At 67.9% G+C, this 56,615-nt stretch carries 51 protein-coding genes (1 of these 51 running past the window's edge); 22 read left to right on the top strand and 29 right to left on the bottom strand.

Features of this window, described 5'->3' with window-relative positions:
• Nucleotides 1-75: 75 nt before the first annotated feature.
• A complete protein-coding gene (locus ACFQ50_RS11645) occupies nt 76-981 on the bottom strand; it encodes a LysR family transcriptional regulator ArgP (protein WP_377995693.1) in 906 nt (301 codons plus the stop codon).
• Nucleotides 982-1,050: 69 nt separating this feature from the next.
• Between ACFQ50_RS11645 and ACFQ50_RS11650 the strand changes: the two genes are divergently transcribed.
• Nucleotides 1,051-1,656: a LysE/ArgO family amino acid transporter gene (locus tag ACFQ50_RS11650; protein ID WP_377995694.1), complete on the top strand. Its 606-nt coding sequence runs from the start codon at nt 1,051-1,053 to the stop codon at nt 1,654-1,656.
• Here the strand turns inward: ACFQ50_RS11650 and ACFQ50_RS11655 are convergent.
• The gene (locus ACFQ50_RS11655; RefSeq protein WP_377995746.1) at nt 1,582-3,108 is read right to left on the bottom strand and encodes a PLP-dependent aminotransferase family protein; all 1,527 of its coding nucleotides are present in this window, start codon (nt 3,106-3,108) and stop codon (nt 1,582-1,584) included. The two genes, ACFQ50_RS11650 and ACFQ50_RS11655, sit on opposite strands and share 75 nt — an antisense overlap.
• Nucleotides 3,109-3,206: 98 nt before the next feature.
• Between ACFQ50_RS11655 and ACFQ50_RS11660 the strand changes: the two genes are divergently transcribed.
• The 3 genes from ACFQ50_RS11660 (at nt 3,207) to ACFQ50_RS11670 (ending at nt 6,412) form a co-directional block, all read left to right on the top strand.
• Nucleotides 3,207-4,094: a dihydrodipicolinate synthase family protein gene (locus tag ACFQ50_RS11660; RefSeq protein ID WP_377995695.1), complete on the top strand. Its 888-nt coding sequence runs from the start codon at nt 3,207-3,209 to the stop codon at nt 4,092-4,094.
• Nucleotides 4,095-4,105: 11 nt separating this feature from the next.
• Nucleotides 4,106-5,383 (top strand): MFS transporter, encoded by a 1,278-nt coding sequence (locus ACFQ50_RS11665; protein ID WP_377995696.1) that lies wholly within the window; start codon nt 4,106-4,108, stop codon nt 5,381-5,383.
• 111 nt (nt 5,384-5,494) lie between these two features.
• Complete coding sequence (locus tag ACFQ50_RS11670; RefSeq protein ID WP_377995697.1) at nt 5,495-6,412, top strand: diacylglycerol/lipid kinase family protein; 918 nt, start codon at nt 5,495-5,497, stop codon at nt 6,410-6,412.
• An 82-nt stretch (nt 6,413-6,494) separates the two neighbouring features.
• Here the strand turns inward: ACFQ50_RS11670 and ACFQ50_RS11675 are convergent, their stop codons facing one another.
• From ACFQ50_RS11675 to ACFQ50_RS11705, 7 genes are all read right to left on the bottom strand, one after another.
• Nucleotides 6,495-7,250, bottom strand: a complete 756-nt coding sequence (locus tag ACFQ50_RS11675; protein WP_377995698.1) for an aspartate/glutamate racemase family protein — start codon at nt 7,248-7,250, stop codon at nt 6,495-6,497.
• Nucleotides 7,251-7,259: 9 nt separating this feature from the next.
• Nucleotides 7,260-8,681 (bottom strand): amidohydrolase family protein, encoded by a 1,422-nt coding sequence (locus ACFQ50_RS11680; RefSeq protein WP_377995699.1) that lies wholly within the window; start codon nt 8,679-8,681, stop codon nt 7,260-7,262.
• A 59-nt stretch (nt 8,682-8,740) separates the two neighbouring features.
• A complete protein-coding gene (locus ACFQ50_RS11685) occupies nt 8,741-9,541 on the bottom strand; it encodes an aspartate/glutamate racemase family protein (RefSeq protein ID WP_377995700.1) in 801 nt (266 codons plus the stop codon).
• Nucleotides 9,538-10,221 (bottom strand): GntR family transcriptional regulator, encoded by a 684-nt coding sequence (locus ACFQ50_RS11690; RefSeq protein WP_377995701.1) that lies wholly within the window; start codon nt 10,219-10,221, stop codon nt 9,538-9,540. The genes ACFQ50_RS11685 and ACFQ50_RS11690 overlap by 4 nt, the downstream gene beginning before the upstream one ends.
• 56 nt (nt 10,222-10,277) lie before the next feature.
• Nucleotides 10,278-11,813, bottom strand: a complete 1,536-nt coding sequence (locus tag ACFQ50_RS11695; RefSeq protein WP_377995702.1) for an amidase — start codon at nt 11,811-11,813, stop codon at nt 10,278-10,280.
• A gap of 11 nt (nt 11,814-11,824) precedes the next feature.
• Nucleotides 11,825-13,192 (bottom strand): MFS transporter, encoded by a 1,368-nt coding sequence (locus ACFQ50_RS11700; RefSeq protein ID WP_377995703.1) that lies wholly within the window; start codon nt 13,190-13,192, stop codon nt 11,825-11,827.
• A gap of 171 nt (nt 13,193-13,363) precedes the next feature.
• The gene (locus ACFQ50_RS11705; protein WP_377995704.1) at nt 13,364-14,698 is read right to left on the bottom strand and encodes an MFS transporter; all 1,335 of its coding nucleotides are present in this window, start codon (nt 14,696-14,698) and stop codon (nt 13,364-13,366) included.
• A gap of 297 nt (nt 14,699-14,995) precedes the next feature.
• Between ACFQ50_RS11705 and ACFQ50_RS11710 the strand changes: the two genes are divergently transcribed.
• Together ACFQ50_RS11710 and ACFQ50_RS11715 are read left to right on the top strand one after the other, a co-directional pair.
• Nucleotides 14,996-15,979, top strand: a complete 984-nt coding sequence (locus tag ACFQ50_RS11710; RefSeq protein ID WP_377995705.1) for an aldo/keto reductase — start codon at nt 14,996-14,998, stop codon at nt 15,977-15,979.
• A 143-nt stretch (nt 15,980-16,122) separates the two neighbouring features.
• Nucleotides 16,123-16,629, top strand: coding sequence for an HPP family protein (locus tag ACFQ50_RS11715; RefSeq protein ID WP_377995706.1), 507 nt, complete (start codon nt 16,123-16,125; stop codon nt 16,627-16,629).
• Here ACFQ50_RS11715 and ACFQ50_RS11720 read toward each other — a convergent pair.
• The gene (locus tag ACFQ50_RS11720; RefSeq protein ID WP_377995747.1) at nt 16,577-17,482 is read right to left on the bottom strand and encodes an amino acid-binding protein; all 906 of its coding nucleotides are present in this window, start codon (nt 17,480-17,482) and stop codon (nt 16,577-16,579) included. The genes ACFQ50_RS11715 and ACFQ50_RS11720 overlap by 53 nt on opposite strands.
• Before the next feature lie 365 nt (nt 17,483-17,847).
• On the opposite strand from ACFQ50_RS11720, the gene ACFQ50_RS11725 reads away from it, so the two are divergent.
• Nucleotides 17,848-18,840 (top strand): hypothetical protein, encoded by a 993-nt coding sequence (locus tag ACFQ50_RS11725; RefSeq protein WP_377995707.1) that lies wholly within the window; start codon nt 17,848-17,850, stop codon nt 18,838-18,840.
• A 155-nt stretch (nt 18,841-18,995) separates the two neighbouring features.
• The gene (locus ACFQ50_RS11730) at nt 18,996-20,072 is read left to right on the top strand and encodes an FUSC family protein (RefSeq protein ID WP_377995708.1); all 1,077 of its coding nucleotides are present in this window, start codon (nt 18,996-18,998) and stop codon (nt 20,070-20,072) included.
• A 32-nt stretch (nt 20,073-20,104) separates the two neighbouring features.
• Here ACFQ50_RS11730 and ACFQ50_RS11735 read toward each other — a convergent pair whose 3' ends face one another.
• The 3 genes from ACFQ50_RS11735 to ACFQ50_RS11745 form a co-directional block, all read right to left on the bottom strand.
• A complete protein-coding gene (locus ACFQ50_RS11735) occupies nt 20,105-20,566 on the bottom strand; it encodes a hypothetical protein (protein ID WP_377995709.1) in 462 nt (153 codons plus the stop codon).
• The gene (locus tag ACFQ50_RS11740; protein ID WP_377995710.1) at nt 20,563-23,019 is read right to left on the bottom strand and encodes a molybdopterin oxidoreductase family protein; all 2,457 of its coding nucleotides are present in this window, start codon (nt 23,017-23,019) and stop codon (nt 20,563-20,565) included. Before ACFQ50_RS11740 ends, ACFQ50_RS11735 begins: the two co-directional genes overlap by 4 nt.
• A gap of 77 nt (nt 23,020-23,096) precedes the next feature.
• Entirely contained in the window at nt 23,097-24,371 is a 1,275-nt protein-coding gene (locus ACFQ50_RS11745) for an MFS transporter (RefSeq protein WP_377995711.1), read from the bottom strand.
• 219 nt (nt 24,372-24,590) lie between these two features.
• Between ACFQ50_RS11745 and ACFQ50_RS11750 the strand changes: the two genes are divergently transcribed.
• The 3 genes from ACFQ50_RS11750 to ACFQ50_RS11760 all read left to right on the top strand — a co-directional run bounded on the left by ACFQ50_RS11750 (nt 24,591) and on the right by ACFQ50_RS11760 (nt 27,748).
• Nucleotides 24,591-25,340 carry an IclR family transcriptional regulator gene (locus ACFQ50_RS11750; protein WP_377995712.1) on the top strand — a complete coding sequence of 250 codons (750 nt, stop codon included), beginning with the start codon at nt 24,591-24,593 and terminating at the stop codon, nt 25,338-25,340.
• Nucleotides 25,341-25,478: 138 nt separating this feature from the next.
• Nucleotides 25,479-26,663, top strand: a complete 1,185-nt coding sequence (locus ACFQ50_RS11755) for a 4-hydroxybenzoate 3-monooxygenase (protein WP_377995713.1) — start codon at nt 25,479-25,481, stop codon at nt 26,661-26,663.
• A gap of 56 nt (nt 26,664-26,719) precedes the next feature.
• The gene (locus tag ACFQ50_RS11760; RefSeq protein ID WP_377995714.1) at nt 26,720-27,748 is read left to right on the top strand and encodes an FAD-dependent monooxygenase; all 1,029 of its coding nucleotides are present in this window, start codon (nt 26,720-26,722) and stop codon (nt 27,746-27,748) included.
• A 40-nt stretch (nt 27,749-27,788) separates the two neighbouring features.
• Here ACFQ50_RS11760 and ACFQ50_RS11765 read toward each other — a convergent pair whose 3' ends face one another.
• From ACFQ50_RS11765 to purB, 5 genes are all read right to left on the bottom strand, one after another.
• Nucleotides 27,789-28,223: an acyl-CoA thioesterase gene (locus ACFQ50_RS11765; protein ID WP_377995715.1), complete on the bottom strand. Its 435-nt coding sequence runs from the start codon at nt 28,221-28,223 to the stop codon at nt 27,789-27,791.
• A gap of 67 nt (nt 28,224-28,290) precedes the next feature.
• The gene (locus tag ACFQ50_RS11770; RefSeq protein WP_377995716.1) at nt 28,291-28,794 is read right to left on the bottom strand and encodes a GNAT family N-acetyltransferase; all 504 of its coding nucleotides are present in this window, start codon (nt 28,792-28,794) and stop codon (nt 28,291-28,293) included.
• 106 nt (nt 28,795-28,900) lie between these two features.
• Complete coding sequence (locus ACFQ50_RS11775; RefSeq protein ID WP_377995717.1) at nt 28,901-33,946, bottom strand: NAD-glutamate dehydrogenase; 5,046 nt, start codon at nt 33,944-33,946, stop codon at nt 28,901-28,903.
• 135 nt (nt 33,947-34,081) lie between these two features.
• A complete protein-coding gene (locus ACFQ50_RS11780) occupies nt 34,082-34,747 on the bottom strand; it encodes a histidine phosphatase family protein (RefSeq protein WP_377995718.1) in 666 nt (221 codons plus the stop codon).
• 132 nt (nt 34,748-34,879) lie between these two features.
• A complete protein-coding gene (gene purB, locus ACFQ50_RS11785; protein WP_377995719.1) occupies nt 34,880-36,322 on the bottom strand; it encodes an adenylosuccinate lyase in 1,443 nt (480 codons plus the stop codon).
• A 226-nt stretch (nt 36,323-36,548) separates the two neighbouring features.
• On the opposite strand from purB, the gene ACFQ50_RS11790 reads away from it, so the two are divergent.
• Nucleotides 36,549-36,866, top strand: coding sequence for a hypothetical protein (locus ACFQ50_RS11790; protein ID WP_377995720.1), 318 nt, complete (start codon nt 36,549-36,551; stop codon nt 36,864-36,866).
• A complete protein-coding gene (locus tag ACFQ50_RS11795) occupies nt 36,866-38,437 on the top strand; it encodes a hypothetical protein (RefSeq protein ID WP_377995721.1) in 1,572 nt (523 codons plus the stop codon). Before ACFQ50_RS11790 ends, ACFQ50_RS11795 begins: the two co-directional genes overlap by 1 nt.
• Here ACFQ50_RS11795 and ACFQ50_RS11800 read toward each other — a convergent pair.
• Nucleotides 38,385-38,813, bottom strand: coding sequence for a phage holin family protein (locus ACFQ50_RS11800; protein WP_377995722.1), 429 nt, complete (start codon nt 38,811-38,813; stop codon nt 38,385-38,387). The genes ACFQ50_RS11795 and ACFQ50_RS11800 overlap by 53 nt on opposite strands.
• A gap of 59 nt (nt 38,814-38,872) precedes the next feature.
• Between ACFQ50_RS11800 and ACFQ50_RS11805 the strand changes: the two genes are divergently transcribed.
• The 5 genes from ACFQ50_RS11805 to ACFQ50_RS11825 all read left to right on the top strand — a co-directional run bounded on the left by ACFQ50_RS11805 (nt 38,873) and on the right by ACFQ50_RS11825 (nt 44,678).
• Complete coding sequence (locus tag ACFQ50_RS11805) at nt 38,873-39,991, top strand: histidinol-phosphate transaminase (RefSeq protein ID WP_377995723.1); 1,119 nt, start codon at nt 38,873-38,875, stop codon at nt 39,989-39,991.
• 149 nt (nt 39,992-40,140) lie between these two features.
• The gene (gene pdhA, locus ACFQ50_RS11810; protein ID WP_377995724.1) at nt 40,141-41,388 is read left to right on the top strand and encodes a pyruvate dehydrogenase (acetyl-transferring) E1 component subunit alpha; all 1,248 of its coding nucleotides are present in this window, start codon (nt 40,141-40,143) and stop codon (nt 41,386-41,388) included.
• Nucleotides 41,385-42,365, top strand: a complete 981-nt coding sequence (locus ACFQ50_RS11815; protein WP_377995725.1) for an alpha-ketoacid dehydrogenase subunit beta — start codon at nt 41,385-41,387, stop codon at nt 42,363-42,365. Before pdhA ends, ACFQ50_RS11815 begins: the two co-directional genes overlap by 4 nt.
• 87 nt (nt 42,366-42,452) lie before the next feature.
• A complete protein-coding gene (locus tag ACFQ50_RS11820) occupies nt 42,453-43,949 on the top strand; it encodes a dihydrolipoamide acetyltransferase family protein (RefSeq protein ID WP_377995726.1) in 1,497 nt (498 codons plus the stop codon).
• Between the two features lie 99 nt (nt 43,950-44,048).
• Nucleotides 44,049-44,678: a phosphatase PAP2 family protein gene (locus tag ACFQ50_RS11825; RefSeq protein WP_377995727.1), complete on the top strand. Its 630-nt coding sequence runs from the start codon at nt 44,049-44,051 to the stop codon at nt 44,676-44,678.
• 40 nt (nt 44,679-44,718) lie between these two features.
• Here the strand turns inward: ACFQ50_RS11825 and ACFQ50_RS11830 are convergent, their stop codons facing one another.
• The 3 genes from ACFQ50_RS11830 to ACFQ50_RS11840 form a co-directional block, all read right to left on the bottom strand.
• Nucleotides 44,719-45,060, bottom strand: a complete 342-nt coding sequence (locus ACFQ50_RS11830) for a hypothetical protein (protein ID WP_377995728.1) — start codon at nt 45,058-45,060, stop codon at nt 44,719-44,721.
• A gap of 161 nt (nt 45,061-45,221) precedes the next feature.
• Nucleotides 45,222-45,653 (bottom strand): universal stress protein, encoded by a 432-nt coding sequence (locus ACFQ50_RS11835; RefSeq protein WP_377995729.1) that lies wholly within the window; start codon nt 45,651-45,653, stop codon nt 45,222-45,224.
• Nucleotides 45,654-45,699: 46 nt separating this feature from the next.
• On the bottom strand, nt 45,700-46,995 hold the full coding sequence (locus tag ACFQ50_RS11840; protein ID WP_377995730.1) for a PLP-dependent aminotransferase family protein: 1,296 nt from the start codon (nt 46,993-46,995) through the stop codon (nt 45,700-45,702).
• A 123-nt stretch (nt 46,996-47,118) separates the two neighbouring features.
• Between ACFQ50_RS11840 and ACFQ50_RS11845 the strand changes: the two genes are divergently transcribed.
• Nucleotides 47,119-48,033, top strand: coding sequence for an isocitrate lyase/phosphoenolpyruvate mutase family protein (locus ACFQ50_RS11845; protein ID WP_377995731.1), 915 nt, complete (start codon nt 47,119-47,121; stop codon nt 48,031-48,033).
• A 20-nt stretch (nt 48,034-48,053) separates the two neighbouring features.
• Here ACFQ50_RS11845 and ACFQ50_RS11850 read toward each other — a convergent pair whose 3' ends face one another.
• Nucleotides 48,054-48,860 (bottom strand): GerMN domain-containing protein, encoded by an 807-nt coding sequence (locus ACFQ50_RS11850; protein WP_377995732.1) that lies wholly within the window; start codon nt 48,858-48,860, stop codon nt 48,054-48,056.
• 317 nt (nt 48,861-49,177) lie between these two features.
• Nucleotides 49,178-49,744: an NAD(P)H-dependent oxidoreductase gene (locus ACFQ50_RS11855; RefSeq protein WP_377995733.1), complete on the bottom strand. Its 567-nt coding sequence runs from the start codon at nt 49,742-49,744 to the stop codon at nt 49,178-49,180.
• A 124-nt stretch (nt 49,745-49,868) separates the two neighbouring features.
• On the opposite strand from ACFQ50_RS11855, the gene ACFQ50_RS11860 reads away from it, so the two are divergent.
• Nucleotides 49,869-50,513, top strand: a complete 645-nt coding sequence (locus tag ACFQ50_RS11860; RefSeq protein ID WP_377995734.1) for a TetR/AcrR family transcriptional regulator — start codon at nt 49,869-49,871, stop codon at nt 50,511-50,513.
• Between the two features lie 9 nt (nt 50,514-50,522).
• Entirely contained in the window at nt 50,523-51,593 is a 1,071-nt protein-coding gene (locus ACFQ50_RS11865) for a Gfo/Idh/MocA family oxidoreductase (RefSeq protein ID WP_377995735.1), read from the top strand.
• A gap of 67 nt (nt 51,594-51,660) precedes the next feature.
• Here ACFQ50_RS11865 and ald read toward each other — a convergent pair whose 3' ends face one another.
• Complete coding sequence (gene ald, locus ACFQ50_RS11870; RefSeq protein ID WP_377995748.1) at nt 51,661-52,779, bottom strand: alanine dehydrogenase; 1,119 nt, start codon at nt 52,777-52,779, stop codon at nt 51,661-51,663.
• Between the two features lie 235 nt (nt 52,780-53,014).
• On the opposite strand from ald, the gene ACFQ50_RS11875 reads away from it, so the two are divergent.
• A complete protein-coding gene (locus ACFQ50_RS11875; protein ID WP_377995736.1) occupies nt 53,015-54,232 on the top strand; it encodes a PucR family transcriptional regulator in 1,218 nt (405 codons plus the stop codon).
• 5 nt (nt 54,233-54,237) lie between these two features.
• On the opposite strand, the gene ACFQ50_RS11880 is transcribed toward ACFQ50_RS11875, so the two are convergent.
• The 4 genes from ACFQ50_RS11880 to ACFQ50_RS11895 form a co-directional block, all read right to left on the bottom strand.
• Nucleotides 54,238-54,525 carry a hypothetical protein gene (locus ACFQ50_RS11880; RefSeq protein ID WP_377995737.1) on the bottom strand — a complete coding sequence of 96 codons (288 nt, stop codon included), beginning with the start codon at nt 54,523-54,525 and terminating at the stop codon, nt 54,238-54,240.
• A 92-nt stretch (nt 54,526-54,617) separates the two neighbouring features.
• Complete coding sequence (locus tag ACFQ50_RS11885) at nt 54,618-55,337, bottom strand: cache domain-containing protein (protein ID WP_377995738.1); 720 nt, start codon at nt 55,335-55,337, stop codon at nt 54,618-54,620.
• 1 nt (nt 55,338) lies between these two features.
• The gene (locus tag ACFQ50_RS11890) at nt 55,339-56,115 is read right to left on the bottom strand and encodes a FadR/GntR family transcriptional regulator (protein WP_377995739.1); all 777 of its coding nucleotides are present in this window, start codon (nt 56,113-56,115) and stop codon (nt 55,339-55,341) included.
• Nucleotides 56,116-56,250: 135 nt separating this feature from the next.
• Nucleotides 56,251-56,615 carry the 3' portion of a helix-turn-helix domain-containing protein gene (locus tag ACFQ50_RS11895; protein ID WP_377995740.1) on the bottom strand. It continues 73 nt past the right edge of the window, so 365 of the gene's 438 nt are visible here — the last part of the coding sequence; the start codon falls outside the window, past its right edge — the gene reads right to left on this strand; it ends in the stop codon at nt 56,251-56,253.

Consider the following 56,615-nt stretch of genomic DNA (forward strand, 5'->3'; position numbering starts at 1 on the left):
CGCCGCTGCTGCGCTTGATGCCCCAACTGGAATACGGGTGGGCCGGGAGCAGCGTGCCGCATAATTTCGCTCCACCTACTTCCGGTGCGGCGGCAGGATCCGGGCGGCGCGGACGACGGCGTCTGTCACCTCCGTGAGGCCCGGTGAGTCCAGCGTCCACACCTGCCAGTAGAGCCGCAGGTCCTCGCTCCATGCCGGGTCGAGCTCCACGAGGGAGTTCGCCGGGTCCTGCTGGTCCGGCACCATGCCCCAGCCAAGGCCGGCGTGGATCGATTCGACGTACTGGACTGAGTCGGGGATGAAGTGCTGCGGGGGAGTGGCGTCCGGTGCGACCCGTGCGAGGACAGCGAGCTGGTGGGTGTCCTTCCGGTCGTACTGCATGACGGGGGCTGCGGCGAGGGCCTCCGGAGTGGGCCCGCCGGGGAACCACCGGGCCACGAACTTGTGCGACGCCTTGGCCCGGTACACCATCGTGCCGAGCGGCTGGATGGTGCATCCCTGTACCGGCCGGGGATCCGCGGTGACCGCACCGACGGCATCGCCGGACCGCAGCAGGTCGGCCGTGGCGTGCTCATCGTCGCGCAACAGCTCGAGGGCCACGCGGCCGCCGAGCGCAATCTCCCGGTAGGCCGGCGGCAGCCACGTCGCGATCGAGTCCGCATTGGCCACAATGGGAACCCGCAGCCGCCCGGCGCCGGGCCGTCCGCCGTCGTCCTCCCCGGTGGTGTCCGGCCCGCGCAGGGCAAGGACCGCCTCGTCGGCGAGGAGCAGGAGCTGGCGTGCCGAACGGAGGAGCTGCTCGCCAGCCGGCGTTGGCCGGACCGGCTTGAGGCGCCGCACCAGCACGCTCCCCACGGAGCGTTCGAGCGCCTTGATGCGCTGGCTTACGGCCGAGGGGGTGAGGCGGAGTTCGCTGGCCGCGGCGTCGAAGGTCTCGTGGTCGACGACGGCGGCAAGCGCCCTGAGCTGATCGAGTTCCATGAAGATATTCTAATGAAACTGCAAAAAAAGTGAATTGCATTTCAGATTTGACGGTCGTACCTTCGAAGAATGCTTCCCTTTCTGACCGGGCTCGGAGCCGGCCTCAGCCTCATCGTCGCCATTGGAGCCCAGAACGCGTTTGTCCTGCGGCAGGGACTCAAACGTGAGGCTGTCCTTCCGGTGGTCCTGGTCTGCCTCGCCAGTGACGCGCTGCTGATTCTGGCCGGCGTCGCGGGGATCGGCGCACTCATCCAGGGTGCGCCGGTGCTCCTCGCCGTGGTGCGCTGGTTCGGTGTCGCGTTCCTTCTCGCGTACGGGGTTTTCGCCGCGCGGCGGGCCTTGCGGCCCGGGGCGCTCAAGGCAGCGGATTCCAACGTCAGGGGAACCGCCTGGTCGGCCGTGCTCACCGCCGCAGCCATCACGTGGCTCAACCCCCACGTGTACCTCGACACGCTGGTGCTGCTGGGCTCGCTGGCCAACTCTCACGGTGATTCGGGCAAGTGGCTGTTCGGAGCGGGGGCCGCCGCCGGCAGCGCCCTCTGGTTTCCCCTGATCGGCTACGGTGCGCGCGGGCTCAGCGGCTTCTTTGCGCGTCCGGCGTCATGGCGCATCCTCGACGGCGGTGTGGCCCTGCTCATGCTCACGCTGGCCGCCGTCCTCGCGACCGGACACTGACGCGGCACACTGACGGCGATGTCGCTGCCAGTTCGAGGCCGCGGTGCTACGCCGGGCCACCGGCCGTTGGTCGAGGATGCCGGCGATGATGTCCAGCGCGCGGGCAAGCTCCAGATCAGTCGGCGCGCCGTACCCGATGACCAGGCCATTTTCCGGTGCCCGTTCTGCGAAGTAGCTTGCCAGCGTCACCACCCTGACTCCCAGTGCGAGTGCTTCCTGGGCCACGTGCCCGGCGGGAACGCCCGGCTGAAGCCGGATGACAGCGTGGAGGCCGCCGTCCAGGGCCGCCAACTGAAGGTCTGCCCGCCCTCCGAGCCTGTCGAGCAGCAGCTCACGGCGGTGGGCGTACTGGCGCCGTGCCCGGGCGATGTGCCGTGCGAGGCCGCCGCCGGCGATGTAGTTGGCCAGGGCCGACTGCATGACCCCGGGAACGGGTGTGCCGAGGTTCGTCCGTGCGTTCTTGAGGCGCTGCCCGGAGGTGCCGCGAACCACCAGATATCCGCACCGCAGCCACGGGCTCAGTGACTTGGAGAAGGTGCCCACCAGGACGACTTCGGCCGCGGAGGGCAGCGACGCCAGTGCGGGCAGGGGCATCCTGCGGTGCCGGAACTCGCTGTCGTAGTCGTCCTCGAGGATGACCACCCCATTGGCTTCGGCCCAGGCGAGCAGGGCCAGCCGTTCCTTCACCGGCATCCGGCCGCCCAGGGGGTACTGGTGGCTGGGTGTTACCAGGACGGCGTCAGGGCGGGGAGCCAGGGCCGCAAGCTGTGCCGCTTCCGGCCCGTCGTCGGCAACCGGAAGGGTCTGCACCGCGGCTCCGGCTGCGGACAGCACGCGCCTGGCCGTGGGATAGCCGGGGTCCTCCATCAGCACCCGGAGGGCCGATTGGCCGCGGAGCGCCGCGACGACCAGCTGCAGGGCGTCACTGGTGCCCGCTGTGATGACGACGTCGTCAGCACTCACCGTTAGTCCACGGGACGCGGCGAGGTGATCGGCAACGGCAGCGCGAAGGGCCGGCGTGCCCAGGGCGGCCGGAAGCTCAACCTCCACCGGCTCGGCAACGGCCTTCCGCCAGGCGGCCCGCCAGTCGCGGTCACGGAACGGGGCGCCGGACGGGCGTCCGGGCGTGAGGTCAATCGTTGCGGTTTGCTCCCTGCCGGATGCCGCCTGGGTGCCTGCCGACGCCATGCCCCGGCCGTCGGAGCGGACCGCCACGCGGGTGCCGCCCGAGCCCCGGCTTTCCAAATATCCTTCACCCGCGAGCTGCTCATAGGCGCGGACCACCACTCCGCGGGAGACTCCCAGCTCGGCGGCGAGGCGCCGCGACGCGGGGAGCGTATGCTCCGGCCTCAGGGTTCCGTCCAGGATGGCTGCCCGCAGCCGGCCGACCAGCTGGGCGGCAAGCGGAATGCGGCTCCGGTGGTCCAGTACCAGTGGCAGTTCGGCTTCGATCTTGGTCCTCCTGAATCGTGGATTCTTGGATCTATGCTAGGACCAATCCGGCTGTGAGCATGAAGGGAGAAGCCACTGGACTGAGAGAGGACGCCGTCGTGTTTAACGGCCTTTGTGCATTTCCCCTGACTCCGCTCGCCGGGGACAACGTCGACGAAGCCGCACTGGTTCGGCTGGTCGGGCGGTGCGTCGATGCCGGCGCCGACTCGGTTGGCGTGCTTGGTTCGACCGGCATCTACACCTATCTGCTGCGCGAGGAACGCCGCAAGGCGGTGAAGGCCACCGTCGAAACTGCCGGGGGGACCCCCGTGGTGGCGGGTGTCGGCGCGATGCGCACCCGCGACGTGCTGGCGTGCGTCGAGGATGCCCACGCTGCGGGAGCATCCGGCCTGCTGCTGGCGCCGGTGTCGTATCAGCGGCTGACCGACGAAGAGGTCTATGGACTCTACCTCGACGTCTCGTCGGCATCCGACCTGCCGATCGCCGTCTACGATAACCCGGCCACCACGGGATTCACCTTCTCCGATGAGCTCCATGGCCGCATCGCCGAACTTCCGGGCATTGCATCGATCAAGTTCCCGCCCCCGGCGCCGGGCCAGGCCGCCGACCGCATCGCCCGGTTCCGGGCGGCAGTTCCCGGGCGTGTTTCCCTGGGCATCAGCGGCGACTGGGCCGCGGCAGAGGCCCTGCTCGCCGGCTGCGACGTTTGGTATTCGGTCGTCGCCGGTCTGTTTCCCAAGACCGCGCGGATGATGGTTGATCTGGCCAGGACCGGCCAGGGCGACCTGGCGCTGAAAGCATCTGCCGCGCTGGAGCCCGTGTGGGTGCTCTTCCGTGCGTACGGGAGTCTGCGGGTCGCTGCCACCATGGCCGAAGTGCTGGGCTTCGTGGAGGCGCCGTGCCTGCCCCGCCCGCTGAAAAGCCTTGACGGTGAAGGCCGCACGAGGGTCGAGGAAGCCCTGCGGCTCAGCGGCCTTGGCGCCTGAGCAGGTGCGGCATGGGTAACCTGAACCGAGGTACGGCGGAGCAAAAAGGACGGGCTGAGCAAAAGGCACAGATGGAGCAGGGCCCGCAGCCAATACCGGCGCCGGGCCCGGCCCGGACCGGCGGCGGATTGGCCCGCTACGTGGCGGCCGCGACGCTTGCCCGCACCGCAGACGGCGGAGCCGTTGTGGCGATCGTCCTCATGGTCACCACCAGCGGGGCGCCGGGCTGGCTTGCCGGCCTGCTCGGCGCCTGCATCACGGCCCCGCACCTGCTGGGGCCGCTGGTGGCGCGGAGCTTGGACTCCTGCCGTGACGGCCGTGTACTGATCGCGTGGGCCTGCATGGTCCATGGCGCCACCCTGGCGGCCGCCGTCCTGCTGTACCCGGTGGCATGGCCGGTCACCGGCATTCTGCTGGTGGTTTCGGGGCTCGTTGGCCCGCTGCTGACCGGCGGCATCAGCAGCCGACTTCCCGCGATCGCCGGCCCGGGCCAGGTCAGCCAGCGCCGTGCCCAGGGCTGGGATGTGGCAACCTACGGAATCGGCGGAACCATCGGCCCCAGCGTCGTGGCTGCCGTCTCGGCCTGGGCGGGACCCACAGCAGCCGCGCTGATTCTGGCGGCGGCCACATTCGTGGCTGCCGCCGTCGTTCGATTGCTGCCCTACGTTCCTCCCGCAGCAGTGGCAGCGGAGGTTCCGCGGCCGGTCCAGACCCTGCGGCTGATGGCCGTCACAGGCCGCCTGCGGCGGATGCTGTACCTGACCGCGACGGTGGCGTTCTCTGTTGCGGCCCTCCCCATCGCGGCCGTCGCCTCCACCGCCATGTTCCACGTGCAACCGGCTGCCGCCGGCGTGCTGACGGCCGCGTACGGGTTGGGCGGCCTGGCCGGATCGGCCGGAGTGATGTGCCGTCCGCTGCGTGGCGACGCGGACCGGCTGGTCACCCGGCTTGCGGGAGCGGTTGCGGCGGCGCTAGCGGTCGCCGCGTTGTCCGGGTCCTTTGTGCCTGCCGCCGCCGCGTACGCAGCCGCTGGGGTGATGAACTCGTACTTCTTCGCGGCGACCCTCGCCGCCCGCAGCGAATTTGCCCCGCCGCAGGTCCGCGGGCAGGTGTTTGTTTGGGTCGGTGCCCTCAAAATTGCCGCCGGGTCCGCCGGAACAGCCGCCGCCGGCGTCGTCATAACAGGGGAGCCGCAGCTTCCGCTGTTCCTTGTCGCCGCACTCATCGTGGCCGTTGCCGGGGTATCCGTCCTGGACCGCCGCAATGCCGGTGGGCCGGACCCGGGGTGATGGCGGCCGGCCGCGGGTCGATCAGCTGTGGTTCGTGCCCATATCCCGGGTTCGCCGTTACGATTTGAGTTCCGGGGCTTTCGGGCCCGCCCGCAGCAGCTGAAGGACACCATGACAGCCCAGAATGCATCCTCGCCGCCACGGGCCGCCGTGGTGGTCAACCCCGCCAAGGCTGATGGCGCCGGCCTCCGCGCCTCGCTGATCCGGCTGTGCGACACGCAGGGCTGGGCCGAGCCGCTCTGGCTGGAAACCACGGTTGAAGACCCGGGCGTGGGTCAGGCCCGCGAGGCACTGGAGGCGGGGGTCGACGTCGTTATTGCCGCCGGCGGCGACGGTACGGTGCGGTGCGTGGCTGAGGCGCTGGCCGGTACCGGAACGCCGATGGGCATGGTCCCGCTCGGGACCGGCAACCTGCTGGCCCGCAACATGGGCGTGGACATCACGGATCCCGTTTCCGCAGCGCATGACGTCCTGAACGGCACCGACCGCACAGTCGACGTCGCCAGGTCCAGCTTTGACGGGTCCGACGACGAGAACGTCTTCCTGGTGATGGCCGGCGTGGGCTATGACGCCGCGATCATGGCGGACACCGTGGACGCGCTGAAGGACCGCGTGGGCTGGCTCGCCTATGTGGAAGCGGGCATCCGCAAGCTGCCGGGCAAGCCGGTCAGGGCCACCATCCAGGTGGACGACAAGCACCCGGTCAAGCGGCGGATCCGCAGTGTCATGGCAGGGAACTGCGGCCGCATCATGGGCGGGATCGAAATTTTCCCCGAAGCGAAGATCGACGACGGCATCCTGGACCTGCTGATCCTGGCGCCCCGCGGGCATTTCGGCTGGCTGGGCGTCGCGGCAGGCATTTTCGGCCGCAGGAAGAACCGGAAGGAATCCGCGGAGTACTTTCAGGGCAAGAAAATCGAGATCACCCTGGACCACGAGGAGGAGTTCCAGCTCGACGGTGACCACGTGGGCGCCGTCAGGCAGCTGTCCATCTGGGTGGAGCCCGGGGCGCTCAAAGTCCGGATGTAGACCCGATCCGGTAGTAGATCTTCCGGACGTAGAGCGCCCCGGGCTTGGGAGTGCCCGGACCTGACCTAAATGGACAGGCGCGTCAGTCCCCGAGGAGCCTGCCCCACCTTGGTGCGAGCAAGGGGGAGCCGGCGAGCTTCAGGCAGTGCCACAGCGTCACGGCCACCGAGTCCAGCACCGGGACGCCGGTGCCCGCCTCGATTTCGGCGGCGATGTTGGCGCCGTACAGGTTGGTGCAGAGGTAGATCAGCGCATCCGGAGCGTCGGCCGCGAGTTCCAGGGAACCGGGACGCATTTCATCATCGGTGACCCGGCCGAAGGACTCGTTGTCGCTCAGGCCCAGGCAGCGGTGGCTGACGGTTTTGATGCCGTCCCGCTCGTAGGACTTGATGATGGCCTCGTTGACGTCCTCGGTGTACGGCGTGAACAGCCCGATCCGTTCGGTGCCGAAGGACCGGAACGCCTCGAGGTACGCGAGCGTGGACGTCGTGGCAGGGATGCCGGTGGCGTCCGTGATTTCAAGGACGAGGTCGCGGTCGTGCGTGGACCCCAGCCACGATCCCGAGGTGCCGTTCCACGCGATCACGTCCACGTCCGCCGTCGCCAGCAGCCTGGCTGCCTCGCGCATGACGGCGGGGTCGAACTGCCGGTCCGATGAATCGTCCAGCGCGATCCGGGTTACCGGTATCCGGGTGAAATGGATCGTGACGTCGGTGCGGTCGCCCAGGATGCGGTAGCTCTGCGGTTCCAGGCACGTGTTCGACGACGGCACGATCATGCCGATCCGGGTGGGCCGGACAGGTGAAGCCGGGCGGTGGGGTGAAGTGTGGCGGTTCAACGGGTGCTCCTAGAGGGTCGCGGCGGACAGGTCGGCAGCGGCGGCAAGGTGTTCCCGGAATCCGTTCCGGGCCACGAAGCGGCCCACGGCGCCCGGATCGTGGAAGCCCTCCCGGTCCAGCACCACGCGGCCTGCGGAAACCACGACGGCGGGCCAGCCGGCCAGAGTGCGGCCGTCGAAGGGTGAGAAATCAGTTCCCATGTGCAGCGAGCCGCCGTCCACGGTGCGCTGTTCAGCGGGATCGAAGAGCACCAGGTCGGCGTCGAATCCCTCGGCCACGGTGCCCTTGCCGGGGAGGGCGTTGATGCGCGCCGGTCCGGAGGAGAACACCTCCACGAAGTCCTCCACGCTGCTGCCGGATTCAGCCATCGCCGTGAACGTCACGGGCATGCGCGTCTCCACGCCCGGGAGGCCGTGCGGCATGGCGCGGACGTCGTCGGTGCGTTCCCGCTTCTGGGTCAGGTCGTAGCAGGAGTGGTCCGAGGACACGGTGTGGATGGCGCCGCCGGCCAGCCGCTCCTTCAGCGCCGCCACGGTTTCCGGGCTGCGCATTGGCGGGCAACAGGCGTACCACTCCGGGAAGGCCGAGCTGTAAACGGTGTCATCGAGCGTGAGATAGTGCGGGCACGTCTCCGAGTAGGCTTCCTGGCCGCGCTCCCGGGCCTCGGTAACCAGGTCGACCGCCCCTGGCGTGGACTGGTGGACGAAGTACACGGGTGCCTTGGTGTATTCGGCCATGGCCAGGGTTTCCTTCACCGAGATTTCCTCGGCAAGCTCAGGGCGCGTGCGGTGCAGGTGCTCGATGCCGATCCGCCCGTCGTCGGCGTGCTGCTGTGTGCAGTTCGCGATGATCGGATCGTGCTCGGCGTGGATGTAGGTGAGCCCGTCCAGCCGGACCATTTCGCGCATCACCCTCAGAATGGTGTCCCCGTCCGCCATGGTGCTGCCGCGGTTGGTGGTGTACATCTTCACGGAGCGGACGCCCTCGGCGGCGAGCTGTTCGAGCTGCCACGGCACTGTCTCGTCCCAGCTGACCACGGACCCGTGCAGGGCCACGTCGCAGCGGGACTCCTGCGCCAGTTCCTTCTTGTTGAGCACGGCTGCCAGCGGGGTTTCGCGGGCGTCACGGGGGATGCCGAAGTCGATGATGGTGGTGGTGCCGCCCCACAGGGCGGCGGTCGAGGTGGTCCGGTAATCGTCCAGGGTGCGGAACCGGCCGGTCACCTGGGCCACGTGGCAGTGCCCGTCCACGCCGCCGGGGATCACCAGCTGGCCGGTGGCGTCGACGGTGCGGAGTGCGTCGGGTGCGGGTTCTGTGGCGTCGACGAGCTGGCTGATCTTGCCGTCGACCACCACGACGTGGGCATGCCGGCGGCCAAAACTGTTGACCACGGTGCCGTTGGCAATGACGAGTTCGGGGATGCGGGACATCGTTGTCCTCCTGACTGGGGAGCTGACGGGTTTGCTGGGGCTGGTTGGGTGCGCCGGGGCTAGCTGGGTGCCACGGCGTTCGACGCCGTCTGGGCGGCGGTCAGGGCGGCGTCGAGATTTTCGGACAGGCCCTTGCGGGCCTTGACCGGCGGCGGGGCGAACGCTCCGGCCCGGTGCATGCCGGACTGAAGCTCCACAATGGCCTCCGCCATGCGGATGCCGGCGGAAATGCCGTCCACCACGGGGACCGGGATCTGGCCGCGAAGTTCGCGGGCCAGCCCTGCGAGGGGCGCGCCGGCGAGGATGACGACGTCGGCCCCGTCCTCGGTGACGGCCTGCCGGCTCAGTGCCAGGAGGGTCTCCTTGAAGTCGTGCTGCACCGAGCCGATGCCGTTCAGGCTTTCGTTGATGGAGCGGATGGATGCCAGCCGTCCGCCGAGACCAAAGCGTTCCACACAGTCCCGGTACCACGGCCGGATCCGGTCGGAGATGGCGATGATGGAGAAACGGTGCCCCTGTAGCGCCGCGGCGCAGAGGGCGGCCTCGGTGATGCCGATGACCGGCACGTCGGTGAGCTCCTTCAGGGCCGGCATGCCCGGATCCCCGAAGGCCGCCACCACGACGCCGTCGATCTTTGGGGAGGCAGGGTCCTCACCGGTGCCGGTGGTGTGTTCGGCGATGATCTCAGCCACGGCGCCGGCGGCGATCAGGGACTCAAAGCGGGTTTCGATGTATTCCACGCCGTGCCCGGCGGTGCAGACCACCAGCTCGGTGTCCGGCGAGGCGGAGCGCAGGGCCTCCGATTCGATCAGCGCGGTGACGTCGTCGCTTATGTTGGGGTTGATGACAAGAAGTTTCATTTTTTCTTCCGGTGCAGAGCGGGTTCGGTTTTCTGGAATTCGTCGGGGAACTGTTCGCGGTATTTGCCGATGTGCGACGCCGACTGGGCCGCGGCACGGTCGGGATCACCGCTGGCGATGGCCTCGTAGAGGTCCCGGTGTTCCTGGATCAGTTCCGGCAGGTCGCTGACGTGGCGGAAAAGCCAGTGCATGCGCCCCTGCAGGGGTTCCAATGCGGATTTGAGGAAGCCGTTGTCCGCGATTCGTGTGATGGCGTCGTGGAATTCGCTGTTGGCGCGGTGGGCCTCCATGACGGCGCCCTTGCCGAGGCACCGTTCGGCCTCGTCCAGCAGTCCGTCAAGGTAGACAAGGTCCTCCGGTGTTGCCCGGACGGCGGCAAGGCGGCAGGCGAGTACTTCGAGCGACTGACGGACGTCGAAGAGATCCTCCACGTCCTTGGGGCTGAGCGAGCTGACCTCAGCGCCCCGTGCGCCCCGGTCGCTGAGCAGCCCTTCCTGGCGCAGCATCCGCAGCGCCTCGCGCACAGGAAGCCGGGAGACATTGAACTCGGCCGCCAGGTCGCGCTCCACGAGCCGGGTGCCGGGAGCGTAATGCCCTTCGAAGATCCTGGTGCGGAGCGCGTCCCGGACAGTCTCGCGGAGGGGGCGTTCCTTGTTCTGGGTTTCTTCTGCGGCAAGCATGATGCTCCATTCGTGTTTTTCTGTGACTCTATGTCCTCGTCGGCATCCATCTCTGCTCAGGCCGACGATTCTGACAAAGACCTGAATCGCGGAGGGCTGAAACGGCCAAACTCCCGTTCAAGGGCCGCCGCGACCGCGAGCACTTCGCGGTCGCGGTAGGGCCGGCCAACCACCTGCACGCCGACCGGGAGGCCTTCGCTGGAAAGGCCGCACGGCACAACCGCCACCGGGAAACCAAGGATGCTGATGGCCCGGCAGCAGGATCCCAGCTCCGTCCAGGGAATGTCCTTGCCACTGATGTTGAAGGTTGCGGTCCGGGGATCCGCCGCCGGCACACTCGCCACGGGCAACAGCAGGATGTTGTGCTGTTCCATGAACCCGAGCACCTGTGCGCGGATCGCATCCCGCTCCGCGGCGGCCTTGCGGTAGTCCGCCACAGTGCTGGGGGCGGCGCCCAGCAACGAGCTGCGGAGGTTGCTGCCAAGCCCGTCCTCACGCCCGCTGGCAAGCTCCAACACTTCGGGCATGCCCTCTGCCGTGCGCAAGGCCACGAAGGCTGCCGCCGCCTGTTCGATGCCGGGCGGCCTGCCGCGCGTCGTTGGAACACCAAGAGCCTGCAGGGCTTCCGCAGCACTCTGGACGGCGGCCACTAGATCGTCGCGGACGGGATGAGTGCCCTCGTCCTCGAACCAGGCACAGTTGATCCCGGCCAGGGAATCAACCGGACCGCCCAGCGGTACCGGAACGGTGGAAGGATCCACGCCGTCCGTCCCCGCGAGAACGCCGAGCAGCAGGCCCAGATCGTCCACGCTCCGGGCCAGCCAGGCCACTGTACCCAGCCGGTGCAGCGCAGACATTGAGTTGGGCGCAGGGAGGCTTGCTCCGGCCGCCGCCGGCGGTACGTACGGGAGGAGCCCTGTTTCGGGCACCAGTCCGACGGTGGGCCGCAGGCTGGTCAGGCCCGTGCAGTGGGCCGGCCAGCGGATGGACCCGCCAAAGTCGGTGCCGAGCCCGAAAGCGCTCATGCCGGAAGCCACGGCGGCGCTGTCGCCGCCGGTGGAACCGCCGGACGTCAGGCGCGTGTCCCAGGGATTCCAGGTGTCGCCGAAGAGCGGGTTGCGGGTATGTGTCTCGACAGCGAACTCCGAACAGTTCGTCTTGCCCAGCAACACCGCTCCCGCCTCCTGAAGGCGGCGGACCGCCGTCGCGGACTCTGCCGGAACGTAATCCGACAGAAGGGGGCTTCCCGCCGTGGTGCGCAGCCCTTTCGTGGCCAGGGTGTCCTTCACCGTGAACGGCACACCGTGCAAGGGACCCAAAGACCTGCCGGCGGCGGCAGCCCGGTCCGCGGCCGCCGCTTCCTCAGTTGCCAGCGGGTTCAGGGTGACGATGGCGTTCAGACGGGGGTTCTCCCGGGCGATCCGGTCGAGGTGCAGTGCCAGGCACTCCGTCGCCGTGAGGCGGCCTTCCCGCATGGCGTTCGCCCATTCCGTCACGGAACGCCGGGTCAGCTGCTCCGTGTTCAAGGCGGCCGTGTCGATGGACGCCTTATCCACGGAGGCTTGCGTTGGAGGCAGGGCGGTGTTGTTCATGTCCGTGATCCCTATCGTGTGGTGCTGGCCGTCTTGCCGGCCTCGTTCATGGTGATCTTGGACGTTTCCTTGGCGACGTAGACGCAGAACACCATGAGCAGCAGCGCGGCGGACAGGTAACCGGCCACGGCGAATCCGGAGCTGGTCAGGACGATCAGCTGGATAGCGATCAGCGGGGCAAAACCGCCACCGAAGACGCCGGCGAGCTGGAAACCTACTGCGGAGCCGGTGTAACGGACCTTGGTTGCGAACAGTTCGGGGATGAATGAGGCAACGGGGGCGTACATGGCCGCGACGATCACGAGGCCGATGGCCGGGGCGATAAGCACCAGGATCGGGTCCTTGGAGTTGAGCATCGCGATGAATACGAAGCTGTAGATGATGCCCGCGACCGCACCGCCGATCATGACCGGCCTGCGGCCAATACGGTCCGAGAGTGCCCCGAACAGCGGGATGCTGATCATCTGTGCAACAGCCGAAACAGTCGAAGCGGCCAGGGCCAGGCTCTTGGGCAAGCCCAGGTGTTCGGTTCCGTAGACGAGGACGAACAGGGCGAAGATGTAGAACGCAATGTCGCTGCCGATGCGGGCGCCGACCGCAAGGGCCAGCTGCTTTTTGTAGTGCTTGAAGACGTACAGGAGTGGAGCCTTGACTTCTTCCTGCTTCTTCTCGGCGGCCTTCTTTTCCGTTTCCTCGAAGACGGGCGATTCAGCGAGCTTCATTCGGATGTAGAGGCCGATGGCGACCAGCGCGAAGCTGATCAGGAAGGGGATCCGCCAGCCCCAGGCGAGGAAGGCTTCCTTGGAGAGGGCCGACGTCATGAGCGTGAAGATGCCGGTGGCCAGAAGCAGGCCGGTGGGAGCAGCGGTTTGGACGAGGCTGCCGAAGAGACCGCGCCGGCCGCTCTTGTCTGATTCGGTCACCATGAGAGCGGCGCCGCCCCATTCGCCGCCGATGCCGATGCCTTGCAGGAAGCGCAGGCTGACCAGAAGGACCGGAGCCCAGACGCCAATGTTTTCGTAGGTGGGCAGGAGCCCAACGGCGGCACTGGCCAGGCCCATCAGAAGCAGTGTGGTGACAAGGACGTTTTTGCGGCCGATTTTGTCGCCGAAGTGTCCGAAGATCGCGGCGCCCAGCGGACGCACAAGGTAGCCCACAGCATAGGTGGCCAGGGCCAGCAGGAGGCCCGCTGCCGGCTCTGAACCCGGAAAGAAGAGGAGGGGGAAGACGATGGAAGCCGCTGTGCTGTAGGCAAAGAAGTCGTAGTACTCAAGCGTGGTGCCGACGAAGCTCGCGGCGACGACTCTCTTCATTGAGTTCCCGCCGCCCTTCTGCTTGACGTCGGACAGGGAACCTCGGGTTTGGGAGTTGATCGACATGTGGCCCTCCTGGGCGATGCGATGGGGGTACAGGACCGGGTTTGGGTGAGGTGAGGAAGTCTGTCCTCGGAATGCCGGTTTGGGATCCCAAATCTCACGGTAAGCCGTGCGTGAGTTGAAGTCAATAGTTTTGGGATCCCAAACGAGGATGGTGTTGAGGGCTGCCCAGCCTTAGACGGGAAGCCGCTTGTTGTAGTTCAGGGTGAGCACGGAGACCCCCATGATGATGGCGGATCCCACGAAGTAGAGCAGCGCCCAGGTGTAGGAGCCGGTGGCGCCGACAATCAGGCCGACGGCGATCGGCGTGACGAAGCCGGAGATGTTGCCGCTGAAGTTCATGGCCCCGCCGAGGACGCCGGCGTTGGTGCGGCCGCCCAGGATGGCCGGGATGCTCCAGAACAGGCCCACCCAGCGGAGGAAGAACATCACCACAGAGAGAAGGATGACGGCGGTGGTCGGGTCCGCGACGACGGTCACCCCGACGAGGCCGCCCACCACCACGACGCTGGAGATGCCCAGCAGCGTGCGCATGACGCGGTTGGCGGAGGCGCCGGACGCCCGCCATTTGTCGGCAATGGTGCCGCCGAGGATCTCGCCGACGAAGCCGGCACCGAAGATCACGAAGGTGGACCAGCCGATGGTCTTCAGGTCGAAGCCCTTGGCCTGGGCCAGGTACAGCGGGCCCCACGTAAGCAGGCCGTAGAACACGCCGTTGAAGCCGAGCCAGCCAAAGCACATGGCCCAGAAGGAGCGGAACTTCAGGTAGGGGAGCAGCGCGCGCTTGCCCTTGCTGCCTTCCTTTATGGCTTCGGCGTCCTCCTCGGCGTGGGAGGCCTCGATGTAGTCGGCCTCGGCGGCGTTGACGCCGCGGTGCTGGCGGGGATTGTCGCGGACGTACCACCAGACTGCCAGGCCCATGAGGACGGTGGCGGCGCCGGCGATGACGAAGGACGTCCGCCAGCTGCCGGTGGAGGCAATGAGCCCGGCGATGAGGATGCCGCCCAGGCCCGCGCCGAGGGGAGCGCCGGCGTCCAGGATGGTGGCACCGCGGCCACGCTCCGACCTGTGCATCCAGATGGCGTTCAGCTTGCCGCCGGCCGGCATCACGCCGGCTTCGGTGACGCCGATGCCCAGCCGGGCGATGAACATGCTGAGGAAGCCGCCGGCCATGCCGGAGGCGGCGGTGGCCGCGCCCCAGCCCACGCATGAAGCGGTCATGACCTTGCGCGGACCGAACTTGTCGATCAGCAGGCCGACCGGGATCTGCATCAGGGCATAGGTCCAGAAGAACGCGGAGAGCAGGAGGCCCACGAGCTCGGGGGGAAGGTTGAATTCCTTCTGGATGATGGGCAGGGCCACGGAGATGGAACCGCGGTCGATGTAGTTGACGGAAACCAGGACGAGCAGCAGCAGGAACAGCTTCCAGCGGACGCTGGTGCGCCGTTGCACGCCGTCCTTGCCGGGCTTGGTGCCGCGGGATACGGGGGATGGGGCCTGGGTTGTCACTGCTTCAGTATCTGGGAGAGACACAGCTTCTCCTTTGCGGGAAGGGTGCGGACAGGGGATGGGGGGATGTAGTGGGGCGGTGCGGCCGCGTTCGGCGGGACTCTTCGGGCCGGCGGTGTTGGGTTTTGCGCCGGCGGAAAGATACCTGCCGTTTGGGATCCCGTTTTGGGATCCCAAATTCAAGGTAAGGAGTGGCGTGGGACACTGTCAAGGGTTTTCGGCAAAGATGGCCGTGGCCCGCGAAAAAACGAATTGTGACCGAGGGCCGGACGGCAAGGCATCGAAAGGAAGTACCGAATGAAAACGGTCCGACTTGGAAACTCCGGCCTGGAAATCAGTGCCGTTGTCCTGGGCATGATGAGCTATGGCGATCCGGGGAAGGGGTCGCACGGGTGGAGCGTGGGGCTCGATGAAGCCAGGCCGTTCGTGCGGCGCGCCTACGAGGCGGGGATCACCACCTTCGATACTGCCAACGTGTATTCGGCCGGGTCGAGCGAGGAGATCACCGGAACCCTGCTCAAGGAGCTGGCGCCCCGGGAAGAGATCCAGATCGCCACCAAGGTCCACGGCCGGATGCGCCAGGCCCGCAACGGGGCAGGCCTCAGCCGCGCCGCGATCCTGCACGAGATCGACGCGTCGCTCACCCGGCTTGGCACCGACTACGTCGACCTCTACCAGATCCACCGCCACGACCCGGTGACCCCGGTCGAGGAGACGATGGAGGCCCTGCACGACGTCGTGAAGGCCGGCAAGGCGCGGTACATCGGGGCGTCAAGCATGTGGGCCTGGCAGTTCGCCCGAATGCAGCACGTGGCGGAGCTGAACGGCTGGACCAGGTTCGTGTCCATGCAGGACCAGTACAACCTCCTCGAACGGGAGGAGGAGCGCGAAATGCACCCCTTCTGCCAGGCAACCGGTGTGGGCGTGATCCCCTGGAGCCCGCTGGCACGCGGCAACCTGGCCCGGCCGTGGGGTGCCGCCGGATCCGGAACGCGGCAGGACACGGACGAGTTCGGCAAGGGCCTGTACAGGCAGGACGAGGATGCGAACAAAGCCATCGTCGGCGCCGTCGCAGCCGTGGCGGACGAACGCGGCGTGCCGATGGCGCAGATCGCCCTGGCCTGGAGCGCCGGCAAGTCCGCCGTTACCGCCCCCATCATCGGGGCGACGAAGGAACGCCATATCGACGACGCCGCTGCCGCCGTCGGGATTGACCTGACCGAATCGGAGATCCGGCGCCTCGAAGCGGGCTACACGCCCCGCAACCCGTCCGGGTTCTGAGGGGTCCGGATTCTGGTCCCAGGGTTATGCCGTGGCGCGGGTAAGTCTGCCGCCGTCTGGGTACGGGTCACTACAACGCCGGATGCAGGGTTTTGACGTACTCAGGAGGATCGGCAATGGCACAGGCTTCTTTGCTGGAGCGAATGAAAAGTCAATGGAACGGGCTCGGGGCCGGTGTGTACGCGGCGGCCCTGGTGATCGTGGTCCTGGGACTCTGCGGCGTGGTCGGTGTTGTCCTCCATCTCCCGTGGCTTTTCCCCAGCCTCGGCCCCACGGTGATGCTGTTCTTCGAATCCCCGGAGCAGGAGGCATCCAGGCCGGTCAACGCCCTCACCGGGCACGGCGTCGGGCTGGTGGCGGGTGCCCTGTGCCTGTACGCGTTCGGGCTGCAGGGCCAGCCTTCGGCGCCGGTGGGCGGGCTGACGCCGCTGCACGTGCTCAGCGGGGCCCTGTCGGTGGCGCTGACCACGCTGGTGCTGACGTGGGTCGGCCTGCCGCATCCGCCGGCCGGAGCGACCACACTGATCATCAGCCTCGGCATCCTCACCACGCCGCCGCAGCTCCTGTCCATAGCGGCGGCCGTGGTGATGACCACGCTCATCGGCTGGGGGCTGAACATGCTGCTGGGGACGCGTCCGGCCCGGAAATGAGCCCGGGTCCCTGCGCCTTCCCGGATCCCTGACCGTCCACATTTGTCTGAGCTTCCCGGTGCGCCAGGATTTCGGCGAGCTCTGCAAGCCGGTGGGCGCGGGCCGATTCGGCCGGCGTGAACGGCTCGCCGGGACGGAAGAAGGTGATGGGTCCGTGCCAGGCGGTGGGGATCTTCAGGACGGTGCCGGCGTCGTTCGTTTGGGCGCGGTCCGTTGGACCGCTGTCCGTTGGGCCGAGGTGGCCGGCTGACTCGCTTCCGGGGTCAAGGATCCGGGCGGACAGCAGTTCCGCCACGGCCAGCGGGAGCTCCCCGGGAGTGGCGGCAATGCGTGCGGCCAGGCTGAGGGCCTTGGTCTGCCCGTCGGCCATGGCCAGGGCGGTGGTGGGCCAGACCTGCGCGCTCCGGCCGCCGCCGTCGGTCAGGGCCTCCAGCAGCTGACGCTCACTGACCTCGCCCGGGGCGGACAGCACGAATTCGTCCATCACCCCGCCCCGGACCGGGTGGACGTGGATGCCCAAAATGTTGGTGTCCAGCAACGCCAGGGACCTGGTGATCCGCTTGAGGGAGCCGGGCTCGTCGCGGAGCACCGTCCTTGCACGCCACAGCGCCGGTGCCGTGCCAAGCCTGCGCCGGTGGCGCAGCGCTGGTGCGTGGAGCCAGCGCCGCAGGATCCGCGCGGCGGACGGCTCGGCCACCCAGATCACCAGGACGGTGGCCGTCAGCGTCAGGACCAGCACCTTGGCCAGATAGGGCAGGTGCGTCTGCACCACCAGCGCGTGCACCAGCAGTTCGATCGGGAGCATGACGGCGACATTGGCCACCGTGAGGCGCGTCTTGGTGGGCTCGGGCATCTGCCCGCAGACCTCGCAGCTCAGTTCGGCAGCGGCGGAATTCGGCTGGTGCGGGTGCGGCCTGTGTCGGGCCGGTGCGTGGCGGATCCGCGGGTGGGCCTTCGGCACGTGGGGCTTCATGGTGCCAGCCTGCCCGGCCCTTGTTACGGCGGGGTTGCCCCCGCGTTCCGATCCCGCGAAACATCCCACGCCGCTGGAGTTTTTGTCCAGATAATGGCCGCTGATGGGGCTTTTGGGGCGAATAGCTGGACAAAAACTCGAGGCTGCTGCACGTCTATGGCCAGCCTCCGGCCCGGTCCCTACACTGAAGGGACCAGCGTGCGGAGCTCCCGTACAACGGCCTGCTCGCACGGAAGAGTCGACTCGTGGAGAGCACCGTCATGCCCATCAGCATCAGTTCAGGTCATACACGCCGCCGTGCCGCCGTAGGGTTCCTCGCCCTCGCCGCGCTCCTGGTCCCCGCACCCGTCGCCTCGGCCGGAGAGGCCAGGGCAGTGCAGTCCCGTTCGGGGGATGTCGCCCCGGTCATCCTGCTGGACGGGGCCAAGGGTGCCGAAGGCATCGCCGCCGCCGGCAGCACCAAATTCTTCGCGGGCGACCTCGTCACCGGGGACATCTACCGCGGCGACATCCGCAAGGACAAGGCCACCAAGTTCATCGATGCGCCCGACGGCAGGGTGGCCGTGGGCATGAAGGCGGACCGGCACAATGATCTGTTGTTCGTCGCAGGCGGCCCCACCGGCCAGGCCTACGTGTACGACACCGACACGGGCAAGACGGTCAAGACCTACCAGCTGACCAAGAAGGAAGCCTTCATCAACGACGTGGCGCTCACCGACCACGGCGCGTGGTTTACCAACTCGCGGCAGGCTGAGCTGTACTTCATTCCGGTGGACGACGACGGCGACCTCGGCAGCGTCCGCACGCTGGCCCTTAAGGGTCCTGCGGCGGACACCAGCAAACAGTTCAACCTCAACGGCATCGCCTACTCACGTGACGCCCGCCGTTTGGTGGTCGCCCACTCAGGCAACGCGGCGCTCTACACGGTCAGCCCGCGGACCGGTAACAGCACCGAGATCACCGGCGTGCAGGTCCCCAACGTCGACGGCGTCCTGGTCAAGGACGACACCGTCTGGGCCGTGCAGAACATGTCCAACCAGATCAGCCGTCTCCGGGTGAACTTCCACGAGTCGACTGCGAAGCTGCGGGAAGTCATCACCAGCCCGGACTTCAACATCCCGACGACGGCCGCCCTCTTCGATGACACCCTCGCCGCCGTCAACGCCAAGTTTGGCGTGCCGAACGCCAAGACCTTCGAAGTGGTCACCGTGGACGCACGCACCAACGCCACCAAGTAGGAAGCGGCGCCGGGTCGAAAGCGGCCAGGAGACGAATGCAACAGTGCGGGAGGCGGCCTCCACACGAAAGGCGGGGGCCGCCCCATTAAGCTGGTAGGCGGACGCCAGTGCCGCCGTCGTCAGCTCCAAACTGCAACGAAAGGCGCGATTCCCCCGTGAAACTGCTGGCCGAGATGTTCACCCTTGCCCCGGCAAACAAGGATCATCACGTCGCCATGCGGTGCGCCGTGGGCGTGTTCGTCCCGCTGATCACCCTCGTGCTGCTGGGCCGACTGGACCTGGCGATCTTTGCCTCCTTCGGCGCGTTCACCGGCATTTACGGCCGCGGCGAGCTGCACCGGAAGCGGTTCTTCATCCAGGTCCGCGCCGGCGGGCTCATGCTTCTGGTGATCCTCCTTGCCACGCTGACGGCCCGGCTGGTGCATGCCGGCGGCCTGGCGCAGGAGGCGGGCATCTGGCTGCAGGTGCTGGCCACCACCCTGGTGGCCGGCGGCTGCTCGCTGGTGATCGCCCGCTGGCGGCACCGGCCGGCCGGCTCGCTGTTCCACATCTTCGCCTTTGCCGCGATCGCGTCCATTCCCAACCAGCCGCCGCTGTGGCAGGGCCTGCTGGTGTCTGTCGTGACCACGCTTTTCTGCCTGGCCGTGGGGCTGTCATCGCGGGTGCTGCGGAGCCACCGGACGGCGTGGGAGATGCCTCCGCCCGTCCGGCTGACCGCGGAGGAGAAGCGCGCGGCCGGGCTCGAGGCCGTGGGCTACCTCGTGGCCGCGGGGCTCGCGGGCACCCTTGCCACCCTCGTGGGCCAGCTGCTTGGCTTCGGGCACAACTACTGGGCCATGGTGGCGGCGGTCGTTCCGCTGGTGGGCCGCACCACGCGGCACCGCATCGCCCGCGGCATCCAGAGGATCATCGGCACCGTGCTGGGCCTCATTCTCCTGGCGGGCATCCTGCTGCTGCAGCCGGTGCCGTGGCAGACAGTTCTGGTGATCGCCATCTGCCAGTTCGGCGCCGAGCTTTTCATTGCCCGGAACTACGTGCTGGCCCAGGTCTTCGTGACGCCGCTGGCACTGACATCCACACTGCTGGTCTCCCCGGCTGCACCCGGCATCCTGCTCCGGGACCGGATCGTTGAGACGGTGATCGGCGCCGCCGTCGGAATCGCCGTGGTGCTGGCCCCCGCCGTGTGGACCCGGCTTTCGCGGCGGATTTCGGCGGGGGTCACGGCGCGGTAAGGCCGCCTGTGCCGGGCCGGCTCAGCCGTGGCTCATTCAGCCACGAGGAGCGCCTGGGGCGCGGCCTGCTTCATCCTCGTCTGCAGCCAGCGGATTTCCAGCGCGGAATCGCCCTCACACTGCTCCACCACGCCCTGGAGTTCCTTGTCCCGGTCCCCCTGGGCGGCCTGCCCCACCATCATCCATGTGACGTCGATGTGGTTGACCAGCACGTACAGGTCCTGCAGGTCCAGCATCAGAGCCAGCGGGCCGGAGCGGACCTCCTTCACGCCGTTGGCCGTCAGCCGGTGCTCCTCCTCGCCCTCGACATCTTCGCCGTAGCGGTCGATCACCGGCCTCAGCGCCTCCCGGTGCGCATCGCATTTCCTGGCGAACGTCTGCAGGATGAAATGCACGTCGGGTTCGTCGCCGTGGCCGTCCGCCACAACCCGGAACGACGACGCGAGCGTTGCCTCCGCCTCGTCCAGCAGGCCGATGTAGACAGGCAGTTTCATCGCTGGGCTCCTGTCGCGCGGCGGGATGCTGTGGTGTCGGGGGCCTTCGATGGGCCGTCGCCGCTGCGCAGCTTTTCGACCCGGACGGCGGCGTTCTTGAAGAGCGGTTGCTTGGACACCGGGTCCCATTCGGTGATGGTGAGTTCGTTCGCGGCACGGTGCCGGCCGCCGTCGGGCTTAAGAACGACGGCGGGATCCCCGGTCCCGCTGCCGGCGGCAGCACCGGCGTCGGACGTGTCCCAATATCCGTAGTGGAACGGCGCGAAGACGGTGCCCGGCCGGATGTCGCCGACCCGCACCGGTACCTCGAGGCTGCCGCGGCGGGAGGTCACCCGGGCGATGTCCCCCTCCTGGCACCCGGCGCGCGCGGCATCCTCCACGGACATCTCGATCCAGGGCTCGGGCGCGGCAGCGTTGAGCCGGCGGCTGCGGCCGGTCTTGGTCCGGGTGTGGAAATGGTACGCAGTCCGGCCCGTGGTGTAGCGGAGCGGGTAGTCGGCGTCCGGTTCCTCATGCGGCGGGGTGTAATCGAGGGCCTTGAGCCAGGCCTTCCCGGGCTGCACCGTTGCCTTGTACTCCGTTTCGCCGGTGGTGGCGCCGGTGAGGAGGTCGTGCCCGAAGGACTCGCAGTACTCCGGCGCGGTGGGGAATTCGGCGTCGGCGTACAGCCGCTCGGTACCGGCGGGGTGTCCGGTACCGCCGGGGTGCTCCTCGGTGCAGGGCCACTGGATGCCGCTGCCGCCGCGGAGTTTGTCGTAGCTGAGGCCCGTGTAGTCGCACGGGCGGCCGCGCGAGCATTCCTTCCAGGCCTCGAAGCCGTCCTCGGGGCCGGACCAGTCCAGCAGCGGCTGCCCGTCCTTGTCCGTGAACCCCATCCGGCGGGCATAGTCGAGGAAGACGTCGAGGTCACTGCGTGCCTCGCCGGGCGGGTCGACGGCCTTCTCGGACAGATGGACGGTCCGGTCGACGTTGGTGAAGGTGCCGGTCTTCTCGCCCCACGCAGCGCAGGGGAGGACGACGTCGGCATACTGCGCCGTCTCGGTGAGGTAGATGTCCTGCACCACCAGGAACAGGCCGTCCCTGGCCAGGATGTGCCGGATGCGTTCGAGCTGCGGCATGGACACGGCCGGGTTCGTCGCGGAAACCCAGAGGAACTGGATGGAGCCCTGTTCGACGTAGCGGAAGATCTGCAGGGCGTGCGTCGGCGGGGCCCAGTGCGGGATGATCCCGGCGTCCACATTCCACAGCCGGGCCAGGTCCTGCACGTGCTGCGGGTTCTCCCAGTTGCGGAAGCCCGGCAGGTCGCCGTCGGCCCCGCATTCCCTGTTGTTCTGGGCGGTGGGCTGGCCATTCATCTGCAGCAGACCGCAACCGGGCCTGCCCAGCATCCCGCGGAGGAGGTGCAGGTTGTTGACCTGGCACGCGGACGCCGTCGCGTGGGCCGACTGGTAGAAACCTTGCAGGACCGTGGACAGCACCCTGTTTTCGGTGCCGAAGATTTCCGCCGCGCGCCTCACGTCGGCAGCCGCCACGCCGCAGGTTTCCGCGACCCGCTCCGGGGTCCACGGCTCCACCACGCTGCGCAGCTGGTCCAGGTTGGCAGTGTGCTCGGCGATGTAGGCCTCGTCGATCCAGCCGTTGGCGAAGAGCTCGCGGACCAGCCCGTTCATCAGTGCCAGGTTGGTGCCCGGATGAAGCGCCAGGTGCACATCGGCGCGGCGGGCCACCTCGGTATCGCGCGGGTCGATGCACACGAGCTTCGGCGGGTTGGGCCCGTCCAGCCGGTCCAGCACGCGCGACCATAGCACCGTCTGCGTCTCCGCCATGTTGTGGCCATACAGGAAGACGGCGCTGCACTCATCGACGTCCGTATAGCTGCCGGGCTGGCCGTCGGCGCCGAAGGATTCCTTGAGCGCCGCAGCGGCCGTGGCGGTGCACAGGCGCGTGTTGCCGTCCATGTGCGGAGTGCCGATCCCGGCCTTGCCCAGCATGCCCAGCGCGTAGTACTCCTCCAGGAACAGCTGCCCGCTGGTGTAGAAACCGTGGCTGAGCGGGCCCTTGCCGGCCAGGAGCTCCTTGCTCCGCTCCACGATGCGGCCCATGGCGGTGTCCCAATCGGTTTCCACCAGTTGGCCGTCGACCCTGATCAGCGGGCGGGTCAGGCGGTCCCGGTGCACTTCGCCCTGCCAGCTGCCGTAAAGCCCCTTGGGTCCCAGCCGGCCGCGGTTCACCCGGTCTGCCGCGCGGCCGCGGATGCCCACCATTTTCCCGTCCTTGACAGCGATGTCGCAGCCGCAGCCGTTGCTGCACAGGACACACGCCGACTGCACCCAGCGGTCCACGTCGCCGTCGGCCAGCCCTTCGGCCAGGACCTGGTCCACCCGCTCCGGCCACGCTTGCCCGCTTCCGTGGGGTGTCCGTTCACCCCAGATGTCTGCGATCCGGTCCGTCATGGGGTCAGCCTCCAAGGATGGTAAGTGGACTTACTGTCCTTAGGTTACCCGCCGTCGTCGTCCGCGGAAGGGCTGGCTCAGGAGTGTTCGACGGCGGGCTCCCGGCCGGGTGCCGCGGCGATCGCATGGGGGACGGCCACCAACGCGGCGACCGCAAGAACGGCGGCGGCCGCGAATACGTAGAAGCCCCACGGGTAGGCGATGCCGGCGGCCACCAGCGTTCCGGTGACGGCCGGTCCTGTGATGGCGCCGAACCTGCCCACGCCGGCCGCGAAGCCGAGGGCCGTGCCGCGGAGCCGGGCCGGGAACAGCTGGCTGACCCAGGCGTAGACCAGGACCTGGGAACTGAAGACGAAGACGCCGGTCACGAAGACTGCCGCATTGAGCAGCAGCTCGCTTTGGACCTTGATGCTGAGGACGGCAAGGAATGCCGCGGACAGGCCGAACCACAGCAGGACGATCTTCTTGGTGCCGTGCTTGTCCGCCAGGATCCCGGCCACCACGAGGCCCACCACCGCGCCCACATTCAGGACCAGCAGCAGCACGAGGCCCGCACTCACGGTGTACCCGGCGGAGGCCATGAGCTGCGGCAGCCAGGTGTTCAGGCCGTACACCAGCAGGAGGCCCATGAAGGAAGCCACCGCGATGCCGAGGGCGACGAAGGGGTAGGGCTTGCGGATAAGGTCGCGGAAGCTGGCCTGCCGGGTCGTCTTTGCGGGGGCGCCGTTGGGTGCCGTTGCGGCCGCTGTTTCCGCAGATACTGTGGCGTGCGCCGGCGGCAGGGTTTCCGGTAGCCGGAACCACAGGAGCGGAACCAGGGCGAAGCCGGCCAGGCCGCCGACGACGAACATGATGCGCCAGTCCGGCACCACCAGGATGGCCAGGAAGGCGGTGGCAACGGCACCCACGTGATACCCGGTCATGGTCCTGGTGGTGGACTTGCCTGCGGTGCCGGCCGGGGCGTAGTCGTTCATGTAGGCCAGCGCGGCGGGCAGGCAGGCGCCCAGGCCGAGCCCGGCGAGGAGTCGGAAAATGCCGAAGACGGCCACGTTCGGCGCGAAGGCCACCGCAATGGTGAAGAGGGAAAACCACGCAACGCAGGCCACGAGGAGGCGGCGCCGGCCCAGCCGGTCGGAAAGCGGAGCGATGAACAGTGCTCCGATGCCCACGCCCATCAGGGAAATAGTGGCCGCATAGGTTGCGCCAACGGCATCGAAGCCGAGTTCATGGGTCTTGATCAGGGTGGGTATGACGGTGCCCAGCACCACCAGGTCGAATCCGTCCAGGACCATGGCCAGCCAGCAAAGCCAGACGGGCCACTGTGAGCGGCGGGCAACAGGGAGCGTTGACATGGGGAACCTCATCGTCCGGGGTAGAAGCCTGTTATGGAATCGAACGTGACGCGGGGCGGCCGGCGCACAGGGTGGCGCACAGGGTGGCGCACGCGGTGGGCCGGGGAGGTCCGTGCTGGGGGCCGGCGCGTTGCCGCCATCAAAATTCGACATGAGATTTGTATCACCGCCGGGTGTAATCTGGAACCACACCAACCATTCAATGGAAGCTGGGGTGCCGTGGCCAACTCAGTGTCCGGGGATTCGGTGGTGGACCGCGTGGTGCGCGTCATTGCGGCGTTCCCGGCCGGCGTCACCGTCCTGCAGCTGTCCGAGCTCGCCGAGCGCGCGGACCTTCCCCTCACCACCGCCCACCGCCTGGTGCGGCAACTGGCCACGCACGGGCTCCTGGAAACCAGCCCCGGCGGGTCGGTGCGGCTGGGGCTGAGGCTGTGGGAGCTGGTGAACCGCAATTCGCCCACGCTGGCCTTGCGCCAGGCAGCCATGCCGTTCATGGAGGACATCCAGCACGTGCTGAACCAGAACGTGAACCTCGCCGTGCTCGACGGCTGGGAAGCGCTCTTCGTTGAGCGGCTGTCCCGCCGCGGATCCGTGGCAAACCGCGCCCAGATCGCGGGCCGGATGGCAGTGCACGTGTCGTCGGCCGGCCTGGCCCTGATGTCTCACCAGCCAAAGCATGTGCAGGCCGAATATCTGGACCAGTTCGCGGACCCTGCCGGAAAAGTTGGCCGTGACGACGTGCGCGCCCTGCTGGCCGAGGCCGCGAACCAGGGCTTCGCCGAACTGGCGGGCGTGATCGATTCCGACACCTGGGGTATCGCCGTTCCCGTGCTGGACGGCCAGAAGCGGGCGGCGGCAGCGATCGGCGTCGTCGTTCCCCTCCGGGAGATGCGCATGCAGGCGCTGGTCCCGGCACTCCAGACGGCGGCGCGCGGCATCGCGCGCCGGCTCAGCGAGGGTGCCGGCTAAGCCTTCTCACCGGCCGTTGCTTCCATTCAGCGGAATCGCTGTAACGCCAGCCACACTCGCCGGCGCACACTGTTAGCCAGCAACCACCTTCCGCCCGGGCTCCGGCCTTTGGGCACACGCAACGGAGCGAGGAACATCATGGCACGACAGACCATCACCACCCAGGTGGCCATTCTGGGCGCGGGCCCTGCGGGACTCATGCTGTCCCACCTCCTGGCCAAGGCCGGCATCGAATCCACCGTGATCGAAGTCCGCAGCCGCCAGGAAATTTCCGAGACGGTGCGCGCCGGCATCCTGGAGCACGGCACGGTCAACATGCTCGTGGACGGCGGTGTGTCCGATCGTGTGCTGCGCGAAGGCGACCGCCATGACGGGATAGAGCTGCGGTTCAACGGCGAAAGCCACCGCATCGACTTCAAGGAACTCGTGGGGGAGTCCGTCTGGCTGTACCCGCAGACGGACGTCTTCATGGACCTTGCCGCCCGGCGTGAAGCCGACGGCGGCGACGTGCGCTACAGCGTGACCGACACGACCATTCACGACATCGAGGACAAGCCCAAGGTCTGGTTCACGGATTCCGACGGCGTTGAGTATGAGCTCCAGGCAGACTTCATCACCGGTGCCGACGGCTCACGCAGCCACTGCCGCTTCCAGATCCCCGAGGCGCACCGCAAGTGGTACTTCCACGAGTACCCGTTCGCATGGTTCGGCATCCTTGCCGAAGCGCCGCGGAGTTCCGACGAGCTGATCTATGCCAACTCCGAGAACGGCTTTGCCCTCATCAGCCAGCGCACCGAAACGGTGCAGCGGATGTATTTCCAGTGCGACCCCAAGGAAAACGTGGCCGACTGGAGCGATGACAGGATCTGGGCGGAGTTCCGCAGCCGCGTCAACGGCAACGGCTTCGAGCTCAAGGAAGGCCCGGTCATCGACAAGATGGTCCTGCCGTTCCGCAGCTTCGTGCACACGCCGATGCGGCACGGCAAGCTGTTCCTGGCCGGCGATGCCGCGCACACCGTGCCGCCGACTGGCGCCAAGGGCCTGAACCTGGCGATCCACGACGTGAAGGTGCTGTTCGAGGGGCTCGACAGCTACTACAACAGCGGCTCCACGGCCCTTCTGGATTCGTACAGCGACCGCGCCCTGGACCGGGTGTGGAAGGCCCAGCAGTTCTCCTACTGGATGACCACCATGCTGCACACGCCTGCGGACGCCGGTGACTTCGCCCGGGCGCGCCAGTTGGGCGAGCTGAACTCGGTGGTGTCGTCGCGCCACGGCCAGGCATATCTTGCCGAGGCCTACACCGGCTGGCCGTCGCGCTGAACCTCCCGGGGTGGCCCGCCCACCCGGCGTCCCGCCGTCGGGCTTAACATCGGTCCATGGAAGCCATCACCATCATCGGCGGCGGCATTGCCGGCCTGGCGCTCGCGGCCGGCCTGGACCCGCGCTTCGACGTCACCATCCACGAGCAGCGGCCCGGCGTGCCGGCGGTGGAAACATCACTGGCCATGTGGCCGGAGGCGCAGGCTGCCCTGGCGGTGCTGGGGGTGCTGCCGCAGATCAGGGAGGCGGGCACGACGTTCGGCGGGATGGCCCTGCGCGACGCGGCGGGCACAGCCCTGGTGGCACCTGAGGTCCGCGGGGTCCTGGGCGTCTCACGGGCGGGCCTCATCCGGATCCTCGAAGCCGCCGTGCCCGCATCCGTGCGCCGCGTCGAGGGCAGGGTGGATGAGATACCCGCAACCGGGCCGCTGACGTCAGGCCTGCTGGTGGGCGCCGACGGCGTCCACAGCGTGGTGCGCCGCACCTTCTGGGGCGCCCGGTCGCAGGCCAGGCTGACGCCGTACCTGGCGTTGCGCGGCGTCCTTACCGTGCCGGCCTATGCCGACACCGGCGGGGAATACTGGGGACGCGGACAGCTGTTCGGCATCACGCCCGCGTCCGGCGGGAGGACTTACTGGTATGCCTCGTTCCGCTCGAACTTGGGCCCGGAAGGCGTCGACGCGGCTGAAGCTCTGCAGCAGGCAAAGGCGCGCTTCGGCGGAAGCGCGCCGGCCGTCCGGGCTGTGCTGGAGCACGCCAAACCGGACGCCACGCTGGCGCAGCGGATCTGGACCACACCGAATCTCGGCAGCTTTGTGCGGCCCGGCGTGGTCCTGGCGGGCGACGCGGCGCACGGCATGACGCCCAACCTTGGCCGCGGCGCCTGTGAGGCGCTCGTGGACGCCGTCACGCTGGCCGAACTCCTCAACGCCCATCAGCTGGAAGACGCACTGAAGGCCTACAACCGGCAGCGCGCCCTGAAGACGCAGCTGCTGCGGCTGGCCTCGTCCGCCATGGCGGGCATAGCCCTGGCCGAACGGTCACAGCCGCTGCGCGACGGGCTGCTGAGGTTGGCGTCCCGTTAACGCCCGGCCTCCTGGCTAAATCCCGGACGACGGCGGGGCGCTAGTCCTGGTGCAGCGTTTCGGTGAGGTGGTGGTTGGGGATACGGTCGCGGTCGTAGGTGATCTCCGTGTAGCCGTGCGGTTCGGGCTTGCCGGTGGAGCTGAGGTTCACGAACACGATCTCCTCGATGGTGAGGATGCTCTGCCGCGTGATCATGTTGCGTACCTCGGCCCGCATGGTCAGCGACGTGCGGCCGAAGCGCGTGGCGGTCAGGCCCATCTCGATCAGGTCGCCCTGCACCGCGGAGCTGACGAAGTTGATTTCGGAGATGTACTTGGTGACGGCGCGGCCGTTGCCGAGCTGGAGGATGGCGTAGATCGCGGCTTCCTCGTCGATCCACTTCAGCAGGCTGCCACCGAACAGCGTGCCGTTGGCGTTGAGGTCCTCGGGCCGCACCCACTTGCGGGTGCGGAACGTAATGTCTTTGGTTTCCATAGCGCGAGATTAGCCGACGGCGGCCCGCCCCACCGGAGTGTGACGGCCGCCGCGGTTGTGCGAACGCTCAGGCCATGGCGGTGTGCGCTGCGCTGTGGCAATCGATCCGCTTGGCGTAGCAGTAAGAATGATCGACGCCGATGTAGGGACCGAAATTGGGAACGGGATCGAAGCCGGAATTCGCATAGAAGTTGCGGCCGTCAGTCTGCGCCGAGCCCGCCTCCGCCGTGATCCTGGTGATCCCCTGGGCAAAGGCCTCGGCCTCGAGGGCGGCCAGGATGGAGCTGGCCACGCCGGACCCGCGGGTATAGGGCAGAACGTAGAGACGCTTGATCTCCGCCGTCTCGGAGTCGAGCAGCCGCAGGCCGCCGCAGCCCACCGGCTGGCCTGATCCCTTGTCGTAGGCCACGAGAAACACGGCAGTGTCCACTTCTGACGGCTTGGGTCCAGGCTCATGGTCGGCACATCCGAAGCGGGCGTCCAGTTCAGCCTGCTGCGCCGCGCGCAGGTCGGCGCCCACAGGGTTCGACCAGCTGACTTTCCGGATGTTGAGCCTGGGATTGGTCTGCATCTGTGCCTCGATTCGCCGAAGGGTTGTGCGAATTAAGGTTAGAAGCGCGCCGTTACCGCGGTGTTTCCTTCCGGTAAGCGCCGTGGGAACACTTGGCGCCGAGCTGTTACGGCCGCACCAGGGTCCGCAGGAGCTTCAGGGCCACCGAGATGGACGCGATGTCCACCTGCCCGGGCCTGGTCACCTCGGCGAACGTGTCCTTGATCCGGGCCAGCTGTTCCTGGTGCCCGCGCTCCCAGGCCACGATGCGTCCAACCGGGTCGGGGGCAGCCGGGTCGGCGTCCCGGGTGTGCTGCATGACCGAGACCGTCATGTCCGCCACGGCGGAATAGACGTCGTCCCGCAGGGCGGCCCGGGCGAGGGCCCCCCACCGGTTTTGCCGCGGCAGGTCCGTGATGCGCAGCAGCAGGCTGGCGGCCCCGATCCGCTGGAACACCGTGTAGTAGAGATCCGTGATCGTGGCGAGGGGCTCCCGGATCTGTTCCGACACCAGCGAGATGTCCAGCAGTCCGAAGCTCTCCAGCATGTCCGCAGCCCGCAGGCCGAGGTCGTGCGGCAACCCCGCCTGGTCCCAGTGGGCGAGGCGGTCCTGCACGCGGTCCAGGTCGGAGCCACGGAGGTAATCCACTGTGCGGGTCCGGAACATCTCCAGCGTTGGCGTGATCCGTGCCAACGCCTCCGTGACGGGCCGGTCCCGGTGGTCGTGTGTGACGTACCAGCGGGTGGCCCGGTCGAGGACCCGGCGCATGTGCAGCGCGACCTCGGCAGCATGCTCGGTGGGGAATTCGGGCGGCAGGGCGGCAATCCGGTCCACGACCCACGGCAGGTCGTAGACCTCGCGGGCCACGACGAAGGCCTTCGCGACGGCCGCAGGGGTGGCGGTCGTTTCCTCGATGGCGCGGAAGGCGAAGGTGATGCCGCCCAGATTGATCATGTCGTTGGCCACCACGGTGCAGATGATCTCGCGGCGCAGCGGGTGTGTGTCCAGTTCGGCGCCGAAGCGCTCGGAAAGCTGGCGCGGGAAATAGCCCCGGAGCACGCCGCGGAACCAGGGGTCATCGGCGAGGTCGCTGGCCACGAGGTCCGCGGCCAGCTCAATCTTGGCGTAGGCGGCCAGCACGGACAGCTCCGGGGCGGTCAGTCCTTGGCCGGAACGGAGCCGGTCGTGCAGCTCCGCGGTGCCGGGCAGCGCCTCGATGTTCCTGTCGAGGTCCGCGGCGGTTTCCAGCCAGTCCATGGCCCGTTCGAAGCCGGGGCTCCAGTTGGACACCAGGTGCCGGTCGTTGAGGAGCAGCACATTCTGGTCGGTGTTGTTTTTGAGGACCAGCCGGGCCACTTCATCCGTGAGGGAATGCAGGAAGCCGGTCCGTTCCACGGCGTCCATGCGGCCGGCGGCGATCACCCGGTCCACGAAGATCTTGATGTTGACCTCGTGATCCGAGCAGTCAACTCCGGCTGAGTTGTCGATGGCGTCGGAGTTGAGCAGGACCCCGCCCAGCGCTGCCTCGATGCGGCCGCGCTGGGTCAGCCCCAGGTTGCCGCCTTCGGCGACCACCCTCGCCCGCAGCTCGGACCCGTTGATCCGAATGGCGTCGTTGGCTTTGTCGCCGACGTCGGCGTTTGTTTCCGTCGCGGCCTTTACATAGGTGCCGATCCCGCCGTTGTACAGGAGATCCACCGGCGCCCGGAGGATGGCTTGCAGGAGTTCCTGCGGCGCCAGCCCCGTGGTGCCGCGCTCCAGCCCCAGGATGTGCCGGACCGGTTCCGTCACAAGGATCGACTTCGCCTGCCGGGAGTACACGCCGCCGCCTTCGCTGATGAGCGACGCATCGTAGTCGGCCCAGGATGAACGGGGCAGCCCGAACAGGCGCCGGCGCTCGGTGTAGGCGGCAGCGGTGTCCGGGGCGGGATCCAGGAAGATGTGCCGGTGGTCGAAGGCCGCCACCAGACGGATGTGGCGGGAGAGCAGCATCCCGTTCCCGAAAACGTCGCCGCTCATGTCGCCGATGCCGGCAACGGTGAAATCCTGGTTCTGGGTGTCCAGCCCCAGCTCCCTGAAATGCTCCTTCACCGACTCCCAGGCACCGCGGGCCGTGATGCCCATCTGCTTGTGGTCATAGCCCACCGAACCGCCTGAGGCGAAAGCGTCACCCAGCCAGAAGCCGTACTCCGCGGCGAGGAGGTTCGCGGTGTCCGAGAAGGAAGCGGTGCCTTTGTCGGCGGCCACCACCAGATAGTAGTCGTCGCCGTCGTGGCGGACCACGCGTTCCGGCGGGACCACCGTTTCCCGGCCACCGGCTTCAGCGCCGCGGGGCTGAGCGCCACTGGTTTCACCGCCACCGGCTATTCCGACGGCGGACTGGACCAGGTTGTCGGTCAGGTCCAGCAGACCGCGGATGAAGATCCGGTAGCACTCCTGGCCCTCGGCCAGCCACGCCGCCCGGTCAGTCGCCGGGTCCGGCAGCCGTTTGGGGTAGAAACCGCCCTTGGCGCCGGTTGGCACAATGACTGAGTTCTTGACCACCTGTGCCTTCACCAGGCCGAGGATCTCGGTGCGGAAGTCCTCACGCCGGTCGGACCAGCGCAACCCGCCCCGGGCCAGTGCCCCGAACCGGAGGTGCACGCCTTCCACGCGCGGCGAGTACACCCATATCTCGTACTTTGGCCGCGGCAGCGGTGAACTGTGGATGGCCGCGGGGTTGAGCTTGATGCTCAGATGCGCCCTGGCCTGGTAGTAGTTGGTGCGCAGGGTGGCCTCCACGAGATTCATGAACGTCCGCAGCAGCCGGTCGGCGTCCAGCACGGGGACGTCGTCGATGGCGGCCAGAAGTTCCTGCCGGGCCTTGGCGGTGCTGCGGAGCCGCTCACCATTGGCCAGGTCCGGATCGAACTTGGCCGCAAACAGTTCCAGCAGGGCGCGCGTGGCCCGGACGTTGGCCAGCAGTGTTTCGGCGATGAAGCCGTAGGAATTGGTGGTGCCCAGCTGCTGCAGGTACTTGGCATAGGTGCGCAGGATGACAACCTGCTGCCACGGCACCGACTCACGGATCACCAGGGCATCAAAACTGTCGGATTCGATGTCTCCCCGCATGGCTGCGGAAAAGCAATCCGCCAGCAGCGCGCCCACCTGGGCGGGGTCGACGCCGTCGGGATACTTCACGCCCAGGTCGTACAGGGGCAGCTCGCGGCCGCCGCGGCGCAGGCCGAAGGGGCGCTGGTCCAGCACCTCCACGCCGAGATTGTGGAAGAACGGCAGAAACGCCGTGAGGCTGCGGGGACGGGTGAGGTAGAGCCTGATCCGGGCGCCGCCTGCCGCGGCGGGAGGGGCAGCGTCCGCGGTGACATCGGCGGGCCCGGGCAGGGTGTAGACCGACAGCGCCGGATCGTCCGGGTCGCGGCCGCCCCGCCCGTCCAGGTCAAACTCCTCGAACCTGCTGATGTCCCGGATGGCATCGTCCGCGCCGTATTCCGCGCGGTAGCTGGGCGGAAACGCACCCGACCATAGTGCCGTGAGCCTGGCCGCCTCGGGGCCGGGAAAGTGCTCCTTCAGCACTTCGTCGAGGCCCTCGGTCCAGGAGCGCGTGGCCTGCAGCACCCGCTGTTCCAGCGCGGCGGCATCGACGTCCGGCATGGCGCCGCGGGCCAACAGGATCCGGAAGAAGACCCGGGCCATGGGGGAATCTCCCAGCCGTACCTCGAACTCCATGTCCTGTGGCCGGAAGGCCTGGCGGAGTTCATGCTCCATCCTGAGCCGGACGGCAGTGTTGTAGCGCCGCCGCGGCAGGAACACGAGGGCATGGACAAAGCGTCCGGGACTGTCCGGGCGCAGGAACAGCCGGGTCCGGCGGCGCTGCTGCAGGTCAAGGATGTCGGCGGCCAGCCTGGTCAGATCATCGACTCCGATCGAGAACAGCTCGTCGCGGGGAAAAGACTCCAGGACCGCCAGAACGTCCTTGCTCCGCTGCGACCGGGGTGCGGCCTCGAGGAGCCCCAGCACCGCTGCCAGCTTGTCGCGGATCACCGGTATCCGGCGCACGGACTGGCTCGAAGCGCCCGGGGTGAAGAGGCCCACGAAGAGCCGCTCACCGTTGACAGCGCCCGCGGCATCGAAGATGGGGAGCCGCAGCTCGTCCAGGTAGGAGGCCCGCAGCACGCTCGAGTGCAGCTCACAGGTGGTCAGTGTGAAAACCTGGCCGGCCCCGGGTCCGTCCCACTGTCCGCGTCCACCGCCGTCCGCGTAGGCACCGCCCGCTGCCAGCCCGCCGTCGTCCGCCTGTCCGGCCTCCCCTGCAAGGGCTCTGCGCAGCAGTCCCAGCGCATTCACCGGCTCCCCCGGTGCCTGTGGCGAGGCCGGCAGGCGGCCCTCCGCGCGGCCCAGGCGCTCCGCGTATCCGAGGAACGTGAAATTGCCGTCGTCCAGCCACCGGAGCAGGTCACGGACCTGGTCCGGCGGCGGACTGGATGACCCGGGGAAACTATCTATCGAGGCAACGGCGGCTGTCACCGCCTCCTGGATGGCTGCCGCGTCCGTCGCGGCCGCGCGGACATCGTCCAGCACCCGGTGCAGGTTGGCGGTGAGCTCGTCGACGGTGGATTGCTCCGGCAGCCTGTCGATTTCCACCGCCACCCAGGTCTCGGTTGCCACCCGCGTCCCGGTGGCCGCCCGGCCATCCGAGGACCGGGCGTCCTGGTCCGCCGGTCCGCCGCCCATGGCTGGGGCCGGTGGGTGTGACTCCTGTGCCGCCTCGGGAACAGCCAGACCCGACCTCGAAGGCCCGTGCCGCAGGTCCAGCAGTTGATGGGTCCGGGAGTCCCGCCGCACCTTGAAAGTGGGGTGCACCAGCAGCCGGATCGCCGCGTCCTCGCGCGTCAGTTCCGCCGTGACCGAGTGGACCAGAAACGGCATGTCGTCCGCAACAACTGCCACGATTGTGGCGTCGAGGTCGTTCAAGACCCCGACGGCGGCCTGCCCCGGGGCGCGCTCCGCCGCCACGGAAAGGTGGTACATCGCCCGCGTCCGGAGTACGTCGAGGCTGTAGTCCCCGATGTCTTCACCGGACACGTGCTCGTAATAGTCAGTCAGGAACGATTCGCCGGGCAGGTAGGGGCCGTCCCCGCGGTCCCCGCCCCGCGGCACCGTTTCTTGTGCCATGGCAGTGCGCCTCCACCGTGCGGGACACCGCCGCAAGTCGCGGTTGCCGGTCCTGTCCCGACGCCTGCTTTCATGATGGCCGCGTCCGCTGGCGCCCGTCCAGTACGTTGGTTCGCTATGTGGACGACGGCAGGCCTAACCTGTGGTCTTTCCCATCGGGTCCTCGGCGGCGGGGTCGGCCAAGGCAAGGCCACCTACCGGGCTGGCGTCCCAGTGGATCAGGTTCCAGCCGCCGTCGGGATCGCCTTCCAAGGCCACGATGCCGGTGTTCGCCAGGACGTGCCGGGCGGCGAATTCCATGTCGATGTTGTTCGCCCGGTGGCCTGCCCAGACACGGATCGCGGCGCCGTGGCTCACCACGGCGACTGCACCGGCGCCGGCGGCCTCCGCGGCCACCTTTGCGATGGCAGCGTCGTAGCGCTCGAAAAACTCGTGACCGTTGGGCCCGGCGGGCATCCGGCGGTCGAAATCTCCGTCCGTCCAGGCAAAAACGGTGCTCATATACCGGCGGTGGGACTCGTGGTCCGTCAGCTTTTCCAGGGCGCCCGCCTCGATCTCATGGATGCCGTCCAGGATCTTCACGTCGAGTCCCAGCTCCCGGCTCAGCGGTTTGGCGGTGATCTGCGTGCGGATCAATGTGGAGGCGTACAGCGAGCTGATCGGCTCGTTCGCCAGGGCCCGCGGCAGCGCCTCCGCCTGGCGCTCGCCCAGCTCGGTGAGGCCGGGGCCCGGGTGGGCGGTGTCCAGCTGCCCCAGCACGTTCCCGGGGGTTTCGCCGTGGCGGATGAGCAGCAGCCTCATGATGTCGCGTTCCTTGTTATCGTCGGGAAGGTTGGCGGCGCGGGCCGCCGTAGGCGGGACCGGCCGTTTCTTGCGGAAGCCGCCGGAAACAAAAGCGGTGCCGGGCGGCAAGGCCCGGCACCGTCGTCGTACTTATTTGAGGTGGTCCACCAGTTGATCCGCGATGCCGGTGTACTTGCCCGGCGTCAGGGCGAGCAGCCGCGCCTCGGCCGCCGCGGAGAGTCCCAGGCCCTGGACGAACTCCTGCATCCGGGCGGCATCCACGCGCTGGCCGCGGGTGAGGTCCTTGAGGCGCTCGTACGGGTTCTCCATGCCTTCGACGCCGGCAATCGCCTCCGCGCGCATCACCATCTGGATGGCCTCGCCCAGGACTTCCCAGTTCGTGTCGAGGTCCTCGGCGAGGACACCCTCCGCGACGTCGAGGCGCTCCAGGCCCTTGGCCACGTTGGAGATGGCCAGCAGGGAGTGGCCGAAGGCGACGCCGATATTGCGCTGGCTGGAGGAGTCCGTGAGGTCGCGCTGCCAGCGGGAGGTCACCAGGGTGGAGCCCAGCACGTCCAGGAGCCCGGAGGAAATCTCCAGGTTGGCCTCGGCGTTTTCGAAGCGGATCGGGTTGACCTTGTGCGGCATGGTGGAGGAGCCGGTGGCGCCTGCCACGGGAATCTGCGCGAAGTAGCCGATCGAGATGTAGCTCCAGATGTCCGTGCAGACGTTGTGCAGGATCCGGTTGAAGCGGGCGACGTCGGCGTACAGCTCGGCCTGCCAGTCGTGGCTTTCGATCTGGGTGGTCAGCGGGTTCCAGGTCAGGCCCAGCTTCTCCACGAACGACTTGGCCACCTGCTGCCAGTCCGCGCCCGGGACGGATGCCACATGGGCGGCGTACGTGCCGGTGGCGCCGTTGATCTTGCCGAGGTATTCGGTCCTGGCGACGCGGTCCAGCTGCCGGTTCAGGCGGTGCGCAATGACGGCGAGTTCCTTGCCCAGGGTGGTGGGCGTGGCGGGCTGGCCGTGCGTGCGGGACAGCATCGGAACGGCGCGGTTGTCCTCGGCCATCTTGCTGATCTGGGCCACGAGGGCCCGGGCGGCGGGCAGCCACACGTCCTCCACAGCACCCTTCACGCCCAGGGCGTAGGACAGGTTGTTGATGTCCTCGGAGGTGCAGCCGAAGTGCACCATGGCGGTCAGGTTTTCGATCCCGACGGCGGGCAGCCGGCGGCCGATGTAGTACTCCACGGCCTTCACGTCGTGGACGGTGACGGCTTCGATTTCGGCCAGCTCGGTGACGGAGGCGGCATCGAATTCGGTGACGATTGCGCGCAGCTGCTGCTGCTGGTCCGCGGTCAGCGGGCCGGCGCCCGGGAGGACGTTGTCCCCGGTCAGGTGGATCAGCCACTCCACCTCGACGGCGACGCGGTCGCGGTTGAGGGCTGCCTCGGACAGGTAGTCAACGAGGGGGCCGACGGCGGACTTGTAGCGGCCGTCCAGCGGGCCGAGCGCGATTTGTTCCCCTGATGCGGCGAGGGCGAGGCGTCCGGAGGGCGTACGGGTGTCAGCTGTGGCGGCAGTTTCAGGCATGAGCTGATTCTTTCATGAAGTTCCGTGCCCGCTGAAGCACGGGATTCCGTGTGACTTCCCCTCCACAGGCCCGCCCCCGGGCACTTCTCCACATGGACGACGCCGGCCGTTCCGTTGTTGTCGGTCCGCACCGTAGCGTCGTGGGCAGGAATCGAGGAAGGGGCCAGGCGCCGGAGCGCCGGACCGCAGGGATGGGGGTACCCGAATGAGCGCCAGCATCACAGGCATGAGCGCCAGCATCACGGCGGGGAGCGTCACGGCGGCGGACGCCGCGGCATGCTCGTCGCGCAGTTTCGAAGTCCAGCTGTTGGCCGGGCGGGTGGAGGCCTGCGCGGAACAGGTCGATGCCGTGCGTGCCAGACTCTCGCAGCTCCAGCTCATGGACTGGCAGTCACCTGCCGGTCAGGCGTACCGGTCCAGCCTCCGGGTGCAGGCAATGGCCCTCTCCGGGGCACGCGAAGGAGTGCTTGGCGCCGCCCTCGCGCTGCGGCGGCACTCCGTCCATGTCGCAGAGTCCGCCCTTACTGCCGCCGGGGGTTACTGATGGCCGAGGCCGCGCCGGGTGGCAGCGGCGGCCAGCTCCGTCCCGTCGAGCCGGTCTCCGACGGTGTCCTTTCCGTGCGTGGCGGAGTGGGCGGGATCTCCTTCCAGCTCGAGGAACTGGATACGGGGGCGCGGGAGCTGGACGCGCTCGCCCGGGATCTCGCGGTTGTCGAGCTGGGTATCTACAGGGTCTGGGAGTCGCTGGGAAGCTACCAGCGGGACGATCCGTCCAGCGGCGCCGAGGCCCTGACCGCTGTCTGGGAGGGGCAGCGCTCCGTGGCGTCGGTGCGGGAGGAGATGGACCGCCTGGCCGGCGGTGTGCGCGCCTGCCAGCTCGAGTACAGCGCGGCCGAAACGGCGAACCTGCTCATCACGCAGCTCCACTGGGACGCATCCTGGTTGTGGGGACGGCAGGTGGTTGACCTTGGCCTGGCCCCGGACTGGCGGGACTGGCGCCCCAACACGGCCAGCACCGAGGCGATTGCATCGAGTGACCCCGTGGTGGCCGGCACCATCCTGGCGGCGCTCCTGGGAGTGCGGCAGAGCCCGGTGGACGCCGCCGTAAAGATGGCGCTCGCGTCCGGCATGACGGGGTCGAGCGTCCCGACCCTTGCCAGGACGCTGCTGGACCGCGTCCTGCCGGGGTTGAAGCCGCGGCCGGTCAGGGCCCTCAAGGAGGGGTCCGCGGACATCGACCTGGACGCGTCCCCTGCAGGTCTTCTTGCCCGGGCAGGAGAGGTGGAGGACGCCGGTCCCGGCCAGATCGAGGTCATCCAGACAACCAGCGGGGGACGGGACGCGTTCATCGTGATCATTCCGGGAACCCAGCCCGGCAACACCGGCGGACCCAACCCCTTCGATGAGGCCGGCATCGGCGAAGCTTTGGGATACGGGTCCGAGTACACGGCCGGGGCCATCCGGGCGGCCCTGCGAGAGGCCGGGGCAGAGGCCGGGGACCAGGTGGTGGCTGTGGGCTACAGCCAGGGCGGCATCCACGCGATGAATCTGAGCCAGGACAGGGCCTTCCTTGCCGAGTACAACCTCAAATACGTGCTGACCGCGGGGTCGCCGGTGGGCGCCATATCTCCGGGGCCGGGCGTCAGCAGCCTGCACCTGGAGCACCGGCAGGACTGGGTCCCGGGGAGCGAGGGCCTTCCCAATCCGGACACCAGGGACCGGGTGACGGTGACGCTCAACGGTCTGGTCAGGACACCTCCCGGGGAGGACGCCGGCCTCGGTCCCGGGCACAGGCTCACCAACTACGAGGCCGGGGCCCGGGCAGTCGCCGCGAGCCCCGATCCTTCGCTGGTGGCGTCCACCGCTCTGCTCGCCGGTGTGGTGGGCGCGGGTGGAACGGCCAAGGTCACCCGGTTTCAGCTGGTCCGCGCGCCAAAGCCGCCCGCGTCTGCACGGCAGCTGCCGATGCCCGGCCCGGGCCGGATCGTCCTTCCAGGCCAGTCTCCTCAGCCGGAATCCCGTGCGGAACCCCGCATGGTGTCTGGCGGCGGCGCCGCAGGAGTCAGCGGTGGCGGGCGCCGGGGAGCCGGTCTGCCACCAGCGAAATCACGGTGATGATGATGGCGGCCAGCACGGCGGTCCAGAAGAACGAATCGATCGTAAAGTGCACCGGCGTGTAGCTGCTGATCCAGGAGGTGAGGTAGAGCATCGCGGCGTTGATCACCACCGTGAACAGGCCCAGCGTCAGGATGGTGATGGGCAGGGACAGAAAGCTGACCACCGGGCGCACAAACGCATTGACCAGGCCGAATATCAGCCCGATGAACAGGTACGCGAGGACAATGCCGGCAGCGTCGGTTCCCTGGTTCACCCCGGTCTTGGCAACAGCTTCCGTGGTGGCTGTGGTGGAGATGTCCAGGCCCGGCAGAAGCCAGCTGGCAATCCACAGCGCCAGTCCGTTAATGATCACGCGCATGATGAAAGACCGCATGCGCCCATGCTGTCACACCGCAAGGTCTGGCAGGCAGTCAGGGGCATAGGCTAGGTGGCATGACTTCATCAGAGACTATGGCGGGGGGCCCGAGGCCCCGACCGGTGGTTGACCGGCTGCCCCGCTACGCTGCCGGCAAGCCGCCCGTCGCTGTCGACGGCCTTGCAAGCTACAAACTGTCGTCCAATGAGAACCCGCTGCCGCCCATCCCGGCCGTGGTGGAGGCCATCGCCGCCCAGACCGACTTCAACCGCTACCCCGACCCCCTCAGCACCAGGCTCCGCGCCGCGCTCGCCGGGTTCCTCGACGTCCCGGCCGAGGACATCGTCACCGGGGCCGGCAGCCTCGGCGCCCTCACCCAGCTGCTGACCACGTTCGCCGGCCAGAACGACGACGGCAAGCCGGACGAGGTGATCTACGCGTGGCGGTCCTTCGAGGCCTACCCCATCTGCGTCGGGCTGGCCGGAGCAGAGAGCGTCCGGATCCCCCTGACGGCTGACGGTCGCCATGACCTCGACGCCATGGCCGCAGCCGTGACCGTCCGAACCAGGGTGATCCTGCTGTGCACTCCCAACAACCCCACTGGCCCCATCCTGACCGCCGAGGAAACCGAGGGCTTCATCAAGGCTGTTCCTTCGGATGTTGTGGTGGTCATCGATGAGGCCTATCAGGAGTTCGTCCGCGCTGAAGACGCCGTGGACGGCATCCGGATGTACCGCAAGTACCCCAATGTGGTGGTGCTCAGGACGTTCTCCAAGGCGCACGGCCTCGCCGGCCTGCGGGTCGGCTACAGCGTGTCCCAGCCCCAGCTCACCCAGCACCTGCGCGTCGCCGCCACCCCGTTCGCGGTCTCGCAGATCGCCGAAAAGGCGGCGGTGGTGTCCCTGCAGAATTTTGACCAGGTTGTAGAAAGGGTACAAAGCCTGGTGGAGGAGCGGGACCGGGTGACAGCAGGTCTCCGGGACCTCGGCTGGTTCGTTCCGGACGCGCAGGGGAACTTTGTCTGGCTCGGTTTGGGCGAGGACAGCGCAGAGTTTGCCCGGCTCGCCGGGGAGCGGGCGCTGTCCGTGCGGGCCTTCGGAAACGAAGGCGTCCGGGTCAGCATCGGCGAGGTGGAAGCGAATACGCGATTCCTGGAACTCTGTGCGGTCTACACAAAACCGCCACGCCGTTCCTAGCGCTTAACAAACAGCCGGCGCTACCTACGCCGGATAAAGTAAGGAACAGTAAGCCAAAATATATATGCCTCGCCGGGAATGCATTCCCCGCGAGGCATATATCCCAGCGACATTGCAACGCATCCGGATGCGGCAGGCAAGGAGACGGTATGGGCGCAACACATCTGCCCTCCACCGAGTTCGATGGAACGGAACTGGACGACCAGCTCGAGGCGCAGGCCGAGGCTGCCTTGGGCGTGCCCCCGGCTGAAATGGTCCAGCTTCTGGGTCCCGACGGAACAATGGGCACGGATTCCGTGTTCTCCGAGTACGCCGCGCGTCTCGATGCCGAAAAGCTCCGCGGTTTTTACGCGGACATGGCGGCCATCCGACGCTTTGACCAGGAAGCCACGGCCCTGCAGCGGCAGGGGCAGCTGGCCCTGTGGGTTCCGCTGACGGGCCAGGAAGCAGCCCAGATCGGATCCGGGCGGGCCAGCCAGCCGCAGGACTACATCTTCCCCACCTACCGCGAGCACGGCGTTGCCCTGACCCGCAACGTGGACCTGGCCGAACTGCTGAAGCAGTTCCGCGGCGTCTCCAACGGCGGCTGGAACCCGAAGGACACCAACTTCCACCTGTACACGCTGGTGCTGGCTGCGCAGACGCCGCACGCCGTCGGCTATGCCATGGGCATTCAGCGCGACCAGCGGCTGGCAGAGGCCCGGAGGCTGGACGGCGCCCAGGGCGTCGACGGTCCGGCCGAGCCGAAGGCCGCCGTCATGGTCTACTTCGGCGACGGTGCGAGCTCCGAGGGCGACGTCCACGAGTCCATGGTCTTTGCCTCCTCGTACAACGCCCCGGTGGTCTTCTTCTGCCAGAACAACCACTGGGCCATCTCCGTGCCCACTGCCGTGCAGACCCGCATCCCGCTCGCCAACCGCGCCAAGGGCTACGGCTTCCCGGGCATCCGCGTGGACGGCAACGACGTCATCGCGGTCCACGCCGTCACCGAATGGGCGCTCGAGCACGCACGCCAGGGCAACGGCCCGGTCCTGATTGAGGCCTTCACCTACCGCGTGGGCGCCCACACCACAGCCGACGATCCCACGAAGTACCGCGAGTCCTCGGAGGAGGCCCTGTGGCGCGAAAAGGACCCGCTGGACCGCCTGGAGAAGTACCTCCGCGCCGAGGGCATGGCCGACGACGCGTTCTTCGCCGGGCTTGCCGCCGAGGGCGACGAACTCGCCGCCTACATCCGCAAGTCCACCTACGCGTCGGACGCCCCGGACATCAGGACGGCCTTCGCCAACACCTACGTCGAGGCGCATCCGCTCGTGGCCGAGGAACTGGCGTGGTTCGAAGAGTACAGCGCAGGCTTTGCCGGCGAGGACGAGGGAGAAGGGGCAGGCCGCCGATGACCACCATGACCATTGCCAAGGCCATCAACGAAGGCCTGCGCGCCACGCTCAGCAACAACCCCAAGTCCCTCCTCATGGGCGAGGACATCGGCCCCCTCGGCGGCGTGTACCGCGTCACCGACGGACTGATCGGCGAATTCGGGGCCGACCGCGTGGTGGACACCCCGCTCGCAGAATCCGGCATCATCGGCACCGCGATCGGCCTGGCGCTGCGCGGCTACCTGCCCGTTGCCGAGATCCAGTTCGACGGTTTCGTCTTCCCCGGCTTCAACCAGATCACCACCCAGCTGGCCAAAATGCACTCGCGGAGCAACGGCAACCTCACCGTGCCCGTGGTCATCCGCATCCCCTACGGCGGCGGCATCGGCTCCATCGAGCACCACTCGGAATCGCCGGAGGCACTGTTCGCGCATACCCCCGGGCTGCGCATCATCACCCCGTCCAACCCCCACGACGCCTACTGGATGATCCAGCAGGCCGTGAACTGCCAGGACCCGGTAATCGTCTTCGAACCGAAGCGACGCTACTGGCTCAAGGGCGAGGTCGACACCGAATCTGCCGGCCCGGCCGAAGACCCGTTCAAGGCCCACGTGGTCCGGGAAGGAACCGACGCCACCGTGGTGGTCTACGGCCCGCTCGTCCCCGTGGCCCTCGCCGCCGCCAACGCCGCGGCCGAGGACGGCCGCAGCATCGAAGTGATCGACCTGCGCTCCATCTCGCCGATCGATTTCGATGCCATCGAGGCCTCCGTCAAGAAGACGGGCCGGCTGGTCGTGGCGCACGAGGCTCCCACCTTCGGCGGCATCGGCGGCGAAATCGCTGCCCGCATCAGCGAACGGGCTTTCCTGTCGCTGGAGGCGCCGGTCATCCGGGTAGGGGGCTTCCATATGCCGTACCCCGTGGCCAAGATCGAAGAGGACTACCTCCCGGACATCGACCGCATCCTTGAGGCGCTGGACCGCACCTTCGCGTACTGACGCCGTGGCGCACCGGCGCCTGCTGACTCTTTCGCCTACCGCCTCCGCACCTCCCGGAGCGCCCGAGCTTTCGAACCCGAGGATCCCATGACGCTTAACAAGTTCAACCTCCCCGACGTCGGTGAGGGCCTGACCGAGGCAGAGATCGTTTCGTGGAAGGTCAAGCCCGGCGACGAGGTGGCCATCAACGACGTCCTGTGCGAGATCGAGACGGCCAAGTCCCTCGTGGAGCTCCCGTCACCGTTCGCCGGTACCGTCACCGAACTGCTGGTCCCGGAAGGGGCAACGGTCGACGTCGGAACCGCCATCATCAGCGTCGCTGACGCCATGCACGGCGACCCCACGCCAGCCGACGCGCCCGCACCGATGTACGGAAAACTCCCGGTGGACGCCGAGCCCGCCGCCAGCGAAAAGTCCGACGGCGGAGCTGCCGCCGGCGGCCTTGCCGCCGGTCCGCTGGTTGGTTCCGGGCCGAAGGCCGACGCCGTGAAGCGGCGCCCGCGCCTGACGCGGCCCGCTATTCCCGCGGACCCGGTCCACGGTGCTCCGGAGGTCGAGCCGGTGCAGCCGCATTCTATGGCGGACGTGCTGGACGAGTCGGTTTCGGCTGGCGCAACCGGCGGCGGGGCCGCAGCCAACGGTGCCGACAAGCCGACGTTGGGCGGAGCAATCTCCGGCCTCATGAACAGGGTCCTGGCCAAGCCGCCGGTGCGCAAGATCGCCCGCGACCTGGGGATTGACCTGGCAGACGTTGTGGCCACGGGTGCGCGCGGCGAGGTGACGCGCGAGGACCTGGTCAGCTACCAGGCGCAGCGCGATGCGGAAGTGGACAAGGCGGACACCTTCTGGGGCGCCTCCGGCCGTCCGCAGGAGCAGCGGGTTGAGCGGATCCCGGTCAAGGGCGTCCGGAAGGCCACCGCGAAGGCCATGGTGGAGTCGGCGTTCTCCGCGCCGCACGTGAGCATCTTCGTGGACGTGGATGCCAGCCGGACCATGGAGTTCGTCAAGCGGCTCAAGGCCTCGCGTGACTTTGAGGGCATCAAGGTCTCCCCGCTGCTGATCCTTGCCAAGGCCGTCATCTGGGCGGCGGCCCGGAACCCGAGCGTTAACGCCACCTGGGTGGACAACCCTGACGGCAGCGACTCCGCCGAGATCCATGTCAAGCACTTCATGAACCTGGGCATTGCCGCGGCCACGCCGCGCGGGCTGATGGTCCCGAACATCAAGAACGCCCAGGACCTGTCCCTCAAGGAACTGGCGCTGGCCCTGAACGAGCTCGCCACCACGGCGCGGGCCGGCAAGACCCAGCCGGCGCAGATGCAGGGCGGTACGCTGACCGTCACTAACATCGGCGCCCTCGGCATCGACACAGGAACCCCCATCATCAACCCCGGTGAGGTGGCCATCGTGGCGTTCGGCACCATCAAGCAGAAGCCGTGGGTCCTGGACGGTGAGGTCATCCCGCGCTGGATTACCACGCTTGGCGGATCCTTCGATCACCGCGTCGTGGACGGCGACCTTTCCGCCCGCTTCATGGCCGACGTCGCTGCCATCCTGGAAGAGCCGGCTCTGCTGCTCGACTGACCCCCTGCTCGACTGACCTGCCCTGCTCGACGGACAGGCCCGGGAGGGGTACCCTCCGGGGAAAGGGGGATGGACCGGACAGGCAGGGACGGGGTTCCCATGAGTGAGGATCGCGGGATCGTCAGCATCCGCGTGAAAAACCGCGTGGCCCGGATCATCACGGAAGCCCTTCAGCCGCCCATCACAGTGGCGCTGCTGCTGCTCCTCAGCCCGGCCATGGAACCCGGCTTTCCGGGTACCGTCTGGTTCGGTGCGGTGGCGGTACTGTTTGTGTGCGTACTGCCGCTGGCCGCCGTCGTTCTCCTGGTGCGGCTGGGCAAGGTGACGGACCACCACGTCAGCGACCGCAAACAACGCGCGCCGGTGCTCGCCATGTCGGTGGTGTCCCTGCTCGCAGGGCTGGCAGTGCTCCTGGCCATCAACGCCCCGTACAGCGTCATTGTGGTGGTGCTGGCGATAGTGGGAGGCGTGGTGGTACTCGCCGTCATCAGCCTGTTCTGGAAAATAAGCGGCCACGCCGGGGCCATCGCGCTGACGACGGTCATCTCGGTGCTGATCCTGGGCGTCCAGTGGCTTCCGTTGCTGCTGCTGGTTCCCGCTGTCGGCTGGTCCCGGGTGGTGCTGCGGGCCCACACGGTGGCGCAGGTTGTTGCCGGTGCCCTGGTGGGCGGCGGTGTCACCGCGGGCCTTTGGTGGCTGCTGCGCGAGCTGCTGGTCCGGATCGGCTGAGCCCGGAACCGGGCGCCCCTAAGTGACGCCGGAGGCTGGCTCAGTAAGCGGCGTAGGAGTTGGCCAGCAGTTGGGCCATGGCCGGATCGCCGGACATGCCTGCCATGCTTACGGCGGCGGCCAGCATGATGCCACTCACGGCGGCAATGCCGCTGCTCACCAGCGTGAGGAACTTCCAGTCTTCGCGCAGGACGCTCTTCAGAGTGTCCGGCAGCTGCAGGTCGGGGGAGATGAGGTTCGGGGCGCTGTCCACGGAGCCGTCGTCGAGGAGGGCGATCACGCGGCCGGCGGAGCGGTCAACGCGCATGGCGCTGATGTGGTTGCCGTGGCGGGCAAGAAGGATGTCGTGGCCGACGAGGTGGCGACGCTGGAGAGTAAGCACAGTGTTCCCCTGAAAGGTAGATTTGGAATTGTCCGCACCATCGGGGGCAACTCCAATTTTATCTTTCAGGGCATGCCGGATCGCCGGAAAACGGGGTGAGACTGCCCACCAGCCCGGGTGATCCGCGTCAAGTCAGTCTGGACAGTGCCTGCCGGCTCTGGCTAGTCGGCGCCGTAGGTGTTGGCGATATAGACGTCGCAGGACGCGCTGTGGGCCACGCTGTTCGCCACGCTGCCCAGCACCCGCCCCAGCCCCTGCATGCGGCGGTTTCCCACCACGATCATGCTCGCCTCGAGGCGGTCCGCCTCCCTGACCAGGGCTTCGGCGGGTTTGCCCCGCGCGGAGGAATACGTGATCTCGAAGTCGCCGCCCGCCAGGGCAGCCGCCACATCCCGGGCCACCTTTTCAGCATCGTCAGCGGACGACACGATCCACCTGTCGCTGCCGCTGCCGAAGACTTCGGTCCGGTCGGTGTCGAACGCGGACACGACGTGGAGCCTGGCGCCCAGCGCCGCAGCCAGATCCCGCGCCACCTCCGCTGCCTTGCGTGCGGTACCGCTTCCGTCCACACCAACAACAATCGTTCCCGCCATGGCCGAATCTCCTTTGAATAGCCTGATGTTCCGTTCGCTGCCCAGCTTAGGCCAACGCGTCTATGGCGTCCTGCAGTACCGGCGCCAGGCGCCGCACGCCCTCCGCGATGGCCTCCGGCGGAACGGCGCTGAACGCCAGGCGGAGCTTGTTCGACGGCGCGTCCGAGTGGGTGAAGGCTGCGCCGGGAATGAAGACGACGCCGGCACTGATCGCCTTGCGGAGCAAAGGATAGGTGTCCACGCCCTCGGGCAGTGTCACCCAGACGAAGAATCCGCCCTGCGGCCGGGTCCAGCTGAGCCCCTCAGGCATGTCCTTCTCCAGTGCCGCCAGCATCGCGTGGCAGCGCTCGGCATACAGCCCGCGGTACGTCTCGATCTGGCCCTTCCAGTCGTAGTCCCGAAGGTAGGCCGAGACGAGCATCTGGTTCAACGTGGGCGGGCAGAGCGTCACTGCCTCGGAGGCCAGGTAGTAGCGGCGCTGGAGGTGGGCGGGAACGAGGGCCCAGCCGATGCGCAGCCCCGGGGCAAAGATCTTCGAGAACGAGCCCATGTAGATGACGTCGTCGGGGTTGCCTGCCCGCAGCGGCGCCAGAGGCTCGCCGTCGAACCGCAGCAGGCCGTACGGGTTGTCCTCAAGCACCAGGATGTTGGCGCGGCGGCAGATGTCCACGATCTGCTGCCGCCGGTCCTGCGCCAGGGTGATGCCCGACGGGTTGTTGAAGTTGGGGATGGTGTAGAGGAACTTGATGTTTTTCCCGGCGGTCTGGAGCGCCGCGATCCGGGCCTCGAGAAGCTCAGGCACCAGCCCGTCGTCGTCCATGGGAACCGCCTCCACCTGGACCTGGTAGGCCTCGAACGTGTTCAGCGCACCCACATAGGTAGGTTCCTCCACGAGGACCACGTCGCCGGGGTCACAGAACACCTTGGTGGCCACATCCTGGGCGGACTGCGAGCCGGCGGTGATCACCACGTTTTCCGGCAGGGCATCCAGGATCCCTTCGGCGGCCATGACCTCGCAGATCTGCGTGCGGAGTTCCTCGGTGCCCTGGCCCCCGCCGTACTGGAGCGCCGTGAGGCCGTCCTCGGCGATGATCCGTGCGGCCGTGTGGGCGAGCTTTTCGAGGGGCAGGGACTGCAGGTAGGGGCTGCCGCCGGCCAGCGAGACCAGGCCCGGCCGCATGGAGATGTCGAAAACATCCCGGACCGCCGACTGCTTGATGTTCGCGGCGCGCTCGGAGAAGAGTTCGTCGTGGCGGTGGGCTGATGTCGCGGCCCGCTCGATGGCGTCGATGGCTTCGGCGGGGAGGACGGCTGCGGCGGCGGCGAGTGTCTCGTGGGTCACAATCCCAGAGTACAGCCATTGGTTGCTGATTAGGCAACATCTGTTGACTTGTTTTCGGATGCGATTCTGAACTGAGCCTGCGGACGCCTTTACCTTCGGCAGGACAAGGCATGGAATGGAGCCATGACGTCACTCGAGCCCACGCCTTCACCGTCCCGGCCCGCGCAGTCCCAGTCCGCCCAGGCAGACGCCTTCCGCCAGATGCACGCCGGCGGTGCCGTTCCGCTGGTGCTCGTGAATGTGTGGGATGCCGCCTCGGCCGTGCTTGTGGAGAAGGCCGGGGCGCGGGCGATTGCCACCTCGAGTTCGGCCATCTCGTGGAGCCTCGGGTTTCCGGACGGCAGCCACGTGCCGCCGGAACTGGCCTTTGACGCACTCCGCAGAATTGCCGCGGCCACGAGCATCCCGGTCACGGCTGATATTGAAGCCGGGTATGCCGGTGCTGACGGCGCTTTCGACGACGGCCGGCTCCGGCAGACTGTCGCGGCGGTGCTGGCGGCCGGGGCCGTGGGTGTGAACATCGAGGACTCCGGCGGAGCCTCCCTCACAGCCGTGGACGAGCAGGCCCGCAGGATCAGTCTGGTCCGCGGCATCGCGGCGGAGGCCGGGGTGCCCCTCTTCATCAATGCCCGGACGGACACGTACCTTTCCGGGCAGTCCGGGGACTCTGCCTTCGGGGAGACGCTGGCGCGGGCCGAGGGCTACCTTGCCGCGGGGGCCGACGGAATTTTCGTGCCCGGCGTGACGGACCTCCACATCCTGCATGAGCTCAGCAGGCGGATACCGGCGCCGCTGAATGCCCTTGCCGGCGTCGGATCGGCGTCAGTGGGCGAACTGCACGACGCCGGTGTGCGGCGGGTCAGCATCGGCGGCAATGCCGCGAAGGCGGCGTACGCAACGGTTTCCCGCGTGGCCGCCGAAATCCTGGGCGACGGCAACTGGTCCGGACTTGCCGGTTCGCCGAGCCATGCTGAGATGGATGCCCTGTTCGCCGCGGAGGCGGGCTCTCCCGGGAGGCCGGGCGCCCAGCGTTCGTAAGTTAGCCCAGCGTTCGTAAGTTAGCGGAGGCCGAGGACCTGGTCCAGGGGCACGCCGCTGACGTAGATTTCCGCGCGGACGGCATTGGCGGCCGTGACGGCTGTGTGCGTGAGCTGAGCTTCAATCCGCGGAAGATCGCACACGCCGCCGGGCTGCACCGCGCCGGTCAAGTTCACCACCACGGTGGTGCCGTCGAGGTAGCCCGACACGTACTGGAGCGAGGACGCCGACAGCGCGTTGTACAGGCCGCTCGCAGGCGGTGCGCCCGGACCGGACAGGAGCCTGCTCATGGCGGCCTGCAGCGGCTCGGTGATCGAGGAATCGGCATTGTGCACGGCCACCAGGCTGTCATTGCAGCCGAAGCGCACGCCGGACCTGCCGCCGTCGTCGATCGCAACGTAGTACACCGCGGTGCCGGCGCTGGAAGCTTCACCGGTGCCGGTCCCCGGGAGGGTGGCCCCGGGTACGGAGCCAGATGTTGTGGGGCCCGGCGAGGCCGGGCCGGCCGCGGCTCCGGAGGCGGGCGCCGGTTGCTGTCCGGCTCCGCCCGGAAGCTGGGCTTGCGTGTCCGAAGCGGTGCCTGCCCCGAGTCCGCCGGACGGAAACCCGCCCGGCCCTGAACCACCGGCAGCAGTTTGGCTGCCGGCAATCTGGGCGCCCGGGTGAGAGCCCCCGGAGGCAGGCGGAGCTGACGCCGGAGGAGCGGTTTCGGAAGCCGCGGCCGCTGTTCCCTGACCAGCAACGCCCGAACCGGAAGCACCTTCGCCGGAAGCGCCCAGGCCGGATCCGGAAGCGGTGGGCGCGCCGGCGCCCTCGGGCGGACTCACGGGAGGAGCCGGGCGGGGTTCGGGTGCGGCCGCAGGGGCGGGCCCGGCGTCGTACGCGTTTTGGAGGGAAGCGCAGGAGCCTAGCCACAAGGGCAGTGTCAGGCAAATGGCGGCGACCGCCGTCGCCAGCGGTCTGGCTCCCCAGCTTGACTTCATGACTGCACCGCACTCCCTGCCCCGGCACGTCCCGTACATCAACGTTACGGCGGGGCGGCGGGGCGGGGAACGGTGCCCGGGTGTCAGTTTGGCCGCAGCTCAGTCACGGATTGGTTGCAGCCTTTCCCGGCCGTCCGGCCGGGCGCAGGGGGAGGAGCCGCTTAGGCAGCTGCGCCGGCGGGCTCGACGGCGGCAAGGGTGACGAAGAGTTCCTTGATCTGCTCAACGACCTCGGCGTCGTCTTTCGGGTGGGTTTCGGCGAAGCGGACCATGGAGCCGGGGACGGCGAGCTTGGCGTCCTCCAGGACGCGGGCGCCGGCGATGCCGACAGCCTTGCGGGCCTCGTCCTGCGCCCAGACGCCGCCGAACTGGCCAAAGGCGGTGCCGACGACGGCGGTGGGCTTGCCGGCGAGGGCACCGGCGCCGAACGGGCGGGACAGCCAGTCGATGGCGTTCTTCAGCGAGGCGGGCATGGTGCCGTTGTGCTCCGGGGTGACCAGCAGCAGGGCGTCAGCCTGGCCGGCCGCCTCGCGCAGGGCGGTGGCGGCTGCCGGGACCTGGCCTTCGACGTCGATGTCCTCGTTGTAGAAGGGGATGTTGCCCAGGCTCTCGTGGATCACGATCTCGAGGCCTTCCGGGGCGTTCAGCTGGATGGCTTCGGCAAGCTTGCGGTTGTGGGAGTCGGCGCGGAGGCTTCCCACCAGGGCGAGTACGGTGCTCTTGGACATGTGAACTCCTTAGGTCTTGCCGCGGAAGGCTCCGTGGCGAGTGGTTCTTGGAGGCGTTTGGTGCCTTCACCCAGACTAAACGGACTACGGTCCGGATATTATTCCCGGGGCTAGAATGCTTGGTGTGAGCCTCATCCCAATCCGCTCCGGGTCCTCATCCGGCCAAGGGCCCTTGCCCGGGCCCTCATCGGGCCCCGGAGCGGAACGCAGCGATGCTGCCCGGAACCGGGAGTTGCTCCTGTGTGCTGCCCGGCAGCTGGTGGAGGAGTGCGGCGCCGACGGCGTGACCATGGACAAGCTGGCGGAGCGCGCAGGCGTCGGCAAGGGCACCGTGTTCCGCCGGTTCGGCAGCCGGGCCGGCCTCATGATGACCCTGCTCAGCGACGCCGAGGCCGACTTCCAGGGCCGCTTCATGTTCGGGCCGCCGCCGCTTGGCCCCGGGGCGCCGCCGCGGGAACGGCTGATCGCCTTCGGTGCCGAACGCATCCGCTACGTCCTGGAATTCGGTGAGCTCGCGAGGGCCGCCCAGGCGTCCCTGCACAACAGGTTCGAGGCCCCCGCGGCGGTGCTGTGGCACCGGCACATCGAGTATTTGCTGCGCTCGGCGGGCTTTGACGCAGACCCTTGGCTGATGGCCATGTCCCTCAGCGCAACCCTCGACCCCGAACGGCTGCTGCATGCCGTCCGCGTGCAGCAGGTTTCGCCGGAGCGGCTGGAGGAATCCTGGCGCGAGCTGGTCAGCCGCGTTGTCGGGGGTGTGGCGGGGTAGCGTGGCACCATGAGCACCGATTCCTCCACCCCCGCTACCCCGATCCGCACCGCCGTGGTGGGCTTCGGCCTGTCCGGCCGGGTTTTCCATGCGCCGCTGATCGCGGCGGACCCCAGCTACTCGCTGGACGTGATCGCCACCTCCGACTCAGCCCGGCAGGCTGCCGCCGTCGAGCAGTACCCCGGCGTGAAAACAGTGCCCGACGGCGATGCCGTCCTTGCGCTGGCCCCTGACCTGGACCTCGTGGTGCTGGGAACTCCTCCGGCCACCCACTATCCGTTGGCGAAGGCTGCGCTGGAGGCCGGGCTCGACGTCGTGGTCGACAAGCCGTTCGCCGTGACGAGCACGCAGGGGCAGGAGCTGATCGCACTCGCAGAGCGGCTGGGGCGGGTGCTGACAGTGTTCCAGAACCGGCGCTGGGACGGGGACTACCTCACGGTCAAGGCCCTGCTGAAGGACGGAGTGCTGGGTGAGGTGACGCGGTTCGAATCACGCTTTGAACGGTGGTCGCCCGAGGTTTCCAAAGCCTGGAAAGCGGACGCGACGGCGGCCGACGGGGGCGGTGTCCTGTTCGACCTCGGCACCCACCTCCTGGACCAGTCGCTGCAGCTCTTCGGCCCGGCAACAGTGGTCCACGCCGAGCTTCTTGCCCGGCGGCCGGGCGAAAAGACGGATGATGACTGCTTTGTGGTGCTGCGGCACGGGAACGGCGTGCTTAGCCATCACTGGATGAACATGCTCTGCGCCCAGCAGGGCCCCCGCTACCGGGTCCTCGGCGCCGGCGGAGGGTATACGAAGCACGGCGTGGACCCGCAGGAGCCGTATATTGTGGCCGGCGGGAGCCCGCTGGATGCCGAGTACGGTGTGGAGGCCGCCGAATGGGCCGGGCAGCTGGGCCGCGACGGGCACCTTGACCGGCTGCCCACGGAGCGCGGGAACTATCCCGAGTTCTACCGGATCCTCGCGGCCAAGATCTCCGACGGCGGCGCCGCCTCGGCCCTGCCCGTCCCGGTAGACCCGGCCGGCCCCGTCGAAGTCCTCAAACTCATAGAAAAAGCGCGCGAACTGGCCTCTGCTTAAAGAGAAACCGCCGGTTGAGCTTGTCGAAACCAAGCTCGACCAGCGGCGTTCTCAGCCGGCGGAACCGTTAGGCCGAGACCAGCTCGTGCCAGTCGGCCACCAAGGGCAGGTTGTGTGCCTCGGAGACGGAGTGGTGCGCCACGTGGCCTCCGGCAATGTTCAGGCCGGCGGCGAGGGCCGGGTCCTTCTCGAAGGCCGCCTTTACGCCGAGGTTTGCCAGGGCAACGCCGTAGCGGAGCGTGACGTTGGTCAGCGCGTAGGTGGAGGTGTTCGGGACGGCGCCGGGCATGTTGGCCACGCAGTAGAAGATCGTGTTGTGGACCTTGTACGTGGGTTCCTGGTGCGTGGTGGGGTGCGTGTCCTCGAAGCAGCCGCCCTGGTCCACGGCGATGTCCACGAGCACCGAGCCGGGCTTCATCCGGGCCACGAGCTCGTTGGTCACCAGCTTGGGGGCCTTGGCGCCGGGGATCAGGACGGACCCGATCACGAGGTCGGCGTCCACCACGGACTTCTCGATCTCGTACTTGTTGGATGCCACGGTCTTGAGCCGGCCCTGGTACTGGGCGTCGAGTTCGCGCAGCCGGTTGATGTTGATGTCCAGGATGGTGACGTCGGCGCCGAGGCCCAGTGCCATGGCTGCGGCGTTGGTGCCCGCGACGCCGGCGCCGAGGACCACGACCTTGGCGGGGCGGACGCCCGGAACGCCGCCGAGCAACACGCCCTTGCCGCCGGCGGGCGCCATGAGGGAAGTCGCGCCGACCTGGACGGACAGCCGGCCGGCCACCTCGGACATCGGGGCCAGCAGCGGCAGGGTCCGGCCTTCCTGGACGGTCTCGTAGGCGATGGCGGTGACGCCGGAGTTGAGGAGCTCCTGGGTCAGTTCGGGCTCGGCGGCCAGGTGCAGGTAGGTGAAGAGGATCAGGCCCTTGCGGAAGCGGTGGTACTCGGCCTTGATGGGTTCCTTGACCTTCATCACCATGTCCGCGCGGGACCAGACCTCATCGGCGTCGGCGATGATTTCAGCGCCCGCGATGGAGTATTCCTCGTCGGTGATGCCGGAACCCAGGCCCGCACCGCGCTCCACCAGGACCGTGTGGCCGTGGGTGCGGAATTCGTGGACGCCGGCTGCTGTGATGGCGACGCGGAATTCGTTGTTCTTGATCTCTTTGGGGACACCGATGATCATTTTTTTGGGCTCCAGATTCGATGGCTGCAAGGCCGGAATGTGTGGGTGAAGTTGTGATTCCAGAATAGATCCGGCTGTGAGGCGCGCTACAGGAATCGATCGCCTCAGCCGCAGCTAATTCGCGTGTTTCCGGGGTTTTCCAGCGCCGCAGCTCGACTAATGTCGACCGCCGGGGCGTCAGGTGTCGCCTGATGTCCGTTCGCCCCAGATGCCCCGGGGGACGTAGTCTGGCAGCATGCAGCAGGATGTGGAACAGCTCGTGGAGCGGGTGGCCCTCAAGCTGGGCCGCGGGCTTTCCCTGGAGGACCTCGACGGCCTTTTGCTTGCCTACAGCTCCAACCAGTCGCACGCGGACCGGGTGCGGGTGAACTTCCTGCTGAGCAAGCGGGTGCCGCTGGATGTCAAAAACTGGCAGCTCTCGCACGGCATCGCCACGGCGGTGCGGCCCGTGGTGGTGCCCGCCAACGAGGAGCTGGGGATGCTCGGGCGCGTCTGCGTCCCGCTTCTGGTCCGCGGGTTTCGGGTGGGCTACCTGTGGGTCCAGCTGGATGTGGAGGACCAAAGTGCGACGGCGATCCTCGCCGAACTGCCCGGCGTCCGGGACGAGCTGGATGTGCTCTCCGGACTGCTGCTGGACTCCAACACCGCTGAGTCCGAGTTCCGGCGCAGCCGCGAACGGGAGTTCCTGGCCGCCTGCGCCGGGGAAGCCAATGCGGTTGCTGCCGTGGCGGGCTGGAAGGAAGTCCAGGACCGCGGGCCCTGGCAGCTGGTGACGGTCCTTGATGCCGACGGCTGGATGGCAGGCCCGGATCCGATCGCCTCAACGCTCATCCACCGCGCCGCGGCGCTGCAGGCCACCATCGGCGTGGACGCGGTCCTGTTCAGCGCAGGCGCGGAGACACACTCGGTGGTTCTCTTCCGGGAGTCCACGGGGCGCGCCAGCCAGGCCCAGGTTCTGGTGCACTACCAGTTGGAGCTCGCCAAGCGGTCCGGCCGGTCCGTGGAGCGGATCATTCTGGGGACCAGTGAGGGATTCGGCCGCATCAAAGACCTGGCCGAGGCGTACCGGCAGTCGAGGGTGGCCGCCCTGGCAGCAGCGGTTGATCCGCGGCTCGGCGAGCTGGTGGACTGCCGCGCCACGGGCGTTTACCAGCTCCTGGCATCGGCCGGCGGCGGGGCAGGGGTCTGGAGCGATGCAAGTTCGGTTAATTTCCGGGCCCTTGAGGACCATGACAGGAACGGGGAGCTGCTGCCCGTGCTGGAGTTGCTCTACGACAATGACGGTTCTGTCCAGGATGTTGCCGAAAAACTGCACCTGCACCGCAGCAGTATCTACAACCGGCTGGGCCGCATCCGTCAGCTGCTGGGCGTCGATCCGCTCAAGGGGATGGTGCGGCTGGAACTGCACGCAGCCCTGAAAGCGCGGCGCTGGGCGTCAAGGCCAAGAATCTGAGGCGGCTACGCGGCGTTGCCTTCACCGCTGGGCAACTGCTCGGTGGTCCGCTCGGCAGGACGCTCCGCGGCGCGCTCCGGCGCGACGCCCTCGGGAATGTGCTGCGGGAGCCCCTGGAGCGGGGTGCGGAACTTGGCGACGCGGCTCTGGACCCACAGGGATACTGCCACGAAGACCACGCAGCTGGAGGTAAAAACGGCGGTGTTGTTCAGGCCCATGACGATTCCCAGGACAGCCGCCACGCCCATTGCGACGACGCCCGCCACGATGTGCAACCCCCTGAATCTCACCACGAATAAAGAGTAACCCTGCGCGCCAGCCGGAAGTCCTGCTTCCGGGGGATCGTTGCTTGATCCTTATCACCCCGTCATTTTCGGCGAGGAGCCTAGTCCCGGAGGGTGATCAGCTTCCAGGGCAGGCGCGTGGGGTTGGCGGGCGAAACGTCCACTGAGACGTCCGCCCGTGCCATGTCCTCCTCCAGGAACAGGGTTCCGGTGGCGATGCGTGCGTTGTTGGACGCGATGACCCGGCCGTTCGGACCCAGCAGCACCACCACCGGCTCGCGGAGCTGAAGGGCGCGGAGGAAGATCCCCTCCAGGTTCGCGAGGGTCAGGTCGCATCCCAGGATCTGAATCCCCTGCGCGGTGGGCGCCGGAACACAGAGCGTGATGATGTTGACGTTGATGCCGCCGAAGTCAACGTACGGTCCAACGGCCACGGGCTGCCCGCTGGCGGTCGGAATGGTGAACCAGTCGCGGGACGTGTAGTCGTAGTAGTTCAGCGAGTCCGGGTTGAGGTCGTGGGTGACGAAACGGGGTACGCCAGTCCGCTGCGTCCGCCACCATTCCAGCCAGTGCGTTGCCTCCCGGAGACTTCCAGGAGCGTACGCGATGCCGGCTCCCACGATGAGGTCCGAGTGCCGCTTGATGAAGTTGGCCAGCTCCTGCTTCAAGTAAAGGAATTCGCTGCGGCGGGGTACGCCCGACGCCGCTGCCGCCGCTGCCGTGACGGTGCCCGCAATCTTTTCCAGGTCGACGAAAACGCGGCTGATGCTGGAGGAGAGCGCGGTGGCCGTCCGCTCAAGGGCTTCTTCTACGGTCTCCACGTCACGCACCTTCTTCGGGCCGCATCGTCAACCTGAGATGCTGCTCTATCAAGTATTCGGTCTCGTTGCGGCTGTGCCGCTCTGCCGCGCTGGCGGCCGCGTCAGCGTCCCGCGCCCTGATCGCATCAACGATTGCGGCGTGTTCTTCCACCGACTTGCCGTAGTTGTCGGCCTGGCCGGAGCGCCCCCACCACAGGGTCATCAGCTCAGCTTCCAGCTGAAGGGCAGCCGAGGTCAGCCTGCTGGACTGCGCGGCAATGCTGACGGCAACGTGGAACCGGCTGTCCATGCGGCGCCGCGCACGCTCATCGGCCGAGTCCCGGTGGCGCCGGGCCAGATCTTCAAGGTGCTCCACATTTTTTTGATCAGCACGGCCGGCGGCAAGCCTCGCGGACATTGACGCGATGGCGGCCCCCAGGTCGCCAAGGTCCCTGAGCGCCTCGGTGCTGGTTTCCCGAAGCTTGTCCTGCAACTGTGAATCTGTGAATTCGATCTGCCGGCGAATCACACTGCCGCCGCTGCGTCCCCGGCTGGTTTCGATCAGGCCCTTGGTCCGCAGGGCGGCCAGGGACTGCCGGAGGGTGATCGGGGAGATGCCCAGCTCCCCGGCAAGCACGGACTCCGTGGGCAGCCTGTCGCCTTCGGTGAGGATGCCCATCAGAATGGCTGTTTCGATCTGGTACGAAACCTGATCCGCCCGTCCCAGGCCCTCCGGTTCGCTACCGCGCAAGAGCAGCAGCAGGTCAAGCGCAGAGGTGGAAATTGCAGCACTTTCCATTCCCAGGCCTCCAGCAGTCCGTGGCTTTGATGTCACCGGCGTCGATCCCCGAGGCTTCGGGCGCCAGCGCTTTTCCGATTACCTTCAATCTTTGCACGTTTAACGTTGTGGGCCACGGCACGGCCGGGCGAGGCGCTACTTTCCGCTTCCGTCGTCGGAGGTCCCGCCGTCGGAAGTCACGGCGCCGGCGGCGTCCGCTGCCGCCTGCTTCTTTTTTTGCCCCTCCAGCCAGCTCATGATCGCGGCCAGCCTGATGCGGCGGTGCGTGCCGCGGTATTCCACCGGGATCTCGCCCCGGTCCGTCATGTTCCGCAGGTAGGTGTGGGAGATGCCGGCCAGTTCGGCCGCCTGCGAGGTGGTCAGCATTTCCTCCACGCTGCTTACGGTCACCGCTTCGCCGCGGCTGAACCTTGACAGAAGGTCGACGACGGCGTCCCTCGCCTGCGGCGGGAGGCGGTGGACGGTGCCGTCCACGAACACGGTGATGTCAGTGCCGCCGT

Origin of the sequence: Arthrobacter sp. NPDC056493 (genome assembly GCF_042795115.1) — a bacterium.
Classification (GTDB): Bacteria; Actinomycetota; Actinomycetes; order Actinomycetales; family Micrococcaceae; genus Arthrobacter.

Coding starts and splice junctions, on each gene's coding strand:
- purB (WP_377995719.1), bottom strand. CDS start 36,322: ATGCCTGAAACTGCCGCCACAGCTGACACCCGTACGCCCTCCGGACGC.
- ACFQ50_RS11740 (WP_377995710.1), bottom strand. CDS start 23,019: ATGACGGACCGGATCGCAGACATCTGGGGTGAACGGACACCCCACGGA.
- ACFQ50_RS11875 (WP_377995736.1), top strand. CDS start 53,015: ATGCAGCAGGATGTGGAACAGCTCGTGGAGCGGGTGGCCCTCAAGCTG.
- ACFQ50_RS11815 (WP_377995725.1), top strand. CDS start 41,385: ATGACCACCATGACCATTGCCAAGGCCATCAACGAAGGCCTGCGCGCC.
- ACFQ50_RS11775 (WP_377995717.1), bottom strand. CDS start 33,946: ATGGCACAAGAAACGGTGCCGCGGGGCGGGGACCGCGGGGACGGCCCC.
- ACFQ50_RS11790 (WP_377995720.1), top strand. CDS start 36,549: ATGAGCGCCAGCATCACGGCGGGGAGCGTCACGGCGGCGGACGCCGCG.
- ACFQ50_RS11770 (WP_377995716.1), bottom strand. CDS start 28,794: ATGCAGACCAATCCCAGGCTCAACATCCGGAAAGTCAGCTGGTCGAAC.
- ACFQ50_RS11665 (WP_377995696.1), top strand. CDS start 4,106: ATGGGTAACCTGAACCGAGGTACGGCGGAGCAAAAAGGACGGGCTGAG.
- ACFQ50_RS11745 (WP_377995711.1), bottom strand. CDS start 24,371: ATGTCAACGCTCCCTGTTGCCCGCCGCTCACAGTGGCCCGTCTGGCTT.
- ACFQ50_RS11755 (WP_377995713.1), top strand. CDS start 25,479: ATGGCACGACAGACCATCACCACCCAGGTGGCCATTCTGGGCGCGGGC.
- ACFQ50_RS11720 (WP_377995747.1), bottom strand. CDS start 17,482: ATGCCCGAGCCCACCAAGACGCGCCTCACGGTGGCCAATGTCGCCGTC.
- ACFQ50_RS11890 (WP_377995739.1), bottom strand. CDS start 56,115: ATGGAAAGTGCTGCAATTTCCACCTCTGCGCTTGACCTGCTGCTGCTC.
- ACFQ50_RS11685 (WP_377995700.1), bottom strand. CDS start 9,541: ATGAAACTTCTTGTCATCAACCCCAACATAAGCGACGACGTCACCGCG.
- ACFQ50_RS11855 (WP_377995733.1), bottom strand. CDS start 49,744: ATGTCCAAGAGCACCGTACTCGCCCTGGTGGGAAGCCTCCGCGCCGAC.
- ACFQ50_RS11805 (WP_377995723.1), top strand. CDS start 38,873: ATGACTTCATCAGAGACTATGGCGGGGGGCCCGAGGCCCCGACCGGTG.
- ACFQ50_RS11650 (WP_377995694.1), top strand. CDS start 1,051: ATGCTTCCCTTTCTGACCGGGCTCGGAGCCGGCCTCAGCCTCATCGTC.
- ACFQ50_RS11680 (WP_377995699.1), bottom strand. CDS start 8,681: ATGTCCCGCATCCCCGAACTCGTCATTGCCAACGGCACCGTGGTCAAC.
- pdhA (WP_377995724.1), top strand. CDS start 40,141: ATGGGCGCAACACATCTGCCCTCCACCGAGTTCGATGGAACGGAACTG.
- ACFQ50_RS11710 (WP_377995705.1), top strand. CDS start 14,996: ATGAAAACGGTCCGACTTGGAAACTCCGGCCTGGAAATCAGTGCCGTT.
- ACFQ50_RS11700 (WP_377995703.1), bottom strand. CDS start 13,192: ATGTCGATCAACTCCCAAACCCGAGGTTCCCTGTCCGACGTCAAGCAG.
- ald (WP_377995748.1), bottom strand. CDS start 52,779: ATGATCATCGGTGTCCCCAAAGAGATCAAGAACAACGAATTCCGCGTC.
- ACFQ50_RS11780 (WP_377995718.1), bottom strand. CDS start 34,747: ATGAGGCTGCTGCTCATCCGCCACGGCGAAACCCCCGGGAACGTGCTG.
- ACFQ50_RS11820 (WP_377995726.1), top strand. CDS start 42,453: ATGACGCTTAACAAGTTCAACCTCCCCGACGTCGGTGAGGGCCTGACC.
- ACFQ50_RS11845 (WP_377995731.1), top strand. CDS start 47,119: ATGACGTCACTCGAGCCCACGCCTTCACCGTCCCGGCCCGCGCAGTCC.
- ACFQ50_RS11645 (WP_377995693.1), bottom strand. CDS start 981: ATGGAACTCGATCAGCTCAGGGCGCTTGCCGCCGTCGTCGACCACGAG.
- ACFQ50_RS11735 (WP_377995709.1), bottom strand. CDS start 20,566: ATGAAACTGCCTGTCTACATCGGCCTGCTGGACGAGGCGGAGGCAACG.
- ACFQ50_RS11690 (WP_377995701.1), bottom strand. CDS start 10,221: ATGCTTGCCGCAGAAGAAACCCAGAACAAGGAACGCCCCCTCCGCGAG.
- ACFQ50_RS11765 (WP_377995715.1), bottom strand. CDS start 28,223: ATGGAAACCAAAGACATTACGTTCCGCACCCGCAAGTGGGTGCGGCCC.
- ACFQ50_RS11695 (WP_377995702.1), bottom strand. CDS start 11,813: ATGAACAACACCGCCCTGCCTCCAACGCAAGCCTCCGTGGATAAGGCG.
- ACFQ50_RS11715 (WP_377995706.1), top strand. CDS start 16,123: ATGAAAAGTCAATGGAACGGGCTCGGGGCCGGTGTGTACGCGGCGGCC.
- ACFQ50_RS11670 (WP_377995697.1), top strand. CDS start 5,495: ATGACAGCCCAGAATGCATCCTCGCCGCCACGGGCCGCCGTGGTGGTC.
- ACFQ50_RS11800 (WP_377995722.1), bottom strand. CDS start 38,813: ATGCGGTCTTTCATCATGCGCGTGATCATTAACGGACTGGCGCTGTGG.
- ACFQ50_RS11825 (WP_377995727.1), top strand. CDS start 44,049: ATGAGTGAGGATCGCGGGATCGTCAGCATCCGCGTGAAAAACCGCGTG.
- ACFQ50_RS11760 (WP_377995714.1), top strand. CDS start 26,720: ATGGAAGCCATCACCATCATCGGCGGCGGCATTGCCGGCCTGGCGCTC.
- ACFQ50_RS11835 (WP_377995729.1), bottom strand. CDS start 45,653: ATGGCGGGAACGATTGTTGTTGGTGTGGACGGAAGCGGTACCGCACGC.
- ACFQ50_RS11795 (WP_377995721.1), top strand. CDS start 36,866: ATGGCCGAGGCCGCGCCGGGTGGCAGCGGCGGCCAGCTCCGTCCCGTC.
- ACFQ50_RS11865 (WP_377995735.1), top strand. CDS start 50,523: ATGAGCACCGATTCCTCCACCCCCGCTACCCCGATCCGCACCGCCGTG.